Annotated in this window: 49 protein-coding genes, 1 tRNA gene, 1 pseudogene and 1 other annotated feature; of the genes and pseudogenes, 39 read left to right on the top strand and 12 right to left on the bottom strand. The window is 61.6% G+C overall.

The window, feature by feature from the left end; genetic code table 11:
• The first annotated feature begins 12 nt into the window (after positions 1-12).
• The 3 genes from B5D32_RS00290 to B5D32_RS00280 are packed head-to-tail and all read left to right on the top strand — an operon-like array spanning position 13 to position 2,749.
• On the top strand, positions 13-1,302 hold the full coding sequence (locus B5D32_RS00290) for a DUF1015 domain-containing protein (RefSeq protein WP_078783078.1): 1,290 nt from the start codon (positions 13-15) through the stop codon (positions 1,300-1,302).
• A gap of 17 nt (positions 1,303-1,319) precedes the next feature.
• Positions 1,320-1,937 (top strand): hypothetical protein, encoded by a 618-nt coding sequence (locus B5D32_RS00285; protein WP_078783077.1) that lies wholly within the window; start codon positions 1,320-1,322, stop codon positions 1,935-1,937.
• On the top strand, positions 1,934-2,749 hold the full coding sequence (locus tag B5D32_RS00280) for a putative RNA methyltransferase (protein WP_078783076.1): 816 nt from the start codon (positions 1,934-1,936) through the stop codon (positions 2,747-2,749). The genes B5D32_RS00285 and B5D32_RS00280 overlap by 4 nt, the downstream gene beginning before the upstream one ends.
• A gap of 163 nt (positions 2,750-2,912) precedes the next feature.
• On the opposite strand, the gene B5D32_RS00275 is transcribed toward B5D32_RS00280, so the two are convergent.
• Positions 2,913-3,095: a hypothetical protein gene (locus B5D32_RS00275; protein ID WP_078783075.1), complete on the bottom strand. Its 183-nt coding sequence runs from the start codon at positions 3,093-3,095 to the stop codon at positions 2,913-2,915.
• A gap of 85 nt (positions 3,096-3,180) precedes the next feature.
• Here B5D32_RS00275 and B5D32_RS00270 point away from each other — a divergent pair, with 85 nt between their 5' ends.
• The 10 genes from B5D32_RS00270 to B5D32_RS00225 all read left to right on the top strand — a co-directional run bounded on the left by B5D32_RS00270 (position 3,181) and on the right by B5D32_RS00225 (position 13,729).
• The gene (locus B5D32_RS00270) at positions 3,181-4,056 is read left to right on the top strand and encodes a hypothetical protein (RefSeq protein WP_078783074.1); all 876 of its coding nucleotides are present in this window, start codon (positions 3,181-3,183) and stop codon (positions 4,054-4,056) included.
• Between the two features lie 218 nt (positions 4,057-4,274).
• A complete protein-coding gene (gene rpmG, locus B5D32_RS00265; RefSeq protein WP_007046681.1) occupies positions 4,275-4,424 on the top strand; it encodes a 50S ribosomal protein L33 in 150 nt (49 codons plus the stop codon).
• A 16-nt stretch (positions 4,425-4,440) separates the two neighbouring features.
• Entirely contained in the window at positions 4,441-4,734 is a 294-nt protein-coding gene (gene secE, locus B5D32_RS00260; RefSeq protein ID WP_078783073.1) for a preprotein translocase subunit SecE, read from the top strand.
• 24 nt (positions 4,735-4,758) lie between these two features.
• Positions 4,759-5,298 carry a transcription termination/antitermination protein NusG gene (gene nusG / locus B5D32_RS00255; RefSeq protein WP_078783072.1) on the top strand — a complete coding sequence of 180 codons (540 nt, stop codon included), beginning with the start codon at positions 4,759-4,761 and terminating at the stop codon, positions 5,296-5,298.
• A gap of 151 nt (positions 5,299-5,449) precedes the next feature.
• Positions 5,450-5,875 carry a 50S ribosomal protein L11 gene (gene rplK / locus B5D32_RS00250; RefSeq protein WP_007046678.1) on the top strand — a complete coding sequence of 142 codons (426 nt, stop codon included), beginning with the start codon at positions 5,450-5,452 and terminating at the stop codon, positions 5,873-5,875.
• 18 nt (positions 5,876-5,893) lie between these two features.
• Positions 5,894-6,586 (top strand): 50S ribosomal protein L1, encoded by a 693-nt coding sequence (gene rplA / locus B5D32_RS00245; protein WP_078783071.1) that lies wholly within the window; start codon positions 5,894-5,896, stop codon positions 6,584-6,586.
• A 50-nt stretch (positions 6,587-6,636) separates the two neighbouring features.
• Positions 6,637-6,774: a sequence feature (ribosomal protein L10 leader region), on the top strand.
• 56 nt (positions 6,775-6,830) lie between these two features.
• A complete protein-coding gene (rplJ, locus tag B5D32_RS00240) occupies positions 6,831-7,343 on the top strand; it encodes a 50S ribosomal protein L10 (protein WP_078783070.1) in 513 nt (170 codons plus the stop codon).
• Positions 7,344-7,435: 92 nt separating this feature from the next.
• The gene (gene rplL, locus B5D32_RS00235; protein WP_078783069.1) at positions 7,436-7,810 is read left to right on the top strand and encodes a 50S ribosomal protein L7/L12; all 375 of its coding nucleotides are present in this window, start codon (positions 7,436-7,438) and stop codon (positions 7,808-7,810) included.
• 226 nt (positions 7,811-8,036) lie between these two features.
• On the top strand, positions 8,037-10,547 hold the full coding sequence (locus B5D32_RS00230; protein WP_078783068.1) for an efflux RND transporter permease subunit: 2,511 nt from the start codon (positions 8,037-8,039) through the stop codon (positions 10,545-10,547).
• Positions 10,544-13,729, top strand: coding sequence for a hypothetical protein (locus B5D32_RS00225; RefSeq protein ID WP_078783067.1), 3,186 nt, complete (start codon positions 10,544-10,546; stop codon positions 13,727-13,729). Before B5D32_RS00230 ends, B5D32_RS00225 begins: the two co-directional genes overlap by 4 nt.
• Before the next feature lie 104 nt (positions 13,730-13,833).
• Here B5D32_RS00225 and B5D32_RS00220 read toward each other — a convergent pair whose 3' ends face one another.
• Together B5D32_RS00220 and B5D32_RS00215 are read right to left on the bottom strand one after the other, a co-directional pair.
• Complete coding sequence (locus tag B5D32_RS00220) at positions 13,834-13,989, bottom strand: gamma-glutamyl-gamma-aminobutyrate hydrolase family protein (protein ID WP_276327511.1); 156 nt, start codon at positions 13,987-13,989, stop codon at positions 13,834-13,836.
• A 111-nt stretch (positions 13,990-14,100) separates the two neighbouring features.
• The gene (locus tag B5D32_RS00215; protein WP_078783065.1) at positions 14,101-14,547 is read right to left on the bottom strand and encodes a CBS domain-containing protein; all 447 of its coding nucleotides are present in this window, start codon (positions 14,545-14,547) and stop codon (positions 14,101-14,103) included.
• 219 nt (positions 14,548-14,766) lie between these two features.
• Here B5D32_RS00215 and B5D32_RS00210 point away from each other — a divergent pair, with 219 nt between their 5' ends.
• The 6 genes from B5D32_RS00210 (at position 14,767) to B5D32_RS00185 (ending at position 20,680) form a co-directional block, all read left to right on the top strand.
• A complete protein-coding gene (locus B5D32_RS00210) occupies positions 14,767-15,120 on the top strand; it encodes an Asp23/Gls24 family envelope stress response protein (protein WP_078783064.1) in 354 nt (117 codons plus the stop codon).
• Positions 15,121-15,159: 39 nt separating this feature from the next.
• Positions 15,160-16,845, top strand: a complete 1,686-nt coding sequence (locus B5D32_RS00205) for a DAK2 domain-containing protein (RefSeq protein WP_078783063.1) — start codon at positions 15,160-15,162, stop codon at positions 16,843-16,845.
• Between the two features lie 141 nt (positions 16,846-16,986).
• Positions 16,987-18,486 carry an ATP-dependent DNA helicase RecG gene (locus B5D32_RS00200; RefSeq protein WP_159446948.1) on the top strand — a complete coding sequence of 500 codons (1,500 nt, stop codon included), beginning with the start codon at positions 16,987-16,989 and terminating at the stop codon, positions 18,484-18,486.
• 78 nt (positions 18,487-18,564) lie between these two features.
• Positions 18,565-19,533: a hypothetical protein gene (locus tag B5D32_RS00195; RefSeq protein ID WP_143402636.1), complete on the top strand. Its 969-nt coding sequence runs from the start codon at positions 18,565-18,567 to the stop codon at positions 19,531-19,533.
• Positions 19,534-19,757: 224 nt separating this feature from the next.
• The gene (locus B5D32_RS00190; RefSeq protein WP_159446947.1) at positions 19,758-20,162 is read left to right on the top strand and encodes a YitT family protein; all 405 of its coding nucleotides are present in this window, start codon (positions 19,758-19,760) and stop codon (positions 20,160-20,162) included.
• A gap of 56 nt (positions 20,163-20,218) precedes the next feature.
• Positions 20,219-20,680, top strand: a complete 462-nt coding sequence (locus tag B5D32_RS00185) for a hypothetical protein (RefSeq protein WP_143402635.1) — start codon at positions 20,219-20,221, stop codon at positions 20,678-20,680.
• A 384-nt stretch (positions 20,681-21,064) separates the two neighbouring features.
• Here B5D32_RS00185 and B5D32_RS00180 read toward each other — a convergent pair whose 3' ends face one another.
• From B5D32_RS00180 to B5D32_RS14760, 4 genes are all read right to left on the bottom strand, one after another.
• A complete protein-coding gene (locus B5D32_RS00180; protein ID WP_078783058.1) occupies positions 21,065-21,829 on the bottom strand; it encodes a hypothetical protein in 765 nt (254 codons plus the stop codon).
• A gap of 2,788 nt (positions 21,830-24,617) precedes the next feature.
• Positions 24,618-25,730 carry a putative sodium/potassium/calcium exchanger gene (locus B5D32_RS15140; protein ID WP_159446946.1) on the bottom strand — a complete coding sequence of 371 codons (1,113 nt, stop codon included), beginning with the start codon at positions 25,728-25,730 and terminating at the stop codon, positions 24,618-24,620.
• A gap of 102 nt (positions 25,731-25,832) precedes the next feature.
• On the bottom strand, positions 25,833-26,723 hold the full coding sequence (locus B5D32_RS14765) for a hypothetical protein (protein WP_143402634.1): 891 nt from the start codon (positions 26,721-26,723) through the stop codon (positions 25,833-25,835).
• Between the two features lie 249 nt (positions 26,724-26,972).
• Complete coding sequence (locus B5D32_RS14760; RefSeq protein WP_143402633.1) at positions 26,973-28,187, bottom strand: hypothetical protein; 1,215 nt, start codon at positions 28,185-28,187, stop codon at positions 26,973-26,975.
• A gap of 317 nt (positions 28,188-28,504) precedes the next feature.
• Here B5D32_RS14760 and B5D32_RS14755 point away from each other — a divergent pair, with 317 nt between their 5' ends.
• The 5 genes and pseudogenes from B5D32_RS14755 to B5D32_RS00105 all read left to right on the top strand — a co-directional run bounded on the left by B5D32_RS14755 (position 28,505) and on the right by B5D32_RS00105 (position 36,631).
• A complete protein-coding gene (locus B5D32_RS14755; protein WP_143402632.1) occupies positions 28,505-31,378 on the top strand; it encodes a sugar ABC transporter permease in 2,874 nt (957 codons plus the stop codon).
• 519 nt (positions 31,379-31,897) lie between these two features.
• Positions 31,898-33,208 carry a DUF2264 domain-containing protein gene (locus tag B5D32_RS00130; RefSeq protein WP_159446945.1) on the top strand — a complete coding sequence of 437 codons (1,311 nt, stop codon included), beginning with the start codon at positions 31,898-31,900 and terminating at the stop codon, positions 33,206-33,208.
• Positions 33,209-33,785: 577 nt separating this feature from the next.
• A complete protein-coding gene (locus B5D32_RS14750; protein WP_143402630.1) occupies positions 33,786-34,034 on the top strand; it encodes a hypothetical protein in 249 nt (82 codons plus the stop codon).
• Between the two features lie 671 nt (positions 34,035-34,705).
• Complete coding sequence (locus B5D32_RS14745; RefSeq protein WP_143402629.1) at positions 34,706-35,257, top strand: hypothetical protein; 552 nt, start codon at positions 34,706-34,708, stop codon at positions 35,255-35,257.
• A gap of 3 nt (positions 35,258-35,260) precedes the next feature.
• Positions 35,261-36,631: pseudogene (locus B5D32_RS00105) on the top strand (histidinol dehydrogenase).
• Here the strand turns inward: B5D32_RS00105 and B5D32_RS14740 are convergent.
• Complete coding sequence (locus tag B5D32_RS14740; RefSeq protein ID WP_143402626.1) at positions 36,555-36,980, bottom strand: hypothetical protein; 426 nt, start codon at positions 36,978-36,980, stop codon at positions 36,555-36,557. The pseudogene B5D32_RS00105 and the gene B5D32_RS14740 overlap by 77 nt on opposite strands.
• A gap of 1,022 nt (positions 36,981-38,002) precedes the next feature.
• On the opposite strand from B5D32_RS14740, the gene B5D32_RS00100 reads away from it, so the two are divergent.
• Positions 38,003-38,371, top strand: a complete 369-nt coding sequence (locus B5D32_RS00100; RefSeq protein ID WP_078783042.1) for a hypothetical protein — start codon at positions 38,003-38,005, stop codon at positions 38,369-38,371.
• A 310-nt stretch (positions 38,372-38,681) separates the two neighbouring features.
• Complete coding sequence (locus B5D32_RS00095) at positions 38,682-39,155, top strand: hypothetical protein (RefSeq protein ID WP_078783041.1); 474 nt, start codon at positions 38,682-38,684, stop codon at positions 39,153-39,155.
• Here the strand turns inward: B5D32_RS00095 and B5D32_RS15135 are convergent.
• Positions 39,152-40,036 carry a hypothetical protein gene (locus B5D32_RS15135; protein ID WP_078783040.1) on the bottom strand — a complete coding sequence of 295 codons (885 nt, stop codon included), beginning with the start codon at positions 40,034-40,036 and terminating at the stop codon, positions 39,152-39,154. The genes B5D32_RS00095 and B5D32_RS15135 overlap by 4 nt on opposite strands.
• A 171-nt stretch (positions 40,037-40,207) precedes the next feature.
• Positions 40,208-41,029 (bottom strand): hypothetical protein, encoded by an 822-nt coding sequence (locus B5D32_RS00085; RefSeq protein WP_078783039.1) that lies wholly within the window; start codon positions 41,027-41,029, stop codon positions 40,208-40,210.
• A gap of 323 nt (positions 41,030-41,352) precedes the next feature.
• On the opposite strand from B5D32_RS00085, the gene B5D32_RS00080 reads away from it, so the two are divergent.
• On the top strand, positions 41,353-41,721 hold the full coding sequence (locus B5D32_RS00080; RefSeq protein WP_143402625.1) for a hypothetical protein: 369 nt from the start codon (positions 41,353-41,355) through the stop codon (positions 41,719-41,721).
• A gap of 101 nt (positions 41,722-41,822) precedes the next feature.
• Entirely contained in the window at positions 41,823-42,185 is a 363-nt protein-coding gene (locus B5D32_RS14730; RefSeq protein WP_143402624.1) for a hypothetical protein, read from the top strand.
• Between the two features lie 142 nt (positions 42,186-42,327).
• On the opposite strand, the gene B5D32_RS00075 is transcribed toward B5D32_RS14730, so the two are convergent.
• A complete protein-coding gene (locus tag B5D32_RS00075; protein WP_078783037.1) occupies positions 42,328-42,609 on the bottom strand; it encodes a hypothetical protein in 282 nt (93 codons plus the stop codon).
• 1,813 nt (positions 42,610-44,422) lie between these two features.
• Between B5D32_RS00075 and B5D32_RS00060 the strand changes: the two genes are divergently transcribed.
• The 11 genes from B5D32_RS00060 (at position 44,423) to B5D32_RS00010 (ending at position 54,962) form a co-directional block, all read left to right on the top strand.
• The gene (locus B5D32_RS00060; protein WP_078783034.1) at positions 44,423-45,913 is read left to right on the top strand and encodes a Sapep family Mn(2+)-dependent dipeptidase; all 1,491 of its coding nucleotides are present in this window, start codon (positions 44,423-44,425) and stop codon (positions 45,911-45,913) included.
• 676 nt (positions 45,914-46,589) lie between these two features.
• Complete coding sequence (locus B5D32_RS00055; protein ID WP_143402622.1) at positions 46,590-47,927, top strand: RnfC family protein; 1,338 nt, start codon at positions 46,590-46,592, stop codon at positions 47,925-47,927.
• Positions 47,928-47,930: 3 nt separating this feature from the next.
• The gene (locus B5D32_RS00050) at positions 47,931-48,887 is read left to right on the top strand and encodes an RnfABCDGE type electron transport complex subunit D (RefSeq protein ID WP_078783032.1); all 957 of its coding nucleotides are present in this window, start codon (positions 47,931-47,933) and stop codon (positions 48,885-48,887) included.
• Positions 48,887-49,462 (top strand): RnfABCDGE type electron transport complex subunit G, encoded by a 576-nt coding sequence (locus tag B5D32_RS00045; RefSeq protein ID WP_078783031.1) that lies wholly within the window; start codon positions 48,887-48,889, stop codon positions 49,460-49,462. Before B5D32_RS00050 ends, B5D32_RS00045 begins: the two co-directional genes overlap by 1 nt.
• 2 nt (positions 49,463-49,464) lie before the next feature.
• The gene (gene rsxE, locus B5D32_RS00040) at positions 49,465-50,157 is read left to right on the top strand and encodes an electron transport complex subunit RsxE (protein ID WP_078783030.1); all 693 of its coding nucleotides are present in this window, start codon (positions 49,465-49,467) and stop codon (positions 50,155-50,157) included.
• Complete coding sequence (locus B5D32_RS00035; RefSeq protein ID WP_078783029.1) at positions 50,154-50,795, top strand: electron transport complex protein RnfA; 642 nt, start codon at positions 50,154-50,156, stop codon at positions 50,793-50,795. Before rsxE ends, B5D32_RS00035 begins: the two co-directional genes overlap by 4 nt.
• An 18-nt stretch (positions 50,796-50,813) precedes the next feature.
• Positions 50,814-51,662: an RnfABCDGE type electron transport complex subunit B gene (locus B5D32_RS00030; RefSeq protein ID WP_078783028.1), complete on the top strand. Its 849-nt coding sequence runs from the start codon at positions 50,814-50,816 to the stop codon at positions 51,660-51,662.
• Between the two features lie 380 nt (positions 51,663-52,042).
• Positions 52,043-53,197: an FprA family A-type flavoprotein gene (locus tag B5D32_RS00025; protein ID WP_078783027.1), complete on the top strand. Its 1,155-nt coding sequence runs from the start codon at positions 52,043-52,045 to the stop codon at positions 53,195-53,197.
• A 170-nt stretch (positions 53,198-53,367) separates the two neighbouring features.
• Positions 53,368-53,444: transfer RNA gene (locus tag B5D32_RS00020), tRNA-Val, on the top strand.
• Between the two features lie 100 nt (positions 53,445-53,544).
• Positions 53,545-53,925, top strand: coding sequence for an SMU1112c/YaeR family gloxylase I-like metalloprotein (gene gloA2, locus B5D32_RS00015; protein WP_078783026.1), 381 nt, complete (start codon positions 53,545-53,547; stop codon positions 53,923-53,925).
• A 98-nt stretch (positions 53,926-54,023) separates the two neighbouring features.
• Positions 54,024-54,962 carry a CobW family GTP-binding protein gene (locus B5D32_RS00010; protein WP_078783025.1) on the top strand — a complete coding sequence of 313 codons (939 nt, stop codon included), beginning with the start codon at positions 54,024-54,026 and terminating at the stop codon, positions 54,960-54,962.
• Between the two features lie 285 nt (positions 54,963-55,247).
• On the opposite strand, the gene B5D32_RS15130 is transcribed toward B5D32_RS00010, so the two are convergent.
• A partial coding sequence (locus B5D32_RS15130; RefSeq protein WP_159446944.1) for a hypothetical protein occupies positions 55,248-56,164 on the bottom strand: 917 nt, incomplete at its 5' end.

Below are 56,164 nucleotides of genomic sequence, written 5' to 3'. Positions count from 1 at the left end.
GGGGTCGTTGTTATGTCCGAAGCCTGCTTTACCGCAGCCGATATTTTACTGCCCGCCGCCGGGGTCCCACTGAACCCGTGGGCCTGCATCGCCGTTGACCAGTTTACCTCCCAGCCGGAGTACTGGCAGCGCGCCGAGCACCTGGCCGACGGCAAACCCAGCACCCTGCACATCGTTCTGCCGGAGGCGTACTTAGGCACCCCGCAGGAGGCCGAGCGCTTAGAGAGCATCCGCCGCACGATGGAGGAGTACCGTAAATCCGTTCTGACCCGGAAAGTACATGGCTACGTTTATGTTGAGCGTACCCAGATGGACGGCACGGTCCGGCAGGGCCTTGTCGGCGCTGTCGATCTTGATGCCTACGACTACGCGAAGGGCTCCAAGCCCGCCATCCGCCCGAGCGAGAGCACCGTCGTGGAGCGCATCCCGCCGCGCCTCAAGGTCCGCCGCGGGGCGACGCTGGAAACGCCCCACGTCATGATGCTGGCCGACGACGCCGACTGCACGCTGATCGAGCCCATCGGGCTTATCAAAAACCAGCTGCCGCCGCTCTACGACGGTGAGCTGATGCTGGGCGGCGGGCATCTGCGCGGCTGGGCCGTCGAGGACCCCGCGCTGATCGCCGGGATCGACGCCGCGCTGGCGGCGCTGGCCGACCCCGCCGCCTTTGCCCGCCGCTGGCCCGCTGCCAAAGGGCAGCAGCCGATGGTACTGGCCGTCGGTGACGGCAATCACAGCCTGGCCACCGCCAAGGCCTACTGGGAGGAGCTGAAGCCCACCCTGAGCGAGGAGCAGCGCAGGACCCATCCGGCGCGCTGGTGCCTGGCCGAGGTCTGCAACGTCCACAGCCCCGCCATTGAGATCGAGCCGATCCACCGCGTCGTGTTCGGCGTCGGTGCCAAGGAGCTGTATGCCGCGCTCGACGCCTGGGACCAGCAGCAGGGGAGCAGTACGACGATGTCCGACCAGCGTCTGCGCCTGGCCGATGCCCACGGCGAGAGTGCCGTTGCGCTGGCCAACCCGCCCGCGCCGCTGACCGTCGGCAGTGTGGAGGCATTTCTGGCGGACTTCCTGCCCGCCCATCCCGGCGTGACCGTGGACTACATCCACGGCGAAAGCACGGCGCTGGCGCTGGCCTCCGACCCGGCCAAACCAGCCACGGCCATTCTGCTGCCCGACTTTGCGAAGGCTGACCTGTTCAAGGGCGTTGTGCTGGGCGGCGTGCTGCCCCGCAAGACCTTCAGCATGGGCCATGCCGAGGAAAAACGATATTACAATGAATGCCGTGTCATCGGCGTATAACAGGATTCAGGTGAATTATGGAAAAAGCTGCACAAACCCCGAACGGTGCACCGCACCGTCGCCGCCGCCGTCGCCCTGCTGGCAATGGCAGCGCCCCGCAGGCGCAGCAGCCCGCGCGTGAGGGGAAAGCCCCCGCACAGCCGCGCAAGCCGGCCCCGCAGGCCGCTGCGCCCGCAGCCCCCAAGGCACCGCGCAGCGAGAATGCGCCCCGCGCCAATGGCAGCCACCCTCGCCGCGGGCAGGGCAGACCCGCCCAACCGCAGAGCCAGCAGGCACCGCGCCAGAATGCCCCGGCCCAGCGCCCGGCTGCACCCCAGAATGCGCCCCAGAGCGCACGCCCTGCCGCGCCCCAGCCGCCGCGCCGCAATGCCCGCCCGGCCCCGCAGGTGCCCAGCCAGCCGCTGCGCGACCAGCCCAAGGCACCGCGCCCGCCCCGCAATGCCCGCGCCCCGCGCAGCACCGCGCCGGAGCAGCCGGGTCTCGATCTGATCTCCCGCCGCCCGCCGAAGCAGAAATTCGCAAATTTCGAGGACTATCTCGCCGCCCACGGCGGTATGACTGTGCCGCTGCCGCCCGAGGCATCGGACGCAGCGGACACCCCCGAGACGGCCACGCCCGCCGAGGCTGCCGAATGACCCCCGCCACCGCGGCAGCCCTGCGCTGCCCCGTATGCGGCGGTCCGTTGCTGCTGGCCGGGCGCAGCCTGCGCTGTGCCAGAGCCCACAGCTTTGACCTTGCCAAAGAGGGCTACGCCTACTTGCTGCCGATGCAGAAGAAGCACGCCGCCGACCCCGGCGACGGCAAGGCCATGGTCCGCGCCCGCCGCGCGTTCCTGTCGGCAGGGCACTACGCCCCGCTGATGGCGACGCTGGCCGCGCTTTGCGCCGCACTGCCCCACGACCATATTGTGGACGCCGGCTGCGGCGAGGGCAGCTACGATAAGTATTTGTATGACGCGCTGGGCTGCCCTCAGATTGCGGCGTTCGACCTGTCTAAGGAGGCCGTGCGGCTGGCGTCGAAGCTCGTGCCCGACGCGGCATTCTGTGTCGGCGGCAGCTTTTGTGCACCGGTGTGCGACGGCTGGGCCGACCTGCTTTTGAACATCTTCTCGCCTATGGCCGAGGCCGAGTTTGCCCGTATGCTGCGCCCGGGCGGGCATCTTGTTTACGCCGTGCCCACCGCGCGGCATCTGTTCGGCCTGAAAGAGATTTTGTACGACTGCCCGTATGAAAACGAGGTCCGACAGACCGAATACGACGGCTTTGCGTTTGTGAAGGCCGTTGAGTCCACCGCTGTCATCACGCTGGAAGGGCAGAGTGTGCAGGATTTGTTCGCCATGACGCCCTATTACTGGAACACCCCCGCCGACGGCGCAGCCCGGCTTGCGGAATGTGAACGCCTGACGACAGAGATCGGGTTCCGGTTTTTGGTGTATCAAAAGGTATAAATGTACGTGCCTTCCCCCGTGGGGGAAGGTGGCCGAGGCCCCGCCCGAGGCCGGATGAGGGGCGAGCTTGCGACGTCTCCCCGTGTGCGGGCTGCCTCCGCAAGCTCGCCCCTCATCAGTCGCCTGCGGCGACAGCTTCCCCCGCGGGGGAAGCCTTTTTACTTTAGCTCTCCTCCGGCGGCACGATTCCCGGGCCATACGGCTCCTGCGCGGGTGGGACAATGACCTCCTGCGTCTGCTTCGGCTCATCCTCATCGCGGTACTGCTCGTCGGGCACCTCGCTCAAATCGGTCCAGAAGCCTTCGCGCTCATCCTCGGCACCGCGGGGTCCAAATTCATCAAACATACCAGACACTCCTTTATAATAGTGTATAAGCGCGGCCCTTGCGGCCTACACTGTAGGCATAGTCTTTGCTGGGGGAGTGTGGGTTATGCGTTCCAACCGCGGAATTTTCTGGTACAGCCTCGGGCTGACGCTGCTTCTGCTGCTGCCGATGGTGCTGACCGTCGCGTTCTTCACCGACCAATATCAGAAGCAGCAGCTCCTGCGCCAGGCGTCGGCGGCGGACAGTACGCTGCACATCAAGCCGGGTGCGCAGGGCGTGTATACGCTGCTGCTCGTCGTCCAGCAGGAGGAGCCCGCCTTTGTGCTGGCCCGTGCGGACGGCCCGCAGCAGACGGTCACACTCTGCGCACTGCCGGGTTCGCTGCGCGTCAGCGCACCCTCGGGTACAACAACGCTGGCGGAGTGTGCGCTGTCTGCCGGGGCCGGGCGGGCCGCACAACTGCTCGTCGGCACGGTGGCTACGGGGGAGACCGCCGCCCCGGCGCTGCACTATATCGCGGCCACGCCCGCCACCTGGGCGGACTGCGCGGGCCGCACAGCCTCGGCACGCATCGACACGGCATCGCTGCTGGATGCCGCCGCACGCACGCGCCTGGGCTACGGCGAGGACCCCATCGCCGTGTGTACCGCCGCGCAGGCGTCGGAGCTGATCGCCCAATTGCAGGCGGCGCTGCCCGGGGCAGGGGAGGGCTGCATGGCCCGCGCCGCCGTCTGGGCGGCGTTCCTGCGGCAGGACCCGGCGCTGCTGGCCGGTCTGCCCGACGGTCTGCGCAGCCGCAGTGCCCGGCTGCTGACCGACCTGCTGGCCGCAGACCTGAACGCCCTGGGCGAGACACTGGCCTATTTAAGTGCCCGCACCGCCCTGACGATCGACTACACCACCGCCGCCGTGGCCGCTGCCCGGGGCGGCGTGCAGCTGACGGAGGAGGGGATGGCAGCCGTTTGCGCCCTCCTGCTGTGACGGGGAACGCGGCTATGCCCGCCCGCGGAGCTTCCGCTTCTGCGTTCGGCGCAAGGCCGTCAAAATTTTACAAGAATTTTTGCAAAACCGCTTGACGTAGACCCGCAGTCGTGTTATTATGATAGCACCTCTTTTGCGGGTTTATTTTTTATGCCCTTTTTCAAGGGCGCCTGCAAGCGCGAGGGAGGCTTATTAACCGATAATGGAGGTGCCGAACAATGACTGTCAAGATCACCCTGGCCTGCACGGAGTGCAAGCAGCGCAACTACAACAAGGAGAAGAACAAGAAGAACTCTCCGGACCGTCTTGAGATGAAGAAGTATTGCCGTTTCTGCAAGAAGCATACCCTTCACCGCGAAACCAAGTGAGGATAGGAGCTTAGAGATGGCAGACAATAAAGCAGCCACCGCTGCAGCCCAGACTCAAAGCGACAAGCCCAAAAAGAACGACGGCAAGAAGAAGGTCTCCTTCTTCGACAAGGTCAAGAACTTTTTCAAAGGGATCGGCAAGTATTTCAAAGATACGAAGAGCGAGCTGAAAAAGGTCGTGTGGCCCAGCAAGAACGACGTCAAAACCAATACGATCACCGTTATCGTGGTCGTGCTGGTCGCAGCTGTCGTGCTGATCCTGCTGGACCTCATCTTTGGCGGCGCCATCCACCTGTTGATCGGCGCCTGAGCGCGTTGAGCGGAGGCAAAGACAATGGCTGAGCAAGCAAATTGGTATGTGGCACATACCTATTCCGGCTATGAGAACAAGGTCGCAACCGATCTGATGACGATGGTGGAGAACCGCCACCTGCAGGATCTGATCTGCGACGTCAAGGTTCCCACCGAGACCCGCATTGAAGAAGTTTTTGACAAGCGCGGCAACAAGACCGGCGAGAAAGAGGTTCAGTCGAAGCTCTACCCCGGCTACGTCTTTATCAAAATGGTCATGAACGACAACACCTGGTACATCGTGCGCAACACGCGCGGCTGCACCGGCTTTGTCGGCCCGGAGTCCAAGCCCGAGCCCCTGACCGAGGCGGAGGTTGCCAAGATGGGCGTCGAAACCACCGTTGACCTTGAGGTCGAGTACAAGGTCGGTGATACGGTTGAGATCACCGCCGGTCCGATGGAAGGCTCTGTCGGCACCGTCGACGAGATCGACATTCCTGCGCGCAAGGTGCGCGTAAGGATCACCATGTTTGGCCGCGAGCTTCCGGCAGAGCTGGAGCTGCATCAGGTCAAGCTGTTCTGAGTTTTTCTCAGGACACCCTAGTTTCCGGTAAAGACCGCGAACGGGCCTGTGCCCGGGGTACGGTTTTTATAGGGCGCGCGGAGGTCGTGCGCCCGTGGGAGGTCTGCACCGCAGGCCGCAACTCACCACAAAATTTGGAGGTGCAAGTATTATGGCACAGAAAATCACTGGCTACATCAAGCTGCAAATTCCCGCCGGCAAGGCAACTCCGGCTCCCCCTGTTGGTCCTGCTCTGGGTCAGAAGGGCGTCAACATCATGGCGTTCACCAAGGAGTTCAACGAGCGTACCAAGAACCAGATGGGCATGATCATCCCCGTCGTCATCACGGTTTACGCTGACCGCTCCTTCTCCTTCATCACCAAGACTCCTCCGGCGCCCGTTCTGATCAAGAAGGCTGCCGGCATCGACACTGCTTCCGGCGTGCCCAACAAGAACAAGGTTGGCTCCATCACGCTGGCTCAGGCCGAGGAGATCGCCAAGACCAAGATGCCCGACCTGAACGCTGCTTCCCTGGAGGCCGCTGTCAGCATGATCAAGGGCACCGCCCGCAGCATGGGCGTTACCGTTGAGGGCTGAATAGGAGGGTAATACGCAATGAAACACGGCAAGAAGTATATCGACGCTGCTAAGCTGATCGAGAATAACAAGACTTACGATCCCACCGAGGCCCTGGAGCTGTGCTGCAAGACCGCTACCGCTAAGTTCGACGAGACCGTTGAGCTGCACGTCCGCCTGGGCGTTGACAGCCGTCACGCCGACCAGCAGGTCCGCGGCGCTGTTGTCCTGCCCAACGGCACCGGTAAGAACGTCCGCGTTATCGCCATCGCCAAGGGCGACGCCGCCAAGGCCGCTGAGGCTGCCGGTGCGCAGGAGGTCGGTGATGACGATCTGATCGCCAAGATCGCCGGCGGCTACCTGGACTTCGACGTTCTGGTCACCACCCCCGACATGATGGGCCGCGTTGGCCGTCTCGGTAAGGTCCTGGGCCCCCGTGGTCTGATGCCCAACCCGAAGGCCGGCACCGTTACCCCCGACGTCGGCAAGGCTGTTACCGACGCTAAGGCCGGTAAGATCGAGTACCGTCTGGACAAGCAGAACATCATCCATGTGCCCATCGGCAAGGCATCTTTCGGCGCCGAGAAGCTGATGACCAACCTGGACACCGTCCTGGATGCCATCGCCAAGGCTAAGCCCGCCGCTGCCAAGGGCCAGTACTTCAAGAGCGCTACCATCGCCACCACCATGGGCCCCGGCGTCCGCGTTGCTACCAACAAGTACGGCGTATAAGTTTTTCAGCTTTGAGCTGAAAAACGCTTGACAAACGCACGTTCGCGTGCTATACTAATTAAGCTGTTTTTGAGACAGCAGGTGCCGCAAGGCATAACGGGTTTTACCCACCTGCCGAGAAACGTGCGTTTGATTGCAATGCTTTCAAGCCCTTTCCCGGCGACGGGAAGGGGCTTTTTTCTGTATATCACATAAAAAGCCGCTTACCGAAACCAATCTGTAAGTGGAATGAGGTGAATTTCAAATGCCCAGTGCAAAGATTCTGGAAGCTAAGAAGGCTCTTGTTGCTGATCTGAACGAGAAGATCGCAGGCTCTCTGGCCGGTGTTGTCGTTGCTTACAACGGCATCAGCGTTGCTGATGACACCAAGCTGCGTAAGGAGCTGCGTGAGGCTGGCGTGCACTACATGGTCGTCAAGAACACCATGCTGCGCCTGGCCGTCAAGGGCACCCAGTACGAGGGTCTGACCGAGTACTTCAAGGGTGACACGGCTATCGCTCTGTCTCCGGAGGATCCGGCTGCTGCTGCTCGCATCCTGTGCAAGTTTGCTGACGCCGACAAGTCCAAGCGCTTCGTCGTCAAGGGCGGCTTCTGCGATGGTCAGGTCATGGACGCTGCAGGTATCAAGAGCCTGTCTACCATGCCCAACCGCGAAGGCCTGCTCTCCATGCTGGCTGGCTCCCTCAACGGTATCGTTGGCGGTCTGGCTGTTGCCCTGCAGGGTATCGTCGACAAGCAGGACGAGACTGCTGCCTAAGTTTAGGTTTAGCAGGTTGAGCGCACCGGCGCAGCGCTCCTTGAATACAAACCGCGCCGCTTAAAACTATAAAATTTATGGAGGTAACTACCATGGCTTCTGAGAAGATTACTGCCATTGTCGAGTCTGTCAAGACTATGACTGTTCTGGAGCTGAAAGAGCTCGTTGACACCATCTGCGAGGAGTTCGGCGTTTCTGCTGTTGCTGCTGCCGCTCCCGCTGCCGCCGGCGCTGCTGCTCCCGCTGAGGAGGAGAAGACCGAGTTTGACGTCATCCTGGCTGACGTTGGCGCCAACAAGATGCAGGTCATCAAGACCGTTAAGGAGCTGACCGGCGCTTCCCTGATGGAGGCCAAGAAGCTGGTTGAGACCCCGAACGCCAAGCTGAAGGAGCAGGCTTCCAAGGCTGACGCCGAGGACATCCAGAAGAAGCTGGCCGAGGTCGGCGCTAAGGTCGAGCTGAAGTAATTTAGCTTACCAATAGCTTTTTCAACACCGTGTGGTTTTACACCGCACGGTGTTTTTTTGTGTACCTTAACAAAAACTTCCTCGCTTCTTTGTACATTCCTCTGAATTTGACCGTGTTGCATGGGCCTTGCATTTCGTATAATATTGATGTATCCTTTTTGTATCGAATAAAATGGGAAAGTGAGGCTGTATACTCTTGGAGAACGAAAAGCCAAAAGGCGGCGGGATGGAAAAGCTGGCTTCGTTTATCGTTGATAAACGCAACCTGTTCTTCCTGTTATACATATTTGCGCTGATTTTCAGTGCCATCGCCACGGGCTGGGTCAAGGTCGAGGACGACATCACGACCTACCTGCCCGACACCACCGAGACCCGCCAGGGCCTGACCGTGATGAATGACAACTTCGTCACCTACGGCACAGCCAACGTCATGGTGTCCAACATCACCTACGATACTGCGCTGGACATCCAGTCCCGGCTTGAGGACATCGAGGGTGTCACCACCGTCGAATTTGACGACACCGACGAGCATTACACGAATGCGTCGGCGCTGTTCTCCGTCAGCTTTGATGCAGAAGTAGGGGACGAGCGCGCCGAGAACGCCCTGCAGGAGATCCGCGACGAGCTTGAGGGCAGCTACGACACCTCGATCTATTCCGAGGTCGGCTACGATTCCTCCGCGGACCTGCAATCGGAAATGCTCGTCATCGTCATCATCGCGGCCATCATCATCGTCGTCGTGCTGACGCTGACCTCCCGCTCCTATGCCGAGGTCCCGGTCCTCCTCATGACCTTCGGCGCGGCGGCGCTGCTGAACATGGGCACAAACTTCCTGTGCGGCACGATCAGCTTCATCTCCAACTCAGTCACCGTCATACTGCAGCTGGCGCTGGCCATCGACTACGCCATCATTCTGTGCCACCGTTTCAGCGATGAGCATGAGACGCTGCCCACCCGCGAGGCCTGCATTGCCGCGCTTTCCAAGGCTATCCCGGAGATTTCTTCCTCCTCGCTCACGACGATCAGCGGCCTGGCCGCGCTGGCGTTCATGCACTTCGGCATTGGCCGCGACCTGGCTACGGTCCTGATCAAGGCTATCCTGTTCAGTATGCTCTGTGTCTTTACGCTGATGCCCGGCCTGCTGGTGCTGTTCAGCAAGCTGATCGACAAGACCCGCCACAAAAACCTGATTCCCAAGATCACCGCCGTCGGCAAGTTCGACATCAAGACCCGTTTTATCATCCCGCCGATCTTCGGCGTCATCATCGTGGCGGCGGCGGTCTTTGCCAACCTGTGCCCCTACTGCTACACCTACACCGACCTGGTCACCGCCAAGCAGAGCGAGCGCCAGATCGCCTACCAGAAAATCAAAAACACCTTCGGTTCCAGCAACATGGTGGCCGTCATTGTGCCGTCGGGCGACTATGAGTCCGAGGGCAGGATCCTCGACGAGCTGGACGCCTGCGCCGAAGTCAAATCCACGATGGGTCTGGCCAACATTGAAGCGATGGACGGCTATATGCTGACCGACGCTGTGACACCGCGCCAGCTGGCCGAGATGGCCGACCTCGACTACGAGGTTGCCAAGGCACTGTACGGCGCCTACGCCGTCGACCATGACGAGTACGGCGAGATCATCAACGGCCTGGACGATTATAAAGTGCCGATCTACGACATGTTCAGGTTCCTAGAACAGGAGATGCACGACGGCAACATCACGCTCTCGGGTGATGTGCAGGACACGCTGGACGACCTGTTCGACCAGCTCGATGAAGCCCAGAAGCAGCTGCAGAGCGACGATTACAGCCGTATGGTCGTCTATCTGAACCTGCCCGAGGAGACCGACGAGACGTTCGCCTTCGTCAACAAGATGCACGACATCATCGGCAAATACTACGCCACCGATTCGTTCTACGTTGTCGGCAATACGACGAGCGCCATGGACCTGTCCAGCTCCTTCGGCGAGGATAACCTGCTGATCAGTGTGCTGTCCGCGCTGTTCGTTATCCTGGTCCTGCTGTTCACATTCAAGTCCGCGGGTCTGCCCGTGCTGCTGATCATCGTCATTCAGGGCAGTATCTGGATCAACTTCTCGGTGCCGTACCTGCAGCACACCCCGCTGTACTTCCTCGGCTACCTGATCGTCAACTCCATTCAGATGGGTGCAAACATCGACTACGCCATCGTTATCTCCAGCCACTACACCGACCTGAAGAAGGTCATGCGCCCGCGGGAGGCCATCGTCGCAGCCCTGAACGAGTCGTTCCCGACGATCTTCACCTCCGGCTCGATTCTGGCATCCGCGGGTATCCTGATCAGCGTGCTGACCACGAACCCCGTTATCTCCGCCATCGGTACCTGCCTGGGCCGCGGCACGATCGTTTCCATCCTTCTGGTTCTGTTCGTCCTGCCGCAGATCCTGATCCTGGGCGACACCATCATCGAGCGCACGAGCTTTGAGATGAAGGGCGTTGCCGGTATGGCCCGCACGGCCAGCGGCACAATGCACGTCAATGGCCGCGTGCGCGGCTACATCAACGGCGTCGTAGATGCTGAAATCAAGGGCGTGCTGCACGGCCAGTTCAGTGCGAACATTGCCACCGGCACCGAATTTACCGTTGACAAGCCCGACATGTACCTGTCGGAGAAGAACATCCACGAATCCGAGGACGGTGCCCCCGAACCAGGCACACCCGATACGCCCGACACTGACACGAAGGGAGGCGACGCTGAATGAACCGCATTTCTGACCTGACGCGCCGCCTCTGGGCTGCGCTGCTGGCGCTCTGCCTTGTGCTGGCGCTGACCCTGCCCGTTTTTGCGGAAGGGGAGAGCGGGACCGCCGACACCGCCGAAAAGGAGACCTTCCACATCGGCACCGTCGATGACCTTTTGCAGCTGGCCGATTCCTGCCGCCTGGACAGCTGGAGCAAAAACCGCACCGTCTATCTGGACGCCGATTTGGAGCTGACCGGCAGCGGCTTTGCGGGCATCCCGTCCTTCAGCGGCGTATTTGAGGGGCAGGGCCACACGATCTCCGGCCTGAGCCTTGTAAATGACGGCTCGGTCATCGGCTTCTTCCGCTATGTGCAGCAGGGGGCCAACGTCCGCGACCTCGTCATCCGGGGCCGCTCGATGCCCACCGGCAGCCGCTCCACCGTGGGCGGCATTGCGGGCAGCAACGCCGGTACGCTGCACAACTGCCGCTTTGAGGGCGTGTCCTCCGGCGCGTCCGTTGTCGGCGGCATCGCTGGCACAAATCTGGCCGCCGGCGTCATCGAAAGCTGCACGACCACGGGCAGTGTCTACGGTGCACACTTCATCGGCGGCATCGCCGGTGAAAATCACGGCATCATTGCCAACTGCACGAACACCTCCAGCGTCAACACGACGGTGGAGCAGAACGACATCGACCTTTCCTCGCTGACGCTGAACGACCTGATCGGCACCGAGAATGTCGCCGACATCACCGACATCGGCGGCATTGCGGGCCAGTCCGGCGGTGTCATCCGCGCCTGCATGAACCGCGGCACCGTGGGCTACCAGCACATGGGCTACAACGTCGGCGGCATCGCGGGCAGCCAGACCGGCTACATTGAGGGCTGCGTCAACTACGGCACTATCTACGCCCGCAAGGAGGGCGGCGGCATCGTCGGCCAGATGGAGCCGAGCAGCACGCTGGAATACACAAAGGACACGCTGCAGGAGCTTTCCGACGAGATGAGCACGCTGCAGACGCTGGTCAACCGCGCCTGCGATGACGCCAGCGCCGCCAGCAGTGACCTTTCCAACCAGCTCGAAGCGCTGAAGAACAACGTGACCAGCTCCCGCAATGCCATTGAGAATCTGCTGAAGCAGGCTGAAAACGGCGTGTCCATCGGTTCCCAGACCGTCAAGACCGACTTGAGTCAGTTCAAGCAGGACCTCAAGAATACCAACCTGCCCGGCGCGGACGACGGAGACAATGCCGCGGACTCGGACACAGTCATCGACTACAGCGAAGCGACGCCTCCGTCTGACACCGACCCTGTCGATCCGAATTACACGCTGTCCCCCTCGGAGGAGCCCGCGCAGAGTGCTGACCTCTCCACGCCTGACGAAAGCAGTACGGCAGCGCAGGACACTGCCCCCGCACAGGAGCCTGCACAGGAGCCCGCTGCAGAGGGCAGCGAGGCGGACCGCACCTCCCACGGGCAGCCCGCCCCCGAAGCCGTTGACGATTCCGCTGACAGCACCGTTGTCAGCGAGGACGACGGCGCTGCCACAAAGCCGGACGAGCGCTATCCGATCGACCCGGGCTATACGCTCATCACCGAGGGTCTGCCCGACACAAAGGATGTGCTCAATGACATTTCAGATGCATTGCCGGACTCCGTGGACGTCGAAATTCCAAAGGTCGAGCTGACGAACCGCGATGCCATCACGGCCAGCCGCAACGATCTGAGCAGCAGCCTGACCAGCATGGGCGACATCGTCAGCAGCCTGAACAACAACGCCAGCAGCAACAGCCAGGCGCTGATCAACGACGTGAAGGCGATCTCGAAGCAGATCAACAAGATCGGCCAGACGCTGTCCGGTGCCAGCGAGAATGTCAACCGGGATGCAGACGACATCGTGGACGATGTTTCCGATGACGACACCGATGACGACGTCGAGGCCAAGGTCACGAACTGCATCAACAGCGGCACGGTCAATGCCGACCTCAACGCCGGCGGCATTACCGGTGCAATGGCCCGCGAGAACGATCTGGACCCCGAGGACGACTACACCACCGCGGGCAGCGAGTCGCTGAACTTTACCTTCAAGACCCGCGTCGTCACCCGTGACTGCACAAACTACGGCACGGTCAGCGCCAAAAAGCAGAACGCGGGCGGCATCGTCGGCGACGCCGAGATGGGCTCTGTCATCGACTGCAGGGGCTTTGGCACCCTCGATGCCGAGGACGCCACCGGCGTCGGCGGCGTGGCCGGTATCAGCAAATCCACGATCCGCGAGAGCTGCGCCAAGGGCCGCCTGTCCGGTGCAAAGCAGGTCGGCGGCATTGTCGGCAGCGGTGCCACCATCGAAAACTGCCGCGCCATGGTCATGATCGACAACGCTGCCGAACAGATCGGTGCGATTGCCGGTATCGTGGACGACCCGCTGGACGGCAGCGTGACCGGCAACACCTTCGTGGACGGGGGCGTCGCGGGCATTGACAGCGTCAGCTACCAGGGCATTGCCGAACCGCTGGCCTACGAGGATTTCGTCGCGCAGGAAAATCTGCCCGACGATTTCGGCAGCATCTGTGTCCGCTTTGTGACCGACGAGGATTCGCTGGTCCAGGAATACCACATCCCGTACGGCAGCGACTTCCCGACGGATCAACTGCCGCCGGTTCCCAACCACCAGGGCCAGTACGGCAACTGGGAGGATGTGGATCTGACCGGCATGACGTTTGACGCGACGATCCACGCCGAGTACAGCGACATAAACACGGTCCGCCAGAGCCAGGAAAAGCGCGGTGAACGCTCCCTTGTGCTGGTGGAGGGCAGCTTCGACACCACCGACGAGCTGATGCTCCATGAGGTGGACGACGCGCCCGAGACCCCCGGCACGCTGGTGGAGGCGTGGGGCCTGGAGCTGCCCGCCGACACCGGCCACACGCTGCGCTATATGCCGCCGGAGACGACGGACAACACCGTGCTGTGGGTCAGGACCGACGCAGGCTGGCAGCAGGCCGACACAAGCGTGGACGGCAGCTATCTGACCTGCACCGCCCCCGCCGGTACGACGGCCTTCGCCGCTGTGCAGATGCCCGCCAGCAAGGTGCCCCTGCTCGCGGCGGCTTGCGGCGCCGCAGCCGCACTGCTGCTCGTGATTTTGTTCATCGCCCGCAAGATGAAAAAGAAGAGGGCCGCGGCAAAGAAAACCGCGTAAGGCCCTGCCGGGCCGATGCTCGTCATCGACCCGCGCATACGGCAGATGCCTCGCACAAAAAAACCGCTGCAGCACAGAAGCCTGTGCTGCAGCGGCTTTTTGTTTCAGCAGCTTTCTATAAGCGCCTTAAAAATCTTTCGGCTGTCCTCATTCACGCGGAACGAAAATTCGGGGTGCCACTGCACAGCCCAGACGAACCTTTTATCCGCCAGGCATACGGCCTCCGTCAGTCCATCCTCCGAGACGGCCATAGCCGCCAGCCCCGGCGCAAGCGTTCACACCTCACTGTAAAAAATAAAACAGAGAAGTCCTGTGCGACCTCTCTGTCCGTTGTGCTGATTATACCGCAACGCGCGGCGGATTGCAAGCCCTTACATCGGCGGGTGGCTGCCCTTGAAGCGCTTATCCGTCGGCAGGGTCGTATATTTGTCGTACAGCTCCCGCAGCAACACGGTACGGCGCACCATGCCGATGAACACATTGCGGTCATCCACCACCGGCACAAAGTTCTGTTCGATGGCTGCCTTTAAAAGCGTCGGCATGTCGGTGGTCACGGTAACGGCCTTGTAATCGCGGCGGCGGGGGAAGCTGGAAATCGGCACGTCCTCGCTGGCTTCAAGGTCCAGCCCGTGCAGATTTTTCATGCCCCAGAGGATGTCGCCCTCGGTGATGCTGCCGACATACTCGCCGTTGCGCTTCAGAACAGGGATGGTGGCGTAGCGCTGGTTGGACCATTTTTCCAGCGTCTGGCGCAGGGTGAAATCCTCGTAAATGTACAGGACGTCCTGCTTGGGTGTCAAAAAGAATAAAAGGTTCATGGTTTAAACCGAGCTCCTTTGGTAAGGTTGTCATACTTCTGTAAACAGTATATACTCTTGCGCTGTAAACTTTGTGAATGGAATGTTAAATCCACGCGCCAAAATAAATTTCTCCGAAATGCCCTGTTCAAGCAGGGAAAAATGGTGTATAATAGCTAAAGATTCATATAGTACAGCTGCGGGTTTAGCCGCAGCTAACCCTGAAAAGGAGGATCGCAGATGATCACCAAGGTCAATCCCTATGGACATATTTCGCTGACGAATGACTACTTCTCCGGCCTGGTGGAGCAGGCCGCCAAGCAGTGCTACGGCATTGCCGCCATGGGTCAGGCCCCGGCTGAAAGCGTTGTGCGCAGCGCCCTGCGCACCGGCAGCCTGCCGCCGAAGGGCGTCACCGTCACGCAGGAGGCCGGCAAGCTGGTCATCGCCCTGCATATCAAGGTCGGGTTCGGTCTGAACATCTCGACCATCACCCAAAGCATCACCCACCGCGTCAAGGACGAAGTTGAACTTGCCACCGGCTTAAAGGTCGCCCGCATCGATGTCTACGTGGACGACGTCATTGCCGACTAAAGACTGTTTTACCCAAAAAATATGAGGTGTAACGAAACCATGATTACTGGCCAGACCCTGCGCGACGCCATTCTTTCCGGCGCCAACAACATTGCCAACCAGCGCACCCGCGTGGATGAGCTGAACGTTTTCCCCGTTCCGGACGGTGATACCGGCACGAACATGAGCATGACCATCGGCGCCGCTCGCGCCGAGCTTGAGGCCATGCCCGACAGCTGCACCGTGGCCGAGGCCAGCAAGACCGCTGCCTCCGCCATGCTGCGCGGTGCCCGCGGCAACTCCGGCGTTATCACGAGCCTTTTGTTCCGCGGCTTCTCCAAGGCGCTGAAGGACAAGACCGAGGCATCCTCCGCTGACCTGGCTGCCGCCTTGCAGCAGGGCGTCGAGGCCGCCTACAAGGCCGTCATGAAGCCCACCGAGGGCACGATCCTGACCGTCTCCCGTCTGGCTGCCGAGAAGGCCGCCGAGTGCACCGAGCTGGACGTTCCTGCCATGTGGGACGCCACGCTGCAGGCCGGTCAGGCCGCGCTGGACGACACCCCGAACCTGCTGCCCGTGCTGAAAAAGGCCGGTGTCGTGGACGCCGGCGGTCAGGGCATCATGCTGATCTTTGAGGGCATGAAGCAGGTGTTCGACGGCGGCGAGATCATCGCCGGTGCCGAGGTCGCCGCCAAGCCCAAGGTATCCAGCGAAGCCGCAGGCAAGGGTGTTTTTGCCGACGACCTGATGAAGGTCGAGGACATCAAAAACGGCTACTGCACCCAGTTCCTGCTGCACAAGGATGCCGATGCCAGCGTTACCCGCCTGCGCGCCTTCCTTGAGTCCAACGGTGACTCCGTTGTTGTGATCGAGGACGACGATGTTGCCAACTGCCATGTCCACACCTCCGACCCCGGCATGATGCTGAGCGAGGCCATCAAGTACGGCTACCTGACCAATTTTAAAATTGAAAACATGCACGAGCAGTTCCTCGCCCGCCAGAAGCAGGCGAAGGGTCTGGAGAAGCAGGCCGAGGCCGAGGAGAAGAAGGACAGCGAGTTCCCCTACGCCGCCGTTGACCCCGAGCGCGAGTACGGCTTTGTGGCCGTGGCCGCGGGCGAGGGCCTGAAGGCTGTGTTCGGCGACCTAGGCGTGGACGCGGTTGTCAGCGGCGGCCAGACGATGAACCCCTCCACCGAGGACATCCTCGCCGCCATCCAGAGCGTGCCCGCCAAGACCGTGCTCGTTCTGCCCAACAACAAGAACATCATCATGGCGTCCGAGCAGGCGCAGAAGCTCGCGGACCGCAAGGTCATCGTGCTGCCCACCCGCACCGTGCCCCAGGGCATGACCGCCATGCTGAACTTTGATCCCGACCTGAAGCCGGAGGAGAACGCCGTTGCCATGATGCAGGCGGCGGACCGCGTCAGCACGGGTCTGATCACCTATGCCGCCCGTGACAGCGAGTTTGACGGCAAGCCCATCAAGAAGGGCGAGATCATGGCGCTGGAGAACGGCAAAATCGTTGCCACCGGCACCGACCTGGTCAAGATGACCTATCGTCTGGCCCGCTCCATGAAGAAGAAGGACACCCAGTTCATCACGGTCATTTCCGGCTGCGACGTCAGCGACGAGGACGCCGAAAAGACGACCGATCTGGTGCGCACCAAGTGCGGCGGCAACATTGAGGTCAGCCACATCAGCGGCGGCCAGCCCGTGTACTACTACATGATCTCTGTGGAGTAATTCGGACGTTATAACATTAAAAAGGCGAATTTGGGGATGTTCCGAGTTCGCCTTTTTTGGTATACCGCTTTCGTTCCCGCTGCCTTGCGTCACTGCCCATTTCCTGCCAACCGCCCGCCATCCCAAAGAAAGGAGGCTCCCATGCCCACCATCAACGATTCCGTCCAATTTCTCAAGGGCGTTGGCCCGGCCTTCGCCAAAAAATTTGAGAAGCTCGGCATCCTCACGATCCGCGACCTGCTTTTGTGCTATCCGCGCAAATACATCGACTACACGCAGCCCTACACCGTCGTGTCCGCGCCGTATGACGTGGAATGCTGCGTCCGCGCAACCGTGCTGCAAAAGGAGCCTGCCCGGCGCGTCAAGGGCGGGCGGGTCATGAACCGGGTGCTGGCGGCGGACGATTCCGGCATTCTGGCACTGTCGTGGTTCAATGCGCCCTACGCGGCGGACAAACTGGAAGTGGGGGAGACCTACTACTTTGAGGGCCGCATCGGCGGGGCGCTGACCCGCCGCGAGCTGCTGCACCCGCTGGTGCGCACCGAGGCTCAGGTCGCTGACTGCCCGTTTGTGGCGGTCTATCCCGGCACCGACGGTCTGCCCGCCAGCCGCCACGCCAGCTGTGCCCATGCAGCGCTGGCGTTCGCGGACCAGCTTGTGGACCCGCTGCCGCCCGAGCTGCTGACCCGCTACCGGATGCCCGCCAAGGCGCAGGCCGTGCGGGGCATCCACGCGCCCAAAAACGCGGACGACCTTGCCGCGGCGCGGCGGCGGCTGATTTTCGAGGAGCTGTACCTGCTCCAAATCGGCATCTTCCTGCTGCGCAGCCACGGGCGGCGCAAGACCAGCGCCCCCATGCACCCGCTGGACCTCGGCCCGTTCTGGCGCAGCCTGCCGTACCCGCCCACCGGTGCGCAAAAGCGCTCCACCGAGGAAATTCTGGCCGATCTCTGCGGCGACGTGCCGATGAACCGGCTTTTGCAGGGCGACGTCGGCAGCGGCAAAACGCTGGTGGCCGCCGCGGCCATCTGGTTTGCCGCGCAGAACGGCTGGCAGAGCGCCATGCTGGCCCCCACGGAAATTTTAGCCCGCCAGCACGCCGCCACGCTGGCGGACCGGCTCGAGCCGTTCGGCGTCAACGTCACGCTGCTGGTCGGCGGCATGAAAGCGAAGGAGAAGCGCATCGCGCTGGAGGCTATCGCCGATGGGCGGGCAAATTTAGTCGTAGGTACGCATGCCGTGCTGACCGACACCGTGGAATTTAAAAATCTCGGCCTCGCCATCGTGGACGAGCAGCACCGCTTCGGCGTGCGGCAGCGCGGCCTGTTGGCGGGCAAGGCACAAAGCCCGCACCTGCTGGTCATGAGCGCCACGCCCATCCCGCGCACGCTGGGGCTGCTCATGTACGGCGACCTGGATCTTTTGGTTTTTGTTGTGGTTGGGTTTTGGGGTCGTTTTCTCCGTACTTTGTTGTTTCCTTTGCAAAAGCTCCTCTTTATGTCCGGTTTTCTGTATCATCGGATCTTGTGGGGGCTTTGTGTCTTCTTGTTCTGTTCGGCCCTTTTGGTCCGCGCCGCCCTGGGTGCTGTGTTGTTTTTTTTTGGGTTTTTTAGCGCTATTTCTTTTTCTTTGGTGCCGTAGTGTCGCTTTGTCGTGTTTTCCGGTACGCTTGTGCGCTGTGTTACGGCGGTTGTGTTGGCGGGATTCCAGGCCGGTTGTGTGGACGTGCTTGTTTTGCGGAGCGTCATCGCGGTCGGCGTTTTTTTTTGGAGGGCGATGGTGGTGGTGATTGTTTTTTGGGATTTTTTCGGCGTGTCGGGTCTGCCCCCGCTGGGCGGGCGCGTGGGGCGCGTGGGAGCTGTTTGCTGCTTTCTTCTGGTTTGGGTGGACGGCTCCTGCGGGGTGGGCGTGTGGGTGGAATTCCTGTGCGTGCCGTCGGATGGTTTTGTTGTGGCGTCGTTTGCTCTGGCGGCCCGTGGCGGGGGTGCTTTGTTTGGCTTTGCGCCGCACGGTCTGCCGCGGCTGCGGGTGGCGGATTTTTTGGAGTTGTGCGGCGGGTTGCGCGTGGTGTGGGCCGGAGCCAAGGCCTTGTTGGGTGAGTACCCGTATCTGCTGTGCGCTGTGCGGTGGGTTTTTTCCGATGTGTTGGGTCGGTTGTTTGAGCCGGCAGGGTTGTTGAGTTTGGAGCCTTTTTTGGCTTTCCCCTCGGGGGTGGCTGCCGTGTGCGGTGGGTTGCTGCGGGGTGCGTTTCCGTTTGGCAATCCGCCGGCGTTCTTTCCTGTGCTGTTGCTCCTCATCGGCGCGTTTTCGGCGCCGCGCCCATTTTGCTGTTGGTGGGAAGGTGCTGTGCTCTGCGGGGCGTTGGGGATTGTGCTCCCTATAGCGGCGATTTTTTTTGCCGCGCGATTCCCGCCGCCGGGCGCTTTTGCTTCCTTTCTCTCCCTTTTCTTTTGTCTTCTGTTTTGGTGTTTTGATCGGTGGCTTTCTGGAGTTGTTTTTGGGTTTGCAACCTTTCTGCGCGATTTTGTTTTGCTTCGTGTTCGTTCTGTTGCTGTCGCTGCTGTTGGCGGCTGTGGTGGGGGTTGGGGCGCGTGCCTCCCTGTTTGGTCCGGCGCTGTGGGTGGGATCTCCCGCCGGGTCTGTGGTGAACCTCGCGCCGCAGGTGTTGGTGTACGCGGCACAGTTTGAGGTGCCGCTTTTCTTTTTCTTTTTGACGGGGGTGTTGTCGACTCTGCTCGTGCTGGGCTCTTGCTGGGATGCGCTGGAGTTGCTCTGTGTGGTCTTGTGGTGCTATATTTCTGATTTAGTTTGGGCGCAGATGACGACGTTTTGCACCGTGGGCCTCGGCCGGGGCGTGACGGAGTGGTTGGGGTCTGTGGTTTACGCCATGCTGTTTGCCCGCGGTTGCGGGGGTGCGTGCATTTTGGCTGCTTACCTGGGCGGTGGCCGTCTTTGCGGCTTTGTTGTCCTTCTTCCTTGTGCGGCGCCGTGCGTGGGTTGGCCGGGTCTCGGGTTTGTGGATCGTTGTGGGCTGCTTTGTGCCGCTGTCGCTGTGGGGCGTGACGCTTATTTTGTCTTTCGTGCTGTTCGTGCTTGGGTTTTTTTCGTGCGGGTGGTCGTTCGGTGCCGCTACGGTCTGGGCCCGCATGCTGGTTCCGGGGTTTCTGGGCCTTTTTTCGTGGCTCTTCCCGACCCTCTGGTGCCTGACCGCCGGTCCGGCGGTGGCTGTGCTGTGGTCGGTCCTCGTGGTCGGCTTGGGGCTTGGCATCCTTTTGCGGGGTGGCGCCTCGTGGGGGGGGCTGGCTATCTTCGCGTAGTTCTTGACGTGCTCTCTGCCGCTGGCCCTGGGGGCGTGCGTGTTGCTGTGGGGGATGTGTGTGGGGTTCTGGGCTGGGTTTTTGTCCGCTACACCGTCGGTGGTTTTCTGGGTGCTGGGCAGCTCTTTTCCGGGGTTTGTGTTGGCTCCTTTTCTCTTTGGGACCCCGTTCTGGTTTCTCGTGTTGATCATCTGCTGGCGGTGCTGCGCGCTGCGGGGGTTGCTGCTTTGGGCGCTGCGGTGTTGCGTGTGGGTGTCTGGCTGGTCGGGCGCATCCGGTATGGCGACGTGGTGGGCGCTGTTCCGGTTTGTGTCCAGGGCGGGGTCCTCGGCGCTGCTGATTTACTTGCGGGGCGCGGTGTCTCGGGCCTTCATTTTTTTTTCTCGCTTTTGGGCGTTGGGGTTTTTTTTTCAAGCATATACTTGCCGGTGGTTGTTGCGCTGATGCTCTTGGTCGTTGTCTGCTATGGCGTTTGTCTTGGCGGCGGTGTCTTGTTCGCCTCTGGCAATTTTGGCTGAGCCGTTTATGTTTTTTGGTTTACCGCTTTTGGATGTCCCATGGGGTCTGCTCTCCTTTATGGGTTTTTATGGGCTGCGGCTGTGGGCGGGCTCTGTTGGGGATTGGTATGTTGGTAGTGTCGCGGTCTTTGATTTGTTCTTTGGGCGTTTGCTGGTCTGCTGCGGCTCCGCCGTTCTGGCGGGTCTGTGGTGGTTTTTTTCTTTCGTGGGTGTTGTGCAGTTTGTCGGGGGGTTGGTTGGGTATCTGGGGTCCGTGGGTTCGTTTGCCGTGACTTTGCTCACCTGTCTTTCCGGTTTCAGGCTGCGGTGCTTTTTGTTTTTTGTTTATTTTTGTATGGCCATGTTCCCGTCGGGGCGCGTCGTGGGGGTTTGGTGTTGGTGCGTTTATTGCCGGTTTTTCGCTTCGCTGCTGCTGGTCTCGTTCTGGGTCCGGTGGGTGATGGGGGCCGGGTCGTCGGGCTTGGTGCGCTCCGCCGGGTTCCGGCTCTTGATGGTGTTCGGTGCGCTGGGCGCGCACTGGTGTGCGGCGGCCTTTTTTGGCTCCCGCGCTTCGTGGCTGGGGTGGTGCGGTTCCACGTTGTGCTTGGTGGCCGCGGGTTCCTTCGGGATGTCGGCGTGCGGGGTGATGGGCCGCTGGTGGGTGGTGATGTTGCGGCCGGAGTCCGGCGTGTTTGCGGCGTTGGGGTCGCTGTTGCTGGCCGCGTTCTTGTTGGTGGTGGTGCCGTGGGCGTTGTTGTGGTACGTGGTGTCGGTTGCGTTGCGGGTGTTTGAGGCGGTCTTGCCGCGGGTGTGCACGTTGGCGTGGGGCTTGGGGATGGAGTCGGTGTCTCTTTGCTCGTTGTCGGGGTTGTCGGGCAGGTTGCTGGGCGCGGCGGTCTCCTCCGGGTTGGCGATGTGGGCGTGGATGTTTTTGGATGCGTCGGTCGTGCTCTTGGTGCTGTTGGTGGTTGCCTGCTTGGCGAGCTTGGTGTTGGGGTTGATCTTGCTCTTGGCGACGTGGGCGCGTGTGTTGGGCGTTGTGTCCTCGCTGTGGGTGGTCAGGTAGTGGGCGGGCGTGTCGATCTCGAGGGTGACGCTGTCCGCGTGCTTGTAGGCGTTGATGTTCCCCTGGCTGACCTGGGTGTGGGGTGTGTCCGTCCGGGGCGTCATGGCGTTGGTGTCGCTTATCTTGATGTTGGTGGGTTTCGTTTTGTTTTGTCTCGTTTTCTCGTTTTTTGAGGGGATGGTGTTGTGTAAGGTATGTGCGTGTGTGGTCTGGCGTGTCGGGTGCGTGTTGGCGCCGGTTTGGGTGGGCGGTGGGCGCGTTTTCGGTTCCGCTTTTGTGGGCGCCGTTCAGGGGTTCTGCGGGGCGCGGGTCGACCGCGTCTGTGTCGCGGTCCAGGGCTTGGTTCTCGCCGCTCGTTAGTGTGTTGGCCTGGGTGCGCGGGTGTTGGGTCTCCTCGGGGCGGTTCTGGCGGGTCTGTGTCAGTTGTGCTCTGTGGCTTTCCCGTTGGGGGCCGGTGCCGCTGGCGTGGGGGTGGTGAGGGTCCGTTTTGCGGCTGTCGTGCGTTTCGGTGTCGGTGCGGTCTGGGGGGGCCTCCTCGGTGTGGGGGTGGTGGTGGTGTTTGGTTCCGTCTTGGTGGAAGTGGTTTCTTTTGTGCCAGTCGGACTGTCTTTTCCAGATGTTTTCCCGCTGTGGGCTGTGCGTCTTTTTTGTGTATGTCTCTTGTGCGGGGTGGTTTTGTATGGTTGTGCGTTCTTTTTTGTTTTTGCTGGTGGGCGGGTCGTTTTGGTTGTTGGTGTTGGCGTTGCTGGGGGCTTTGCCGTGGAGTGTGTTTGTGCCGGGGGGGGTGTGGCTCTTGCTTTTGCTGGGGTTGGCGGCTTGTTGGGTGGCGGTGGGGGCGGCGGTTTCTGCCGGGTCGGTGGGCTTGCGCTGAGTGGTTGTGGCCTTGGTGTGGTTGTGCCGGTTGGTGCTGTCGCTGTCGTTGTGGTGTTGCGGCGGGTCCTGGTGGGGTTTGGCGGGGCTGGTGTGGGCCAAGTCGCGGGCGTCCTGGTTTTTGCTGTGCGGGTTGGTCATTTTTTTGCTGCGCGGTTTTTCCCGTACCGTTTGTGCCCCTGCCAGCTGGGTTTCGTGGGCTTAGTTTCGGTATTATGGTCCTGCCTTTTTGGTGTTGTCGATGTATTGGGCGCTGTTCCTGATCTTGGGCTGCGGTCTGCCGTCTTCCCCGGCGGTTGGGGTCCTTTTGCGGCGCCGTTGCAGTGTTTTGCGCGTCGTGCGCGTTGCTTTTTTGTGCTGCTGTGCTGCCTGGGTGCTGGGGGGGTCTTTCCGGTTGTCGTTCACACCGGCGTCGTTGTTGTGTGCGGTCTGCTGCACTTGTTTGGGCTGTTCCTCTGCCTTTTGTCAGTTTGTGGCGGCTGGCGGTTGGTTCTGTGTGGCCTTTGGCGTCTAGTTGCGCCTGGGCTCGTGGCGGTTGCGCCTCCGGCAGACTTGGGCGTTGCGTTGGGGCGTCGGCGGGGTTCGTTTGTTGTCGCTGCTGAGTTTCGCGGCCTGGCTGGGGGGGTTTTTGTCTCGCGCTTGTCCCTGCGGGCTGCCGGCGGTTGTTTTCAGTGCGGTGGTTTCGTCGGGGGTCCGGTCTTTCATGGGCCGGGTTCTTTTTTGCAGCGGTCTGTGTGGCGTGTCGCGGATCTCGGTGTTGTGGGCGGGCCGCTGCCCGGGGTTGTGGTTTCTTTTGCGCTAGGCGAGGTGGGTGAGTGGTGGTGTATGTGTGGTGCGGTTCTTCCCGGCCTGGGGCTTTGCCGTCGGGGCGCGTGTGCGTTGTCGGTCCGGGTCGGGGTTGTCCGGCTTGTCGCGTTCGGCGTTTTTGGTGACTTGCTGTTGTTTTTTTCGTGGCAGCTCGGTCTTGTTTCGTGTGTCTGTTATGGCTTTCTGCCGGGGCGCGGTCTGGCGTTCGTCGCCTTTCCGGTTTTGTGCTGCGGCTCGGTTGGCTATCTGGGTGATTGGGTCGGGCTGTTGGTTCTTGCGGGGTTGGTTGCTGTTTTGCTTCTTGTTGCTGTCGGTTCCTTGTCTGCCTGTGGTCCCGTTGGCTGTGGCTCTGGCGCTTTTTGCCCCCCTTTCTTCCGTGTCATTCGTTGTGAGAGCGGTGGTTGTGGCTGGTGTGTTAGTCCTTGCGTTCGGTGTGGGCCCTGCGTTTCTTTGCAGGTGTTCTGCTGGTGGGAGTGGCTCGCTCCCGATGCCCTGTCTCGGTTTTTTGTGGAGCTGGGTGGCTTCCTTAGTTCGGGGTGGCCTTTTGGTTTGCTGCTGGCTCGTTCTGTGTCCGCGGCTGTGGCCGATGATCGCGGCTATATTGTTGCCTCTGGGGGCCTCCTTGCGGGCGGTGGTGTTTTTGGGTGTTGGGGGTTTGGTGGTTTCCGGCCGCCGGCTCGCCTTCTTGTGGCCGGGGTCGTGTGGCGCAGGGGTGTTGTTGGCTGTCGCTGCTTTTTGCTGTGTCGTTCCCCGTTCTGTGTGGCGCCCATTTTTTTGTAGTGGTGCTTTCGTTGTGTCAAATCTGTCTGGTAGTTTTCCGTTTCGGTGTCCGTCTAGTTTCTGGGTCGTGGTGCTCTTCGCGTGGCCGCGGCCCCGATGATTGCGGGCGTTGCCTGGCGGTTGCGCGTCAGGGGCGTTATTTTGGCCGCGGTTGGTGTGTCCTGCGTGTCGCGGGGGTGGTCCGCGTTGCGTGCTTGCTTGTTGGCCTGTTTGTCGTTTGTGGTGTGGCTCTCGCGCCTCTTTGTGGCGGTGGTTTGCAGGCAGGGGGCAGTTGGGCAGCGTGGCGGTCTGTGGGGTGGCGTTCCGTGACCCGCCGGCCGTCTCTCTGGCGGCTGCGGCTTTTCGGTGGGGTGTGGCTGCTGCCTGGGGGGGTGGCTGGGCTGCGCGGTTTTTTTTGTTTTTTGGCGGTTGGGCGGGCGTGTTTTCGCGTTTCGTTCAGGCTGTTTTCTGTGTGATTGCTCTTTTCTTTTTTTTGCTTTGGGCGGCGCGGTCTGCTGCTTTTGGCCTGGTCTTTTTCCTTCTGTGTGTTCCGCCTGCTGCAGGCTGGGAGTGCGTATCCGTGGTTATGGCAGGCTTCGGCGCTTTCTCGGCCGTCCGTTTCTGGCCTCCTTCTGTGGGCTGCTGGGGTTTGCGGCTGCTTCTGCTGACCGGGCCTTCGGGGCTTTTCGGGGTTGTTTGCGGTGGCGGGGCCTTTTTGGGCCCGCGGTGTCCCGTTGCGTCTGGGCTGTGTTGGGCTCTGTGCCGGCTGCTGGTCGTCTCGTCGTCCTCGTGTGGTGCCAGGCCGAGGCGTTTTTCTTTTTGGTTGTGGGGGCCTTGGATTTGGCTTGTTACTGTTGTTTTGTTTTCGGTGTCACTCTGGATGCTCCGGGCGTCGGCCTGGCCGAGGTTGTTTTGTAGGCGCTTGTGGCTGTTGGTCTTGCCGACATGGCGGTCTTTGTCGTGGTCTTTGTCGGGGCGGGTGTTGTGCTGGGTGTTTGCGGGCTGGTCCTGCGTTGTGTCGGTGCTGTCTTCGGTTAGGTGGCTGCGGGGGTGGTGGTTGGCGGTGTGGCGGTTGCTCTGGCGTGTGCGGTCGCGGGCCTTGCCCTTCTGCTGCTTGGCTTGGGCGATCGCGTTCTCTTCGCGGGTTTGTGCTTTGGCCCGGGTGCTGCGGCTGCTGTGGTTCATCTGCTTTTCCTCGATGTTGGTTACGTCCTGCGTTATTGTGTGGGCTTTTGGGTTCTGCTGTGTCGTGCCTTGGTCGTTGTGTCGGGCGTTCTCCTTATGCGGTGTTGCCATGCGTTCGTTGGTCTTGGGCCTGCTCTTGCTCCGGTTTTTTATTGGTCTGGGTCTTTGTGCTATGGCTGGGGCGTGCTGGATGGTTGCCCTCTGCTTGGTGCTGTTGGGCGTATTATCATTGCCGTGTTGTTTGGTCTGGTTTTGCTGTTTCGGGTGTTGGCGGTGCTGCTTGTGCTTTTCGTGCTTGCGGGGGTGGTCCGTCCGTGGTGTGGCGCTGTCTGCCCTGGTGTTGGTTTCGGGTCCGTTTTCGCCGCGCTCGTTGTTGGATTGCATATCTGGGTCGGCAGCGGCATGGTCGGGGTTTTTTTTTTCTGTGTGGCTTTGCGGCGGGGCCTTTGGTTGGTGGCTTCTCGGGTGCAGCGGGGCGTCCTGTGCTCATGGGTGCTGCCGGTTTGCTGTCCGGCTGCTGCGGCGCGGGCCCGCCGCTCGGGTGTTCTGTCGTTGTGTGTTGCCGTTGGGGTGTCCGTCGTTCAGGTACAGTTCCTGTTTTGCTCTGGTGTCGCGCTTTTCCGGTTGTGCTGTGCTGCGGGGGTCGCGTGTGTGGCCGTCGGTGTTGGGGTCTCGCTTGTTTCTGTGCAGCTGTCCGGCTTCGTCTCCGTCGGCGTTGGGTCGGTTGCGGGCGGCTCGGTGGCTGCGGTTGCTGGTGTCGCGGTTTTTTGCTGTTTGGCCTTCCGGCTTTGCGGCTTGGGTTCGGGTGCCTCTGCGCGGGGGGGGGTGGCTTTGGGCAGGGTGGCGATCTCTTCGGCCGTGGTCTGTGGTGTGTGTGGCGTGCGGGTTCAGTTTGTTGGTGGCGGGTCTGGTTTTGGCTGGCTGGGATCTTCGTTTTCGGGGTTGGGGGCGGGTGTCGTCCGCCCGGGTTTTTGGTGATTGGTGATCTTGCGTGCGGTGCCGTCTGTTTGGTGTGCTGGTTGCTTGATTTTTGTCCGCTGTGGCTCCTTTCGTTTTCCGCTTCGAGGCTTTGCTGAGTGGAAGGTGCTTGCTTTTTGCTATCGTGCGCATCGCGTTTTTGTTGGCTTTGTGTTTTGGTTTTTTCGTCTGTGCGTGTTTGCTGGGGGTTTTGTCGTTTAGCAGTTCGGTGCGGATGCCTTGGTTGTCGGCGCGCTGGTTGTCCAGGTGTTCGCTCTCGTGTGGGTGGCGGGGGATGGGGGCTTTGGCGGTGTGCCGTGCATCCTTTGCGTTCTGGATGTTCTTGCGTTTCTGCTGGTCGGTCCTGTGGTGCTTTTTGGTGGGGGGGGTGAGGGGGTGTTGGCCGAGGGTCTCGACCATCTTCCGGGTCTGCTGCGTTGCGTGGGTGCGTGTGTGTCGTACTTTGTGCTTGTCGATGACTGCTTCTTTCTGTCCTTGTTTGAGTACGCCTGCAGGTCCTGCGGGAAGGTGGGGTCGCTGACGGACGGGGGTTTCTGCCTGGCTTGCTTCTTTTACTTGGCGTGTGAGTGGCCCCGCTGTGCAGAATAGCCGCCGGGACGGCTGCGCGGGGGGGGGGGACTGTATGGGCCGCTATATGTTGCGTGTTTCTTACGACGGTTCCGGTTTTTTGCGGCGGGTTTGTGGTGCTGGGGTCAGTTTTTCCGTGGTGGGCGGCTGCGTGCGCTCCATTTTGCTGGGTCGTTTGTGTGTTGTCTTGGCCATGTGCGGGTCGGGCCGGCCTGCGGGGGTGAAGGCGGTGTTCTGCAGCCATGTTTTGTTCTTGGGCGGCGAAACGTTCTGCGTGGTGTGCGTCGTTTTGCTGGTCTCGGCGTGTGAGGTGCCGTGGTCCTGTGTGTGGGGGCGTTCGGGGGTTCCGGGGCCTCTCGCTCTGGTACCGTTTGTGGCGGGGCTGGCCGCGGTTCTTGCACGGCGGGCTTTGCCGATCGCCGCGGTTGCGTCGGCGCGGGTGTCGGGCTTCATTGGGCTGTGTGGGGTGCGGAGTGCTCTGGTTGCTGGTGTGGTGTGGTTGGTGGGTATGTGGGGGGCCCGCTTTGCGTCGGCTTCGCTGTGCCTGCTGTGGGCTCTGCGGTTTAGCTGACCGCTCTGGTTTGCGCTGTGGCTGGCGGCTGCGGTGGGTTGGCTGTTCTGTCGCTCCAGGCTGTGCCCTGTTAGTGCCGCGTGGTTCTCCTCGGTGTTGTTGGGCCTGTTGGTGGCCCGGTGGGCCGTGCCGAGGGTAGGTTCGTCGGGGTTGTTTTTCAGCTGCGTTGTGCGGGCGGTCCTTCTTTGGCTGTGCTGTTCCGCTCTGGGTTCTTGGTCTTGTTCTGCCGTCTGGCCGTCTTCTGTCGGGGCGGTGTGGGGTCTGGCCCTGCGTGTGTGGGGCTGGCGGGGTTTGCGGGTGCTGTGCTGGGGGTCGTTTTTGCGTGCGGTTTCTACGGCGCTCTGTCGCAGCGTTGGGGTTGTCGGGGCTGGGTGTTTGGCATGCTGGACGGCGCGCGGTGCGTTGTTGGCGGGGGTTATGCTTTGCTGCCTGCTTGCTCCGGGCTGGTTTTTTGCGGGCGGGGTGGGGGTGTTCTCCGTGCCTGCGGCGCGGCTGCGCGCTGTGGTTTTGGTTATTTTGGTGCTTTTGAGCCGGGTCGGGGTGCTCTTTGTGCGCTGTGTTTGTGGTTTGTCTTTCGCCTGCCTTGGTGCCCTGGGGAGTCTGCCTGCGGTTGTGTCCCGCCGGTCCGCTTTGGCATCGTTTGGTCTCCTCATGCGGGCGGTGGCCCTGCCGGTTTTCTTCTGGGTGCTGTGGCTGGCCTTGCCGTGCGCGGTTCTTCTGGGCATCGGGATGCTGGTCTGGCCTTGGTTCGGTGGTGCGCTTCTGAGGCTGGTGCCCGGTGTTTTGGTGGGGTCGGTGCCTTCTGCGCGGTTGGCCGTGCTGGGGGCAGCGGTATCGTGTCGTGTATCGGTGGCTTTTTTTCTGCGGTTTGTTGTGTGGGGTCTTTGCCCCCTCCGGGGGTGTATCTCGAGTTGGCTCTTTCTGACTGTGCTTCCGAGCTGGTGATGGTGGTTACCGCCGTGTATGCCGTCGTGGTGGCTTCGATCTCGGCGGTTGGGGCTTTCCTCGGCCGCGTGCGGGCGCGGGTGCCGGCTGTCTTGGGGTGCTTCCTACTGCGTTTTCTGTCTTCTTTTTCTTTGGTTTTGCTTTTCCTTCTATGTGGGTCGGGCGGGCGCTCCTGCCCGTTATTTCTTGCCGGCGCAGCTGGGGGGTCTGTCCGCTGGCTGAGATCACGGCGGCTGTGCTGGCGGCCGTCACGCGCGGCGTGAGCTGGTCTGTTCGCGCTATTGTGGTTGCGTGCCGCTTCATTGTCGCTGTGTTGGTCGGGTTCTGGCTGTTTGCGCTGTTGCCCCTGATCTTCGCTGTCGTGGTTTCGTTCTGCGACTGGTTTTGTGTCGCTCCGGTCGCGTTGCTGGTCCTGGGCGAGTTTGTTGCCCTGTTGGGTGTGCAGGCTTTCAGGGTTGTTTTTGTCAATCTGCTGGTGTCCGCGTTCGGCATGGTTCTGGTGTCCTTGTTGTTCAGCCTTGGTCTGGCGATGTTTGTGACGCCGGAGGTCAGGTTTCTGCTGTTCTTGTGTGGCGTTTCTTTCTTGCCGTACGTTGGCTTTGTGTTCTGCGTTGTTGGGTTTTGGGCGCTGATTTTCAGCCGCTCCCTGGGCCCGGTCAAGGCGGTCTTTGTCCTGCTTGTCTTGTTTTCGGTGTCGGCGTGGGCCTGTGTTACGGAGGCCGCCTTGCTCACGGTTTTGCTGTTCAGCGTTTTGTCGACCATGTGTTTTTGCCTTGTGATCTGTCTGTGCTGTCTTCCTTGGGCGAACCGCGAGGTGGCGGGGGCTGCGGCGCTGGTTTTTGGGCGCAGGTGGCCTTTTTTCTGGCCGGTGGCCCTGGTGTGGGTGGCTTTGCCCTGCTTGTTCTTTCTGTTCTTGGTGACCATCGCGTTGTTCCCTGTTTTTGCCTGGCTGTCGCTGCTGCTGCCTGGGTGCGGGGGCAGTGCGTGCCTGTTCCTTTTTTCCTGCCTCTTGAGCGTGGGCTTGGTCATGCGGTTGTGGTTTTGGTGCGCGAGTGCTTTTTGGCTGGTTCTGTTTGTGGTGTTGGTGTTTGTGCGGTTGGTGCGGTTGCTTGGCTGGTGCCTGAACTATTTCTGGCTGGTGGAAGGTTCTCTGGCTCCTGCCGTAGTTGCGACCTCGCTCGGCTCGGTGGGGGCGTATGTTGTTGTGGTGCGCTTTGTGCTGTACGCCGTGCTGCTGGTGGTGTCTGGCGTTGTTGTGCTTTCTTTGCTTTGTGTTTTTTCTGGGTGCTTCTCTGTGCGGGCGGAGGTGTTTTGGTTCCTCCTTGAGTGTGTCGTCTTGCTTCGGGTTCTGCCTGATTGTGTGGGGGTCTGGCCTTGGGTGCCGCTTCTTTGTTTTGTTCGGCGGCTGGTTTTTGTGTGCGTCGTCGTCTCGGTCTTGCCGGTCGTTCTCTCTTTTTTTGTCGCTTTTGCTTTCTCCCGTGTGTGTTTCGCTGGTGTGCACGTTCTGTTGGTTGGCTGTCTCGTGGGGCTCGCTGTGCTGTGGGGGGTTTCCGTGGTGCCCGCGTTCGTTGTGGTTCGTTTCTGGCTCTTTGCTGCTCTTGCTCTGTGTGTCGTTTTTCTGCCGGCTTTTGGGGGTTTTGTCGTTTTCGTGGTGCCGCGGTTTTCTGGGTGTGTTGGCTGTGCGGTTTGTGGTGTTGCCGGTGTTGTTTGTCTGTCCGGGTGCGGTCTGTGTGCCCGCATGGTTGTTTTTGTTTGTGTGCCTGCTGTTTGGCTGCTTGTGCTGTTTGCCTTCGTCCCGGCTTGGGCCGCTTTTGTCGGACCGCTGGTCTGCGTTCGGGCTCGGGCTGTGGCTGCCGTTTCTCTCGGCGTTTGTGTGTTCTTTGGTCGGTACTCTGGGGCTTATGGCCTGCTCGTGGTTGCTTTCGTTGTCGTACTTTTGCCGGTCGTTGTGGTCTTTGTGTCCCTTGCTGGGTGCTTTGTCGCTGTTGTTGCTTTTTCCGGGGTTGGGGGTTGGTTTCGTTCGGTGGGTGTTTGCCCTTTGTGGGGGGCGGCTGGGGGTCTCCCTGCTGCCTCTTGTTTTTTCGTTTCGCGGCTTTTTATTGAGCGGTCTTCTGCAGTGTGGGGTTTTCTCCGGGTGGTTGGGGTCTACGCTGGTTGGGGTTTTTTCCGTGTTCGTCGGCTGTGCTGCTGTGGGCTGCCTGCTCTTTTTTCTTGTGGTGCGGCGTCTGGAACCTCCGCGTTTGTTTTTTTTTCTTTGTTATTTATTCTTTGTGCTCGTGGGGTTTCTTACAGTGGATGCTTTCTCAGACCTCGTTCTGCTTATACTTTCGGTTGCGCGGGCGGTGGGTTCTTTTCTCTGGCTTTTCCGCGGGGATCTGTTTTTTTCTCCGGTCTACTGCCCGTCGTGTTGTCGGGTCCGTGGGGTCTATGTCCGGTGCTTGTCCTTCCGGTTGAGCTGGGGCTTCTGGCCCGGCGCGGTGTGGTTGCGGTATGCGTGCCCCGGCGCCGGGGCGTTCACCGTTTGCGGGCTGACCTTAGTGTGCGGTTTGCTCTCTGGGGTTTGGCCCAGGATCGCGTTCTTTTGCCCGGGCATGTGCTTCCTGTGGATCCGCTCCTTTTTCGGGGGCTGGCCGGTGTCCTTCCGTGCGACGGTGTGCGCGGCGTCTATGTTGGGTTGGGGGTCTCTCTGGGGCTGGTTTGCGGGGATGTGCGTGTTCTTTCGGGGTTGTTTTGCGCTGGTGGTTTGTGGGGGCTGGGGCTGCCTGGTCGGCTGCCTTGTGAATGTGCCGCTGTTTTATTGTGGCTTTGTGGGGAGGGGTGTTGCCCCCTCCGCGGGTCTTGGGGGCCGGCGTGTCCTGCCGTGTCTGTCCAGTTCGTTCCTCCTGGCCGGCTGGGCGTACGGCGGCTTGTTGGTTGGCCGCGTTACCGTCGGCTTTGTTTGTTGTGCGGCTTGTGTGGTTTTTCGGGATGACTTTTGCTGGGCCCGGTGTCAGGCTTGGGGTGTTTATGGCCGGTCCGTCAGTTGCCGGTCCGCTCGTGGCGCCGTGTATCTGGCCGCTTTGCGGGGCGTTGTTGGTTCCTATCTGGTGCGCCTGTGTGCGGAGCTGGTCCCGTTTTGGGATCTGATCTTTGCTGGGGGCGCCGTTGCGGCGCGTGTTTCCTCGTCGGCTTCCGTCGTTGCCTGTGGGGTTGTTGAGGGCGCCGGGTAGGTCGGCGGTGCCGCGGCTTGTGTGTGCCCGATGCTTGCCGCTGGGCTTCTTGGCAGCTTTGGGGGGCACTCTGCCGTCGTGGGCGGGTTGCAGGTTGTGGGCCTTGTGCGTCGCGGGCCCTCTGGCCAGGCTCGTCCGTACGCCCGCTGCACTCGTGGGGGCGTTGGCGGGTGGGTTCTTTTGGGGGAGTTCTTCTTTTTGGTAGCGCTGGCTCGCTTGGCTGAGTGTTGGGGGCTTTACTGGTGATGTCATTGGCTGGGCGGTGGGCTTTTAGTGGGCTTATGGCCCGCTTTCTGGGCTCGTTGCTGCGGTTGTATTCCTGGTGCGGCTCACGGGTGGATTTTGGCGCGCCTTGCGTGTCTTGCGGTTGCCGCAGGCTCGCGCTGGGTGGGTTGTCCGGGTGGCTGTGGGGGCTGGGCTGGTTCTTTGCTGGCGGCGTTCGGGCGTTTTTGTTCTTGTTTCTGTCCGGGCATTTTTTGGCGAGCGTGCCCGTGCCCGCGATGCCCGGTTCTTTGGTCGGCCCGATCGCTTGTGCGGCGGTCTTTGTGGGGTTGGTCGGGTTGGTGTGCGGGTTCCTGGCGCCGGCTGCGGGTGTTTGGGAGCGGCTGGGGGAGGTGGCGGTGGGCAATCTGGCGGTGTGGCTCGCTTGGTTGAGCTTGCGTGCGCTGCCTTTGTGCGCCTGGCTGCTGTTCCGCGTGCTGTTCACTCTGGCGGTGGTCTGTGTCGGGATGCCCTGCGCTATGGCCTGGGCCGCCGGTGAGATGGCCGTGGTGGGTGCATGGTGGGTCGTCTACTTCTGGTACTCCGCCTGTTTTTTGGACATTTCGTGTCCGATGGTTTCCTGCCGCCCGTGTTTCGTCCAGTTTTACATTGTGTTCTACCGCTTGTTTTTTTCTTATCGGGATTGTGGGCGTGGGGCGTTGTATTTTGGGGGTGTGTGTGGTTTTGTCCCGGAGTTTGCGTGCTTTTTCGTTGAAAATGGGTTTTGGCTGTGTTTTTGCTGCAGCCTGTGGTCGGTCTTGGGGTGGGTGGCTTTGTTGTGGGCGTTGTTGTTTGTGTTTTTCGGGCCGGTGCGCCTGCCGGTGATGAGTGGGATCATCTTTGGGGCTTTGAGGTGGTGGTTGGCCCTGCGCCTGTTTGCGCGGGGCGGGGTGCTGACGATGGGTTCGGGGTGGCTGCAGCCGTCCCTGGTGGCGCAGTTGAGGGCCCTGGGGCGCCCGTCGTGGGGCCTGAGGGTGTTTTTGCTGCTGGCGCTGCTCGACTGCCCGCCGTTTTGGCTCGCGGCTTTGGCGCCGCTGCCGTTCGCGCTGTGGCGCTGGGTTGTGTTGGGGTATCCCGGCGGCGGGCTGGTTTTGTCGCGTCTGCCGGGCTGGTTGCTGCCGGTGTGGTCGGCGGTTGGGTGGGGGAGGGCTGCCCGGGGTGATTTTGTCGAGGCGTACGGCGCGTTTTTGTTTTACGGGCGGTTTGGGTTTTTTTGTTTTTTGCGTTATGTTGCGGTGGGGCAGGCTGCTCCCGCCGGTGTGGTGGGCTTCGTCCTCGACGGCTGGCGGTTGGTTCTGGGCTCCGGCGCTACGTTTTTCCTGATGGTGTAGGGTCTGCTGATGTGGTGGCGGCGGTTTTCGGGCATCCGGGTTTTTATGGGGCTGGTGCGGGCTGGGTGTGGTCGCGTCCGCCACCGTGCGTTTGGGTTTCCGCTCGCCTGTGTGGGTTATGTTTGTGGCTTTGCCGTTTCCAAGTTTGCTGCCGTCTTTTCTGCTGGGGTTTGTGTCGGCTGGGCGGGGTCGGACTGTTATGGCTGTCGCTGTCCCGTGCTTTGCCGTGGCGGCGCGGGCTTCCTTGTGCCTGCGTGCCCTGTCTGGGCCGTGTGGGTCCCGCACATGGTGTTCGTCGCGGTTTGGTGCGTCGTCCCTGTCTGCGGGTTCTTCTTTCTTTCTGCCGTGGGGAGCGGTCATGACTTTTTCTGTTGTGGCCGTCTGGGTGGGGGCTCTGCCGGCCGGCGTTGGGGTGTCGATCGTTGCGATGGCCCGGCTCTTTGGGGTTGCGTGCGAGTTCTTTTCTTCTGGTGTTGGGGTCTGGTTCCCCCGTCTGGCGCTCCGTGCCTTCTCGCCCGTCTCGGGGGTGTGTTTGTCGCGGATGGGGGTGTTTGGCGCCGAGGGGGAGGGGTCCTTTGTGTGTCTGGGCCTTCCAATTCTGGCCGCGGTGTCCGTGCTCTGTGTGGTGTGTGTGATTTCCGTTTGCTCGCTGATGGGTCTTGTGGGCGCGTTGCGGTTCCGGGCTGCTGCACTGGCGAGGGTGCTGGCTTTGCTTTGCGCCGCGATTGCGGCCTGGCTTCGTACCGCCGGGCTTTCCGCGTGTCTGGGGGCGTGCGCCGGTTGCTGGGTTTCGGGGCTGTTCGCCCTGCCGGGGTGGTTGGGCTGAACGGTGAGGGGCTCGCGCGCCGCCTGGGGGTGTTCCTGCCGTTTGGGGGCGCTGTCTGCGCTGTGGGTTTTGCCGGCGGGGCTGTGCGGGTCGGTGTGGGGGTGGCGGCTGGCCTTGGGCATGGCTGGCTGCCTGTCGTCTTCGAGGGGTGTTGTGTTTTCTTGGTCTGTGGCGGGGCTGGCGTTCGCGGTGTTGAGGGGGGGACGGTGTGCCTGCCTGCTGCGGGTGTTCACGTGGGGGGCTTTGGCTTTTTGCTTTGTGCTGTCCTTAGCCGCGCTGTGGCGCTTTGCTGGGCCGCTGCGGCCTGTGTCGGCGCTGTGCCGGTCGCCGCCGTTGTTGCCGGTTGGCTTGGCTACGGGGTGGCTCGGGTGGGCGGGGTCCGCGTTGCTGTGGGGCTTGTGGTCGCGGGGGACCGCGTTGTGGCCTGCGCCGCGGGTGCTGGTGGTCGCGTGCCGGTGGGGCTTTGTGGGGTGTTTCCTCGTCGCGCCGGGCGGCGTTGTGTTTTCCGTGGGGTGGTGCGGTTCGGCCATGGGGATTGTCGGCAGGGGTTTTGTTTCCGCGTCGTGGGGGTCCGTGTGTGCGCTTTTGTTTTTCGGGGTGGGCCGTTGTCTTTTGTGGGTGGCTGGGCGTGTGGGGTTTCGGGCTTCCGTGGGCGGGGCTTTGCTGGTTGCTTGACGGTTTGTGATTTTTGGCTGTGCGCGTTGCTGGCGGCGCGGTGGCTGCGTTTGCGTTGTTACGCTTACGGGGTGGATTTCTCTGGCCTGTGTTTTGGTCTTGTCCTCGTTGTTCTTGGCTATTGTCGCGCCGTGGGCGTCGTTGCAGGCCCGGGCTGTGACCGTTATCGGGGCTTTTCTGTCGATCTCTGCGCGGTTGCTTTGCTGCGGGGGATGCTCGAGGTTGACATGCGCCCCGCTTGCGTTGTTGTTTGGTGCGTTGGCGGCGGGCCTTGCACCGTGCTCTTTCTGTATGGCTTTGGTGAGTTCTGGCGCGCGGTGTTTGTGCAGGGTGACATCCGGGCCGCGGCGGACGTGGCGGTCACGGTGGTTTGGTTTCTTGCGGATTTCCGGGCGGGCGTCGCGGCCGGCCTGATGGAGTTCGTCTGCATCTTCGGCTACTCCGGGTTGTCCGACGTGCGGGTCGGTCTGGCCGACGTTGCGTACGCCTTTGCGGAGGTGGTGGATTTCTGTGCGGCGTTCGTCACGCCGCTGATTTTGTCGGCGTAGGGCGTGGGCCCGTTGGCTGGTCTGCATGTGTTTGCCCCCTTTGTGTTCACCGAGGAGTTCGGGGTCGTGTTTTGGCGGACGTTCACCGGCTTTCTGGGTGCGGGCGTTTTTGTGGTGGGCGGGTGGGCGTGGTACTTGTCGGCCTTGTTGATGGATGTGGTTCCGGTGCGGGTGGGGGGCTTCGGGCGGATGGTTCTGTTGACCCGTGCGGGCCGGGCCGGGCTGGTGGCCCCCTCGTTTCTTGCTGGCTGGGTCATTGCGGGCCTTGATTTGCTTTTTGCACTGGGCGTGGGATAGGCCGTGGCCGGCTTTTCCTCGGGCCCGGGGGGTTTTTCGGGCTTGTTTCAGATTGTGTGTGTCGTGATTGTCTTCGTGGTTGCGGCAGAGGGGGTTTTGTTGGTTGTTGTTGGCGTTGTTATGCTCGGTGTTCTGTTGGACGTTCTGGTTCTGGTAGTTGGGGCTTGTGCCGCCGTGTGGGTCGCCGCGGTCGTTGTCGGCGGGGGCGAGCCCGACGTGTTGGGGGGTCCGGTGGTTGTCGCCGTCCGTTTGGTTTTCGCCCGGGTGGTTCAGGCTGGGGTGGAGGTGCGGGTCGCTGCGGTGCCGCGCGCTGTCCTCGCCGGTGCCATCGTGGAGCCGCACGGTGGCGTTATTGTCGGTGTCGTGCTGGGTGAGGGTGTTGGTGCCGTGGTTGTCCTTGCGCTTTCGGTTCTGGTGCTCTGCGTCGATGTCGTGTTTGCGGTGCTGATCTTGGTGGTGCCGGCGGGGCGTGTCTTCCTGGTCCTTGCGGTGCGTGTGGGGCTTGGCGGGTATTTTGCGGGGGCTCAGGTCCGGGTGGCTCTCGGTTTTAGGGCGGGGTTGTTGGGGCTGCTGGGGGTGGATGGTTTTGTGCAGCGGTTTTGCTTTATCTTTTGCGCGGGGGCGGCCCTGGGGGTGGTGCTGGGGCGGGTGGTCGGTTTTGCCGCGCAGGAGGTGTTAGATGGTGCTGGTGTTGGTGTGGCTGTTCTTTTTGGGGACTGCGTTTGCCTTCAAGGGCGCGTGCGGGGTTTTCGTCGCTTGCTTCTCGTGGCCGTTGTGGGTTTTTTCTGCGGGTGTGTCGCTGACCTAGGTGTCCGGTTTTTTCTTTGTTTTTTGTTGTCTTTCCGTGGTGGGTCTGGCGTGCTGGCCTTCTTGCTCCGCGGGTTCAACTTGTGGCTGGCGGGCGCGTTGTGGGTGGTTTTGTTGGTCGCGCTGGGGGGGTTTCCGCCGCTGTCGGCGTGTATGCGTGTTTTCTTTTGTCGAGTCGTTTGTGGCTTCTTTTTCATCTCGGTGTGCCCGGGGGCGTGTTGTGTCTGGGGGTGTCCGGCCCTCCGGTTCCCGGCATGGTTCGTGCGGTGATGACGGGTGCTTCGTGGGAGCTCGGGCATTCCATGTTTGGTACATCGTCCTCGGGTGTTGTGTTGCGGGGGCTGGGGTTTTCTTCTGCCGTGTTCTGCTCGATGCGATCGGGTGTGTCCTTCTGGCCGTTCGTTTCCTTCTTGCTTTGGGCGGGGGAGTTGCCCGTGTGGGCGGTTCTTTTATCCTCGCCGTCGCTTCTCTTGAGCCGTCCGCCGCTGGCGCTCTTGTTCATGTCGTTGGCGTTGTTATTCTTGGGGGGGCCGCCGATGGTTTCGCTCGTGTGGCTGGCGTGGCGGCGGCGGTGGCTGGGGTTGTGCCTGGGGTGCGGCTGTGCTCTGCTTTGGCGCACGGCGCTGTGGACGTGGCTTTTGCGCTCGCTTTGGGCGTGGGTCTGGTGGATCTCCTTTGCTTTGGCGTTCGCGACGGGCAGCTGGTGCTGGTGGTTGGCGTGTTTTGGGGCGGGGGCGGGGGGCTGGCGTTCGTGGATGTGGGTTTCGGCTTTTGCGCGGTCCTGTGTGTTTTCGTGGACCTGGCGCAGCTGATCGTGGCGGTGGGGGCTGAGGTGAGCCTGGTTTTGCAGATCTCCTGCGGCCTGGGCGAGCCGATTGTTATTGGCGGGCGGGTTTTGCCGCCGCGGCTGGTTGCGCGGGTGGCCGCCATCGCTGGTGTGCTGGGTTCTTACCTCGGTATCGTCGTTGTTTTTGTCGTTGTTTTTTTGGTGTTCGTGCCTTGCTGGTGGTGCTGTTTGCGGGTTTTGGGTCCTTATTTGTGCTTCGTGCTTTGCTCTCGGTTTTGCTGCCGGTCTCGTTTAGGGGGTGCACGGTTGGGTTTCTGGTTTGCGTGTCGCGGGTTGATTTCGGTTTTGCGCCTTTTCACTTTCCGCTGTGGCGCCTGCAGTGTTCGCGGGGTGGCTCGGGGCGCGGGCGCGTCGGGGATCTGCTCGGGGGCCTCTTTTGGTGGTGTACCGGCCCCGGTCATTGGCGTGCGCGGGCGTAGTCGGGGTGGGTTTGGCTGGGGGGGGTTTCCGGTGTTTTGGTGGGGCATGCGTTTTTTGTTTGCGGCGTGGGGGTGTCTGTCCTTTGTTGGGTTTTTTGGGGGGTTGTGTGCGCGCGGGTTTTTTGTTTGCTGGTTGGCTGCTTCGTTGTTCTCGGACTGTCTGCGGGTTGCGGTTTTGGTATTCTCTTGGCTGTCTCTGTTCTTTGCGGTTTTTGCTGCGTTCGTGGGTGCATATCTGGCGGTTCGGCGGCGTCCTTCAGGGCGCGTGCATGGGTGTGCTTGCATTTTCTGTTGCCCTTCTTGTTGGTGGCTGTCTGCGTTTTGTTCTGCTGGGGGGTGTCCTAGTTGTTGGTGTTCTTTGCGTAGGTGGTGGGGGTGCTGTTCAGGGTGTCGTCGTGCGTCTTATGGCTGGGCGTATCGTTTCGGGTGTTCCGCGTTTCCTGTTCGCTGCTGGTGTCGGTTCTTTTTCTTCTGGTGGTTGTCTGTGCTTTCGCCTACGCGCTGGGCAGGCTCGAGGCCACGTGCGTTGTGCGGGTTTTGCGCGGGGTTTCGGGGTCGATGCCGCTGCTTGGCCTCTGCTTGTGGGTGCGGCTTCTGTTTGCGCCTGGCTGGTCTTCGGGGGCGTCTGGCTTTCTCGGGCTGATTCTGGTCGCGGTTTGCGCGCTTTTGGCCGAGTTTTCCGTTCTGGCTGTTTCGGTGCCCCTCATCGTCTGGCCTGCGCTGGACTTTGTGCTCGTGGGCTAGGCCGACGCGCTGTTGCAGTGCTTCGACGTCGGTTTGTGGGTGTATTCGGTTGTCAGGTTTTTCGTCGGTCGCTGGGGTGCCTCTGCCGTGGGGGGTGTCGAGTGCTGCGTGCCCGTCGCTGTCGTTTTGCGGGTGGTGCTGGTGTGCGGTTTCCGGTTGCGGGCGGGCAAATCCGGTGATCGCGGCCTGCGGGTGTTGCAGGGCTTTGCCGGGCTGTAGGGGAGGGTGCGGCCGTTGCCTGTCGCTTTGTCGGTTTTTTGTCCTGCTTGGCGGTTGGGCGGTTCGTCTTTCTGCGGTGGCTTACGACCGGATGGCCGTTTGTGACTTTTACGTCTTCGGCTGTGCTTTTGCCTTTTTTTTGTGGTGTGCTCCGTTTTTTCGTGTTGTGGATTTTGGTGTTGCCACGGTTGGCTCCAGGGCCAATTTGGCGGTTCTTGTCGCCCTTGCGCAGCTGGGCGGTCTCTCCATCGATGTCGTCGGGGGGATGGGCGGTGCGGCGGGCCTGCCCGGGTCTCTTGCCCTCGGGGCGGAGCGCTGGCTTCTGGGGCGGGTGGGCGTCATCGGTTTGGTTTTCAGGTTCGTCGTGTGTCTGCTCTGCGTGTGCCTTATTGCGGTCGGTGTTGGCGTGGTGGTGGTGTCTGTGTCTGTCGTGGGGTTGACGGCGGTTGCCGCCGAGCCGGTCGTTGTGTTCTGCCGGCGCTGCGGCCATGCGTGGGTTGTGTCCGTTATTGCCGGCGATGTTTCCGGGTCGGTCTCGCTGCAGGGGACCCGTATGTGGCTTTAGCTTTCGGTTTTGCCGGTTCTTGTGCTGGAGGTGGTGGTCGGCGTCGGGGTTGCGGCCTTGGGCGCGGTGGCCGGGCTTTCCGTCATGGGCTGCCTCGGCGCGGTTTTGGGGGCTTTGATTTGTACGGGCGTGTTTGGTCTGGCCGGGGGTGTGTGGCTGTTGGAGCGGCAGTTCGTCGAGATGCTTAGCGGCGATATCTCGTAGTCCTCTCTGCGTAAGGTGGGCGTGATTTTCTGTTCGCTGGGTGTGTACTTCCTTTTCTGGACGTCGACCATGGTTGCGTGGTCCCTGGTGTCGATTTTGCTGGGCTGCATGATCTGGGGTATGGCGTCGGGCTGGCTCGGTTCTTTCGGGCCTCCTGTGGGGGCTCTGTGGTTTTCTGCGTTCTTGCCGCTCGCGTCGATGGGGGCGGGCTGTTCGCCGTTCTTTTGCGCCGCGTCGCCCGCGGGGTTTTTCTCGCGCTGCCCGTCGGTGGTGTCTTCGATGTGCTGGCCGGGTTTTATCGCGTGGTGCGATTTGGCGGGGGCCAGGTCTGCGTCTGTTCGGGTGCCCTCCGCGACGCGGGCCTCCTCGCGGGTGCCGCGCTGGTCTAGGGCCTCCTGTTTGTGGTGTTCTCTGTCGATCTTGCTGGTGTGTCCGGTGCATTCGTGCTTTTCGTCCAGGGCGGGCGCGGGGACGGAGGTGTTGTTGTGCTGGGGTGTGTGGATCTGGTCGTTCGTTGCGGCGCGGGTGCGGTGGTGGTTCGCTCCGTCGATGTCGACTGCGTGCGGCCTGGTTTTGGTCTTGTGGTGTTGGGCGCCGTTGTGGCTGGGTGCTTCTTGCGCATCTTCGCGTCGGTGGGCGGAGGTCCAGTGGGGGGTTTCCTTGGGTTTTTCCGTCATGACGGGGGGGTATGTGGTGTTCTGGCCGGGTGGCTTTTCCGTCTACGGGGGGTGGGAATGCACGATTTTGAGCGTTGTTTGCTGGAGCGCGGGGTATTGCTGCGGGTGTGCTCGCGTCTTCGTCTTGGTGTCTGCCGGTGTGGGCCGCCCGTGTGCTGTGGGCATCGTTGCCTACAGTGTCCTCTTTCTGGGCATCGGCGGGGGGGTCGTGGCGGGGCCGTACTGTTTGGTCTTCGCCCGCGTGCCCTTTCCGTCTTGGCCTGGTTCTCCGATGGAGGTCCTCTGTGCTTTCTTGCTTTCGGTGTGTTCCCCGTTGATCTCCTCTTCCTTTCCGATCCTGTCCTCTTTGTCGTACTCGGCCTGGTCCCGGCCGTTGTTGAGGGCTCTTTTTCTCGGGGTGTTGTGTCCCTTGTCTGCGTGGGTGCCGTGCCGCTGGGCTTTGTGGTTGGCGTGGGCGGCGCCGTATTGTGGTGCCGGCGGTGCGGGGAGCTCTGTGGTTGTGTCTGGCGCTTTGGCGCCGTGTTGCGGGTCGTTTGCCTTCTGGGTGGGTGCGATGGTGGGTGTCTCGTCCTTGTCGTCGTTTGTTCCTGCCCCGCTTGCCTGCCGGTCTCTGAGCGCTGCTTCTTCTATGGGGTTTGTGTCTCTGGTGCTGTGTTGCCGTTGCCGTGGCCTGGCGTTTGTGCAGTTGTCGGGTGCGTCCAGGCTGTTCCGCAGGGGTGCATTTACGCCACCTCTCTGTTCTACCGGGGTCTGGGATTGCTCGTGCAACATGTTGGTGGGGAATCCCCCGTGTTTCTCCTTGCCGGCTGCCATCGGGGCGGGGAGGGGGTCCTTTATGAGCTGCGTGATGTGGCTTGTCCTGTCCTGGTGCTGGTGTTCTGGCTGGGGCTTTGCGTCGGGGGGCTCGCTGGGGTCTTTGGCCAAGGCTGGTTCGTTGAGCATCTGGTCGGGCTGGACCTTTTGCGGTCTGTCTGGGTGGTGTGTCCCTGCCATGTTGTGTGGCTGTTCCTTCCCGATTGTGCTGGGGTCGGTGGGCGCTGGGGGCGATTGCGGTCGCGGCATGGCGTACGGGTGTGCGGCCGTTGTGGTTGAGCTGGCGGCGGCCCTGCCGGTGTGGTCTTTCGTCTTGGGTGAGCCCGTGGTGTAGCGCCCTTTTGACGGCTCCGGTGGCGCGGTTCTCTGCGGGGTCGGCCGTGTGGGTTGTTATTCTGTGGGGCTTGTGCTGGGCTCTGTTTAGCGGCTCTGCGCGGACGCCGTCTGCGTCGTGGTTGGGCAGGCCGCCGTGTGTGCTGGGGCCGCCGCCGGGGACGTCTTCTGTGATCGGCTGGCGTGAGGAGGTTCTTCGCGTGTGGGTGGCGGGCGTTTTTGGCGGGGGGGGTTTGGGTGTGGCTGCGTCTTCCTTTGCCGACGTGGCCGGGGTTGTCGGGCCCCTGCCGCCGATTCTGGGTCATTTTGCCCTTCTCATGGTGATCGGTTTGGGTGGTGTGTTTTTTTATGAGATTGAGTTGTGCTCGCCTGCCGGTTCTCGTTTTTTCCTTGTTGTGGGCTGTGGCATTTGCTGCGTTGTCGAGGTCCCGCCGTCGGCGGCTTGCCGCGGGTTCTTGCCGGTTTTTTTCTGGTCCGCCTCGATTTTAGTTGTCTGGCTGGTGGTTTCCGGCTGTGTGGTGGTGGTTTTCTGTTTGTAGGCGGTGATGTTGTTGCGGTAGTTTTTTTCAGGTTGCTGCGGGCCGCTGAGGTGGTTGGGTTGGGTGCGGTTCGCGGTGTTTGGGCCGGGGGGCTTTAGGCCGTGTTCTCTGTCAGTGTCTTCTCTGAATATTTTGCTGCGGTGTTTTACGCCTGGGGCGGTTTTTGGTTTTTCTCTGTGTTGGGGGTGCTGCTGGATGAGCCCTGGGCCCTGCCGGGGGTGCTGTTGGGTCTTTCGGTGGCGGGCGCGTTCATTTTGACCATCGTTTGGTCGGGGGGGTTGACCGGTGCTGCGTATTTTTGTGTCATAGTCCGTGCCTTCTGGCTGCAGCTGCTGTTGGGCGGTGTGCTGGTGGTTTTTTGCCCTGGTCTTTGCGTGGTGGGGTTCGCGCGAGGGGCGTGTGGGTTGGGTTGGGGTGCTGTCTGCCTTTTTGTGATCCTTGGTGGATTTGTTGTATCGCTTTGACTTGTGGGGTCGTGCTTGCGCGGTCGCTGCGGCGCCTCTGCTGAGTGCGTGTGGTGGTAGGGGGCTTTTTGCGTTGGCGTCTCTCTTACTCCTGGGCTTCGGGCCTGTTTGCTGCTGTTTGGTTGAGTTTTGGGTCTTCTTTTTATCCTTTTTTGCCCGTTTGGCCGGTGCGTCTGTCGCGGTCAAATGTCTGCTGGCTTTTGGGGTGTTTTCCGTTTTTTGTGCTTGCGTGTTTTTTACGCGCTGCATGGCCCCGATCCTGCATGATCGTGTATTTTTTGTTTTTTTTGTGTTGTTTTGCGTCCCGCCCTTTGTTTTCGTTTCTTTGCGCCAGTGCTTCGGTTGCGGGCTCTGTGTGTGTTTTTCCAACACTTTGCTGTTTGCGCGTTACGGTTTGGCGGTGCTGTGTTTTTCTTCTTAGCATTTTGTTGCTTTTCTGTTTGTGGCTTGCGTTGGCGGGGGCACTCCGCTCTTCTCCTTGTTTCCCCTTTTCTTGGTGGGGTGTCCTTTCTGCGGTTTTTTGGTGTTCTTGGCCGGGTCGTGGCGGTTCCTTCTGGCGGCGATGCGGCGGGTGCGGTTGGGCTTTGCCGCGGGGCTGGGCGTTTCCTGGGGGCTCGGCTTGGCGGGGCCGAGGTCCTGCTTTGCGGCTGTTTTTGGGCGCGGTGGCTGGGGCACGGTCGGGATTGTGGGCTTGTTGGCGTGCTGGTGTGCCTTCTACCGGGCGATGATCGCGTCCCGCGGCGTTTTTGCCTTGCCCGTTGGTGCGGTCTGGGCTTTCGGATCGGTCGCCCGCGCCTTCGCGGTGCTCGCCTGGTCCCGGGGGTGCTGGGGCTGTCCGGTGGGTGGGGGCGTCGGGTCGATGTTGTTGTCGCGTTCGTCGGCGGTGGGGGGCTTCGCTTCTGTGTTCTCGGCGGTTTTGCTGCGGGTTTTTGTGGTGGGCGCCGTCGTGTTCTCGTGCACGGGTGGGGGCCGGCTGGCCATGTGGCGGGCGTTTGTGGCTGTTTTCGTTGGCGCTTTGTCAGCGTGGGTCCGGTTCCGTTCTTCGGTTTTCTGGCGGGCGGCTGCGCCGTCGTGGTGCTTGCTTGCGGCGAGGCTCTCCTGGCCGTGGTCTCTGGGCGTGTGCGGTGTGGGGGGGGTGTTGTTGCGGTGCGTGTTCTGTGTGTGTCATGTGGTGTTTGAGGTGGCCTTTTCGTCCGTGTATGTGGTGGTGGCCGTCTGGTCTGCGGGTGTTGCGGCTGTGTCTGAGGTCATCGTTGTGCTGGGTGTGGCGGTCGGGGTGGTGATGCGGGCGGTGGGCGAGTGCGAGGTGGGCCGTGTGTGTGGTGTTTTTCAGGGTCCCGGCGACGGGTGCTGCGGTGGGGGCCGGTTTTTGCTCGGTTTTTCTGGCGGTTTCGCTGCCCAGGTTCTTTCGGTTTGGGGGCTCGGCGTGCTTTCCGCTTTCGTCTGTTTTTGGGACGTCCTTGCCGGGGGGCTGCAACCCGCTGGTTTCCCGGTCTGCCTGGGTCGTCTCTTGGCCGCTGGGCCTGCGGGTGGCTGGTGTGTGCTTCCTGCGGTGCTGCTGCCTCTGGATGGCGGGGGGCTTGGGGTCGAGGTCGGCGTGCATCGTGGCGTGTATCTTGGTGGCGGGTTCGGTGCTGTGGTTGCCGCTGGTGGCGCGCTGGCTGGTGCCGCTGGCGGCTGTCATGGCGGGGTCTGCGGGGCCCGTGGCCTGGGCGCTGCTGGGCTGGTTTGTGTCCAGGGTGGTCGGGGAGGGCCGTGTGTCGAGGGTTTCGCCGTGGCTTTGCCCCGCGTTGGGGTTTTTGTCTTTTGTGCCGTGGTTGGTCTTGTTGAGCTGCCCTGCGTGCGGCGCGCTGTCCTCGGTGGTCTGCCCTCGGTCTGTGGTGTCGATCTTGTGCTGGGCGGGGTTGTGGGGGGCGTCCTTGTGGGCGGGGTCCTTGGCGCTGTTGGGTGTGTCGGCCACGGGCTTGGTGCGGCCGTGGTTGCGCCTGGCGTTGGTGGTGTGGGGGGCCGCCGTCTTTGCGGTGGCGTCTGCGCTGTGTTGGCGGTGGGTTTCGGTGTCGGGGGCTGTTGCTATTTTCCTGGGGTTTGTGGGCGGGTGCGTCTCGGATTTTTTCCTCCGTTGCGGGGGGGGGTTGTTTGCTGGCCGCGCGCTGTTTCCTTTTCCCGTTCATCGTCTGCTGGTCTTCTATTTTGGTGCGGTGGTGTGCTTTTGGTGGTGCGGGGGGTCGGGTACGCCGATGGGTTTGCTGGTCCCGACGTTCTTTTGCTTTTCGGTCTTTGGCCGGTGTGGTATCTTGAATGTGGCGCGTCTGGTGGTGATTCTTCTGAACGTGGGCGATGCGGTTTTGGTGTTCGTTTCGGCGTTTGTGGAGACCACCGGCGACCTGATCGTGCGGGCGGTGGCGCTTCTGTTGGCCGTGTCCCGCGTGGAGGTGGCTCTGGTGCTGGGCGCAGGGTTGGGGCTTTGGCTTTCGGTGGTGCTGGTGGCGTTGCTGGAGCTGGGCGTCTCGGTGGTCCTGGTGACGTTCTGGGCGGCGGGCTTCATCGGCTGGGGCGCGTCGTGCAGGGTGGGCGTCGGGCGGCTGTTCCTCGCGCGTGTCGCGCGTGCGGTGGTTGTGCCCGGTGTGGTCGTCTTGGCCGGCTTCCCGTGCCTGGTCCGCTTGGGGGACGTCTGGCTGCTGGGCCGCGGCGTGGCCGACGACAAAGGCCCAAGCATCCTCTGCCTGTACGCGCTGAAGTACCTGAAGGACAGCGGCGCGGCGCTGAAATACCCCGTGCGTGCCCTGCTGGGTGCCAACGAGGAGACGAACATGCACGACGTAGACTACTACGCCGAGCATTACCCGATGCCCGCCTTCTGCTTTACGCCGGACGCCGAGTTCCCGGTCTGCAACGGCGAGAAGGGCGGCTTCAACGGCGAGCTCGTCAGCCCGAAGTTTGAGAACGGCATCATCACGGCGTTCGAGGGCGGCGTCGCCCACAACGCCGTGCCGGACCGCGCCTCCTGCACGGTGCAGGTCGGCGCGGGCGCCCTCGTCCAGACCGAGGGCGTGACCTTCGAGGCAGGGGAGGGCGGTGCCACCGTCATCCGCGGCTGGGGCAAGAGCGGCCACGCCGCCATGCCCGAGGGCACGGTCAACGCCATCAGCCTGATCGTCAACTGCCTGCTCAAGAGCGGCGTCTGCACCCCGCAGGAGGAGGCCTACCTGAACGTGCTGCACACGCTGCACGCCGACACCGACGGCAGCGCACTGGGCATTGCGGCGGACGACGGCCTGTTTGACCCGCTGACCATCATCGGCGGCACGATCGAGATGGCTGACGGCGTCATCCGCCAGAGCTTTGACTGCCGCTACCCGACGAATACCGACCCCGAAAAGATGACTGCCGCCATCCGGAAGGTCTGCGGCGGCGCGGCCACGCTGGAGAACGTCAGCAGCCGCGTGCCATTCTACATCGACGCGGACAGCCCGGCCATCCAGACACTCATCAACACCTACAACGACGTCACCGGCGAGGGCAAGAAGCCCTTTACGATGGGCGGCGGCACCTATGCGCGCCACTTCCCCTATGCCGTCAGCTTCGGCCCCGAGCACACCGACATTGAGATCCCGTCCTTTGCGGGCCCGATGCACGGCGCGAACGAGGGCACCCCGTTTGAGAAGCTGGTCGAGGCGCTGAAGATTTATATTCTGGCGCTGCTGCGGCTGCAGGAGATCGAGCTGTAAATAAAAAAACGGACAACTGCTGTTTTAGGTAGTTGTCCGTTTTTTGTTTTCTACCCTGGGAAGGCAGTATTGTAGGGAGGGGTCTTGACCCCTCCGCGGCGGCCAGAGGGCTGGCCGCCCTACAAGCCCACAGAAGCCCAGTTGCACGCTATGACAGTTACCCGCAGCCGGGAGGGATAAATCCGCCCCTACGATTGTCCCCTGTAGGGGGCGGCGTCCCCGACGCCCCGCAGGTCAGCAGCAGTCAACGGGAAGGACGTAGGGCGGCCTGCCCACAGGCCGCCGCAGCAGCTTGCGTAGCCTCACAGTTCCATTGTGTGGCCGCGCGGTAGGGGCCGCACATGTGCGGCCCGCAGCATGACGGCCAACGACCTCTTATGGGAAGGCCGCGGGCCGGGCATGCCCGGCCCCTACCATATCACCCCTGGCAGACCGACATCTGCCAGGGGTTTTCTTTGTGGGATTGTTAATTTTTATACAGCCTTTTATTCTGCGGCGATTGCCCAAATTGTTGCAAATCTTGCGTGTTCGATGCAAAATCGACCTTTTGTCATACTTGGTTGCTTGACATGCTTTTGAAAAATGGTACAATAAATCCGTATAGTTATCCACCACGGACGGGGGAGCAGAAATCCCGTCCGCGGCGAGAAAAATCAGAGAAACGGGGGAAATCAGATTGTTCAAGTCCCTAAAGCGCTCTGCCAAGGGTGCTGCCGTACCGCACACGAAGGCGACAGCCGGGCAGCCGACCAACAAGATGCCGGTGCCCGAGCACGTCGTCATTCCCATGTCGATGCACATCGGCGCGCCCGCGGAGCCTGTCGTCAAAAAGGGCGACACCGTCATGGTCGGTACCGTGATCGGCAAGGCCGGCGGCTTTGTATCCGCCAATATCTACTCCAGTGTGTCCGGCACTGTGCAGGACATTGCACCGCTGCGCATGGTCAACGGCGCGATGACGACGGCTGTTGCCATCAAGACCGACGGTGCGCAGACCGTTGATCCGGCCTGTGTGCCGCCCGTCGTCACCGACAAAGCCAGCCTGCTGGCTGCCGTGCAGGCCTGCGGCCTGGTGGGTGTCGGCGGCGCCGGCTTCCCGACGCATGTCAAGCTGGCGGCCAACACCATCGACACGCTGCTCATCAACGCTGCCGAGTGCGAGCCCTACCTGACCACCGACTGCCGCGAGATGCTGGAGTGCAGCGACACGATCATCTCCGGCATCACCGCTGTCATGAAGTACTGCGAGATCCCGCACTGCATCATCGGCATTGAACGCAACAAGCCCGAGTGCATCGACCTGCTTACCTCGCTGACCCGCGAGATGAAGGGCGTCGAGGTCAAGGGCCTGCCGATGCGCTATCCGCAGGGCGCGGAGAAAACGCTCGTCGAGACCTGCACCGGGCGCGAGGTGCCGCAGGTCGGCCCCTCCGGCAAGCCGGGCCTGCCCGCCGACGTGGGCTGCGTCATCATGAACGTGACGAGCGTCTCCACACTGGGCAAGTTCCTCAAGACCGGCATCCCGCTGGTGACGAAGCGCGTCACCGTCGAGGGCGACGCCATCGCCAGGCCCCAGAACATCGAGGTGCCCATCGGCACGCTGTACCGCGACGTCATCGACGCCTGCGGCGGTGTCAAGGAGGGCGTCGAGCTGGGCAAGATCATCTTCGGCGGCCCGATGATGGGCGGCGCTGCACCCAGCGCCGACTTCCCGGTGCTCAAGCAGAACAACGGCCTGCTGCTGTTCAGCAAGAAGGCCGCCGCGCTGCCCGAGCCGTCCGCCTGCATCCGCTGCGGGCGCTGCATCGAGGCCTGCCCGATGGGTCTGGAGCCCGTCGTCATTGCGCAGGACTTTTCCAACAAGGACTTTGCTGCGCTGAAGGCACGCTGCGTGGATCTCTGCGTAGCCTGCGGCAGCTGCACCTATGCCTGCCCGGCCAAGCGCCCCGTCAGCCAGACGATGGGCCTTGCCAAGGGCTGGTACATGGCCGAGCTGCGGAAAGGAGGCAAATAACCCATGGAAGATCGTCTGATCGTTACCGCCTCGCCGCATATCCGCGATACATCCACCACCCGCGGGCTGATGGGCAATGTTGTCATTGCGCTGCTGCCCGCCGTGCTGGCCGCGGGTCTGATCTTCGGCGTGCAGGCGCTGGTGCTGGTCGCTGTGACCACCCTGGCCTGTGTGGCGTTTGAGTACATTTATGAAAAGCTGCTGAAAAAGCCCAACACCGTGGGCGACCTGTCCGCCGTTGTCACCGGCATCATTCTGGCGCTGAACATGCCCGTGAGCATGCCGCTCTGGATCGCCGTTGTCGGCGCGTTCATCGCCATCGTCATCACGAAGCAGCTGTTCGGCGGCCTTGGCTACAACTTCGCCAACCCCGCGCTGGTGGGCCGTATCGTGCTGTTCCTCGGCTTCACCTCCCGCATGACCGCCTACGTCTACCCCGACATGGCCGTTGACGCGCTGGCCTCTGCCACGCCGCTGGCCGTGGCCGACAAGACCACGCTGCCCCTGCTGGACGTCTTTTTGGGCTTCCACGGCGGCATGATGGGCGAGGTCTGCGTGCTGGCCATCCTGCTGGGCTTCGCCTATCTGGTTGCCACCCGGACCATCCAGGCCACCATCCCCGTGACCATCGTTGCCACAGTCTTTGTGCTGACTGCACTCAACACCGGCAGTGCCTACACCGCTCTGATCGAGTGCATGTCCGGCGGTCTTTTGTTCGGTGCCGTCTTTATGGCGACGGACTACGTGACCAGCCCGTTCACCACCAAGGGCAAGCTGTTCTACGGCGTGTTTATCGGCCTCATCACCTTCCTCATCCGCCACTTCGGCTCGATGAATGAGGGCATGAGCTACGCCATCCTGCTGGGTAACCTGATGACCCCGTGGTTCAACGCCTGGGGCCACCAGACGCCGCTGGGCTACAAAAAGGCCAAAAAAGCCAAGAAAGGCGGTGCGGAATAATGGCTGAAAAGCAAACCACCGAGAAGCAGAGCACTTTCAAGGAGCTTGTGCTACCCGTCATCGTGCTGGTCGTCATCTGCCTGGTCTGCAGCGCGCTGCTGGCTGTGCTGAACGACATCACCGCCCCCATCATTGCGGAAAACACCCAAGCCGAGACCCTGGCCGCCTATGTCTCCGTCCTGCCCGAGGGCACGACCACCGACAGCATGACTGCCATCGACGGTCTGACCACCGCCAGCGTCGAGGGTGCTGTCAAGACCGCGAACGGCGATGTCGCCGTCAAGGCTGCGGCCTCCGGTTACTCCGGCAAGGACGTCACGGTCTACGTTGCCTTTGACGCCGAGGGTGCCATTTCCGGTATCTCCATCGACGGCTCCACCCAGACCACCGGCATCGGCTCCAAGGTCTCCGGCGATTCCTTCGCCTCCGGCTTTATCGGCTGGAACGGGGGAGAGGTCGCCTCCGGCAGCCCTGTGGACAGCATTGCCGGTGCAACGTATTCCAGCAACGGCGCGTTCAACGCCATCAACGCAGCCATCGACTGCTACAACAATGAGATCAAGGGGGTGCAGTAACGATGAACGAAAAACCAAGCAAGTGGAAGGTTTTTACCGCGGGCATCATCCGTGAGAACCCCGTTCTGCGCCTGGTGCTGGGCTGCTGCTCCGCACTGGCTGTCACCACCACCGTTTCCGGCGCTGTGGGCATGGGCCTGGCCATGACGTTCGTTCTGGTCTGCTCCAACATCGTTATCTCGGCACTGCGCAAGGTCATCCCGGCCAAGGTGCATCTGCCGTGCTACATCGTTATCATCGCAACGTTTGTTACCGTCGTGCAGATGGTGCTGCAGGCGTTCGTGCCCGACCTGTACAAGGCGCTGGGCGTGTATCTGGCGCTGATCGTCGTCAACTGCATCATTCTGGGCCGTGCCGAGATGTTCGCCTGCAAGAACACCGTCGTGGACTCCGCGCTGGACGGTCTGGGCATGGGCATCGGCTACATCCTGACGATGCTGCTCATGTCCTCCGTCCGTGAGATCATCGGCAGCGGCACCTGGATGGGCATCACCATCATCCCCGAGAGCGTGGACCGCATGACCGTCATGAACTCCGCGCCGGGCGGCTTCTTCGTCTTTGGCTGCCTGATGGCCGGCTGTGTCTGGCTGGAGCGCAAGCTGAACAAGCCCATTGAGCGCAAGAGCTGCGGCGACGTCATGCTCGAGAAGATCGACGCCGCCAAGGAAGAACAGAAGGAGGGTGCCGCACAATGAGTTCTCAGATCGCAACGTTTGCCACCATCTTCTTCAGCATGATCCTGGTCAACAACTACGTACTGGTGCAGTTTCTGGGTATCTGCCCGTTCCTCGGCGTTTCCAAAAAGCTGGATTCCTCCGCGGGCATGGGCGCTGCTGTTATCGTCGTCATGGTCATTGCCACGGCTGTGACCTTCCCGCTGCAGATCTTCCTGCTGGATGCCTATAATCTGGGTTACCTGCAGACGATCATCTTCATCCTCGTCATCGCCGTTCTGGTCCAGCTGATCGAGATCACGCTGAAAAAGTACGTCCCGGCGCTGTATCAGTCCCTGGGCGTCTACCTGCCGCTGATCACGACCAACTGCTGCGTGCTGGGCGTCACCATCCTGGCTGTGCAGGACTACTCCGCCGTTGTGGCCGAGTTCGGCTTCGGCCTGGCCTACGCTGAGGCGCTTGTCTGCGCCGCCGGTGCGGGCGTCGGCTTCCTGGTCGCCATGCTGCTGTTCTGCGGCGTGCGTTCCCGCGTCGAGGCCGCCAACCCGCCGGAGAGCTTCAAGGGCCTGCCCATCACGCTGGTTTCTGCCGCTATCACCTCCATGAGCTTCATGGGCTTTGGTGGTCTGGTCGAAAACATCATCAACGCGATATTCTAAGAAAGGGGAATGGAGAGAATGAACCCGATCGTATTTGCTATCGTTGTCGTGGTGGTGCTGGGCCTGGCCGGCGGCGTGATCCTTGTGCTGGCCTCCAAGTTCATGGCTGTGTATGAGGACCCGCGCATTGCGCAGGTCACGGAATGTCTGGCCGGCGCCAACTGCGGCGGCTGCGGCTACGCCGGCTGTGCCGACTACGCCAAGGCCATCGTGGAGAACGGTGCCCCCACCTTCAAGTGTGCCCCGGGCGGCGACAAGACTGCCGACGCCATCAACACCATCATGGGCAATGCCACCGACGACCGCCCCAGCCTGCGCGCCACCGTCATCTGTGCGGGCGGCGAGAACTGCGGCAAGCGGTTTGACTACCAGGGCATCCAGACCTGCGCTGCTGCGGCCTCCATTGCGGGCGGCCCCAGCGCCTGCGCCTATGGCTGCCTGGGTCTGGGCGACTGCACCCGCGCGTGCAAGTTTGACGCCATCCACGTCATCAATGGCGTGGCCGTCGTGGACCGCAAAAAGTGCACCGGCTGCACGGCCTGCACCGTGACCTGCCCGCGCCACGTCATCCAGATGAAGCCCATCGCCCCGCAGCCCGCGGTCAAGTGCTCCAACAAGGACAAGGGCGCGCTGGTCAACAAGACCTGTAAGGTGGGCTGCATTGCCTGCGGTCTCTGCGTGCGCAACTGCCCGAACCAGGCGATCTTCCTGAAGGACAACGTCGCTGTCATCGACTATACCAAGTGCAACGGCTGCGGCACCTGCGTCAGCAAGTGCCCCAAGAAGGCCATCCAGTGGGTCGAGGGCACGCCCCGTCCCATCGACGCCCCCGTGCCCGCGCACGAGGTTCTGAAAACGCGCGTATAATTTTCAGGTAAACATCCTCTGCGCTCCCCGCCAAGAATCGGCGGGGAGCTTTTTTGCTTTACCCGCGCTTTCCTCTGGCTCTGTAGGGAGGGGTCTTGACCCCTCCGCAGAACCTGACGGCAGCCGCCACGCTGCACGGGCGGCAGCGATAACACCGCACTCCTGCCGCCATGTAGGGGCCGGGCATGCCCGGCCCTCAGCGTATAAGGCGAACGCCATTTCCCCGGAAAGCTACGGGCCGCACATGTGCGGCCCCTACCTATCAACTGTATTTAAAAATTTTATCAAACTATTTTTGAAAAAACCGAGACAAATTCCTAAAACTATGCTATACTGTGTCCAGAATAACAACTCTGGTATTTTTCGGGAGGTTTACACGTATGGAGATCACCAAAGATATTTTGTATGTCGGCGTCAACGACCACCTTGTTGACCTGTTTGAGGGCCAGTACGACGTGCCCAACGGCATGGCCTACAACTCGTACCTGATCTGCGACGACAAGGTCGCCGTCATGGACAGCGTCGATGCCCATTTTACCGACGAGTGGATCACCAAGATCGCCGCCGCACTGGGCGAGCGCACACCCGACTACTTGGTCGTGCAGCACATGGAGCCTGACCATTCCGGCTCCGTCGCCGCGTTCGCGCAGGCGTACCCCGGCACGACCATCGTCGCGTCCGCCCAGGCGTTCAACATGATGAAGGCCTATTTCGGCACCGACTACGCGGACCGCCGCGTCGTCGTCAAGGAGGGGGACACCCTGCCGCTGGGCACCCACACGCTGCACTTTGTCACCGCGCCGATGGTCCACTGGCCCGAGGTCATCATGACCTATGACGATGCAGACAAGGTCCTGTTCAGCGCCGATGCGTTCGGCAAGTTCGGCGCACTCGACGTGGAGGAGCCGTGGCTGCCCGAAGCCCGCCGCTACTTCATCGGCATCGTCGGCAAATACGGCGTGCAGGTGCAGGCCGTGCTGAAAAAGGCCGCCGCGCTGGACATCGAGACCGTCTGCAGCCTGCACGGTCCCGTCCTGCACAAGGAGCAGCTGGGCGATGTGCTGGCCGCCTACGACGCCTGGAGTGCCTACCGCCCCGAGACCGAGGGTGTGCTCGTCGCCTACAGCAGCATCTACGGCCACACTGCCGAGGCTGCCAACCGCCTGGCCGAGGCCCTGCGCGAGAAGGGCGTGGAGACGGTTGCCATGGACCTGGCCCGCTGCGATATGGCCGAGGCCGTCGCGCAGGCATTCCGCTTCAGCAAACTGGTACTGGCCACGCCTACCTACAACGCCGATGTATTCCCCTTCATGAAGGAGTTCATCCATCATCTGACCGAGCGCAACTACCAGAACCGCACGGTGGCCTTTATTGAGAACGGCTCCTGGGCGCCGATGGCCGCCAAGGTCATGACCAAAATGCTTGAGGGCAGCAAGAACCTGACCTACGCTGCCACCACCGTCACGGTCCGCGGCGCGCTGAATGCCGCCAGCGAGGCCCAGCTCGCCGCTCTGGCCGATGAGCTGAGCAGGTAATCTCTTTTCCTCTCAACTGCAAGCCCGCCTCACAGCGCGTCTCTCGCGCCGTGAGGCGGGGTCTTTTTTGCGGGCAGGGGGGGGAGAGGAGGACAACAACAAAACAATTGAAAATTTGCGCTTGACAAATCCGGGCAAATCCTGTATACTATCATTTGTCAATCGCATACGGATGATTAGCTCAGCTGGTTAGAGCGCTGCGTTCACATCGCAGAGGTCGAGGGTTCGAGTCCCCCATCCTCCACCAGACAGTTCGTACTCGAACCCAATTCTTTACGGAAAAGGGTTCGGGTACGTTTTTTATTTGCAGGGTACCGCACACCAGGCAGGGGAGAGGTAAATACGCCATGAATTTGAAAAAAGTTCATCACATTGCCATTATCGGGAGCAACTATGAGAAATCAAGGCGCTTTTATGTGGATCTGTTAGGCTTTTCTGTCATTCGAGAAAATTACAGACCGGAACGCGATGATTACAAAATCGATCTTCAACTCGATGGGATGGAATTAGAACTTTTTATCATTAAAAATTGCCCGAAACGCCCCAGTTATCCAGAGGCTTACGGCCTCCGGCATCTTGCCTTTGCTGTAGACTCTGTCGATGATACCGTAAGAGAATTGAATAAAAAGGGCATCATAACCGAGCCGATCCGAGTCGATGCTTACACAGGCAAAAAAATGACATTCTTTTCCGACCCTGACGATCTTCCTTTGGAAATTCACGAATAAAGTCAGACCGTCAAAAAAATTGCATTCTTGCCGTACTGCGTGTGTAGGGGCGGCCATTGGTCGCCAGCGGGGCATGACCTGCCCGAAGGAGGAGTAAGATGGTACAGGTCGATTTGATCACGGGGTTTCTCGGCTCCGGCAAGACGACGTTCCTGCGCCGCTACGTGCAGTATCTCGTCGCGCAGGGGCACAGCGTCTGCATTCTGGAAAACGACTTCGGCGCGGTGAACGTCGATGCCATGCTGCTGCAGGACCTGATTGGGGAGCACTGCGACATAGAGACGATCAGCGGCGGCTGTGACTGCGACACCCACCAGCGCCGGATGCGCACCAAGCTGATCTCAATGGCAATGCGCGGCTTTGACCGGGTCGTCATTGAGCCGAGCGGCATCTTTGACGTGGACGAGTTCTACGACATTCTGCGGGACGAGCCGCTGGACCGCTGGTATACGCTGGGCAGCGTCATTGCCATTGTGGACGCCAAGCTGGAAAACGAGCTTTCCCCGCAGGCCGACTACCTGCTAGCCTCCGAGGCCGCCAGTGCCGGGCTTGTCGTCATGAGCCGCACGCAGCTGGCCGCGCCCGGCGAGGCGGAAGCGGTCATCGGCCACCTGAACCGCGCACTGGCCGGCTGCCATTGTGTCCGCCGCTTTGGCGCGGACGATGTACTGTGCCGGGACTGGAACGCGCTGACAACCGCTGATTTTGCCCGCGTGGATCGCTGCGGCTGGCGGCAGACAAGCTACGTCAAGCTGCATTTTGACGAGCACAAGGCGTTTACCTCGCTGTATTTTCTCGAGGCCGGGCGCAGTGTCGCGCAGGTCCGGCAGGCCGCGCAGACGCTCCTGCACGACGCGAAATACGGCCATGTGCTGCGCGTCAAGGGGTTTATCCCCGACGGCGGCGGCTGGGTCGAGCTGAACGCCGCCCGCGATGCCATAACCGTACAGCCCATTCCCAGCGGTCAGGAGGTGCTGATCGTGATTGGGGAAGGGTTGGATAAGGCCGCGATTGAGGCGGCTGTGAGGGGCTGCTAGGCGCGTCTGCGGGCAGATCGAGCGATGCGGAAATTTGCCCAGGTGACACTCGTCACTGCCGCAAACGGCCACGGGGCATCGGGGGACGCCGCCCCCTACAGCGTCTGGCGCAAACGATAAGGGCACACGTTGTATCCGCCCGCACCGCGCCGGTTGTTAAGCGGTTGTGAATATTTATACGTACGAATAAATATACAGACAGCAAAGCCCCGGGATTTTCTGCTTTGGAAAATCCCGGGGCTGTTGTTATTCAGGGCACATTTTCAAAAATTCCGCTTTTTCTTCTTATTCTTCGTCAAAGGCCTTCGTCCAGTTGTATTCCCGGTGCAGCGTGTGGCCGGTGTCGCTCTGGGCCTTGCGGGCGGTGTATTCGCCGATGATGGCGGACGGCATCAGCAGGGCCTTTTCGACCTCAGACTGAAAGACGAGCTTCGGATTTTTGATCCTGGGGTTCTTCATCAGGTCCTTCCAGTAGGTGTCGTAGTCCATCATGACCGACATCGCCTCAAACAGCGGGGTCAGGCTCTCATACCGGGCAATGACCTTGTTCAAAGCGTCCAAAAACTGCATGTTGGCCTTGCCCTCCATCATGCCGTCGTCCTTGCCTTTGACGTTGCGACGGCAAAAATAGGCCGTCATCTGCAAAATATCGTCGAATGCCTCCATCTGGCCGGTGGTCAGCCGGGCCGAGAGCGTGTCGCGGTCAATGTAGCGCAGCAGCGCCGCCGTGACTTCTTTCTTCGTCGCGGCATCCTCCGGCACCAGCTGGTTGACCGGCTCGGCGTCGGTCTCCACAAAGTCGGTGGTCTCGACGATGTCCGGCGTCTCGGGTGCGCCGTAGTCGTCCTCCACCTCCTCCGGCATACCGCCGGTGACGTAGATACGATAATTTTCCAGGTCCTCCAAAATTGCGCGGGACAGGTAGGGCAGGGGAGCGCTCTTGGTGCGTGCCACCGGGATGACCTTGGCGGCGTAGCGGGTGGCGACACCCTCGAACCAGCGGCGCAGACCGCCGCAGTTGTCAATGACGTTGTTCATCGTCTGGAAGAACGTTGCGTTGCCGCCGTCGATCATCTTATCATTGCCGCGCGGTGTGCCGGCCATTTTTACCATAGCATCGATGATCGTGCGCACGGCGTCCATCTCGTCCGCCGTCAGTTCGCGGATCAGCTTGTCGGGCTCTGCCTTGATCTCCAGCTCCT

The organism is Gemmiger formicilis, assembly GCF_900167555.1.
Taxonomy (GTDB): Bacteria; Bacillota; Clostridia; order Oscillospirales; family Ruminococcaceae; genus Gemmiger; species Gemmiger formicilis.
Note: the sequence above shows the minus strand (reverse complement) of the source record. Positions and strands in the feature narration are given on the sequence as shown.

What these genes read in the sequence shown, in the direction of transcription:
- nusG (WP_078783072.1), top strand. Translation starts at nt 4,759, where the DNA reads ATGGCTGAGCAAGCAAATTGGTATGTGGCACATACCTATTCCGGCTAT.
- B5D32_RS00180 (WP_078783058.1), bottom strand. Translation starts at nt 21,829, where the DNA reads ATGACGCCCCGGACGGACACACCCCACACCCAGGTCAGCCAGGGGAAC.
- B5D32_RS14760 (WP_143402633.1), bottom strand. Translation starts at nt 28,187, where the DNA reads ATGCCCAGAAGAACCGCGCACGGCAAGGCCAGCCACAGCACCCAGAAG.
- B5D32_RS00270 (WP_078783074.1), top strand. Translation starts at nt 3,181, where the DNA reads ATGCGTTCCAACCGCGGAATTTTCTGGTACAGCCTCGGGCTGACGCTG.
- B5D32_RS00060 (WP_078783034.1), top strand. Translation starts at nt 44,423, where the DNA reads ATGGGTTTGCTGGTCCCGACGTTCTTTTGCTTTTCGGTCTTTGGCCGG.
- B5D32_RS00200 (WP_159446948.1), top strand. Translation starts at nt 16,987, where the DNA reads ATGCCCACCATCAACGATTCCGTCCAATTTCTCAAGGGCGTTGGCCCG.
- rplL (WP_078783069.1), top strand. Translation starts at nt 7,436, where the DNA reads ATGGCTTCTGAGAAGATTACTGCCATTGTCGAGTCTGTCAAGACTATG.
- B5D32_RS00050 (WP_078783032.1), top strand. Translation starts at nt 47,931, where the DNA reads ATGGAAGATCGTCTGATCGTTACCGCCTCGCCGCATATCCGCGATACA.
- rsxE (WP_078783030.1), top strand. Translation starts at nt 49,465, where the DNA reads ATGAACGAAAAACCAAGCAAGTGGAAGGTTTTTACCGCGGGCATCATC.
- B5D32_RS14765 (WP_143402634.1), bottom strand. Translation starts at nt 26,723, where the DNA reads ATGGTCGAGACCCTCGGCCAACACCCCCTCACCCCCCCCACCAAAAAG.
- rplJ (WP_078783070.1), top strand. Translation starts at nt 6,831, where the DNA reads ATGCCCAGTGCAAAGATTCTGGAAGCTAAGAAGGCTCTTGTTGCTGAT.
- B5D32_RS00035 (WP_078783029.1), top strand. Translation starts at nt 50,154, where the DNA reads ATGAGTTCTCAGATCGCAACGTTTGCCACCATCTTCTTCAGCATGATC.
- B5D32_RS00280 (WP_078783076.1), top strand. Translation starts at nt 1,934, where the DNA reads ATGACCCCCGCCACCGCGGCAGCCCTGCGCTGCCCCGTATGCGGCGGT.
- B5D32_RS00045 (WP_078783031.1), top strand. Translation starts at nt 48,887, where the DNA reads ATGGCTGAAAAGCAAACCACCGAGAAGCAGAGCACTTTCAAGGAGCTT.
- B5D32_RS00095 (WP_078783041.1), top strand. Translation starts at nt 38,682, where the DNA reads ATGGCCGTTTGTGACTTTTACGTCTTCGGCTGTGCTTTTGCCTTTTTT.
- gloA2 (WP_078783026.1), top strand. Translation starts at nt 53,545, where the DNA reads ATGAATTTGAAAAAAGTTCATCACATTGCCATTATCGGGAGCAACTAT.
- rplA (WP_078783071.1), top strand. Translation starts at nt 5,894, where the DNA reads ATGAAACACGGCAAGAAGTATATCGACGCTGCTAAGCTGATCGAGAAT.
- B5D32_RS00215 (WP_078783065.1), bottom strand. Translation starts at nt 14,547, where the DNA reads ATGAACCTTTTATTCTTTTTGACACCCAAGCAGGACGTCCTGTACATT.
- B5D32_RS00205 (WP_078783063.1), top strand. Translation starts at nt 15,160, where the DNA reads ATGATTACTGGCCAGACCCTGCGCGACGCCATTCTTTCCGGCGCCAAC.
- secE (WP_078783073.1), top strand. Translation starts at nt 4,441, where the DNA reads ATGGCAGACAATAAAGCAGCCACCGCTGCAGCCCAGACTCAAAGCGAC.
- B5D32_RS00025 (WP_078783027.1), top strand. Translation starts at nt 52,043, where the DNA reads ATGGAGATCACCAAAGATATTTTGTATGTCGGCGTCAACGACCACCTT.
- B5D32_RS00010 (WP_078783025.1), top strand. Translation starts at nt 54,024, where the DNA reads ATGGTACAGGTCGATTTGATCACGGGGTTTCTCGGCTCCGGCAAGACG.
- rplK (WP_007046678.1), top strand. Translation starts at nt 5,450, where the DNA reads ATGGCACAGAAAATCACTGGCTACATCAAGCTGCAAATTCCCGCCGGC.
- B5D32_RS00085 (WP_078783039.1), bottom strand. Translation starts at nt 41,029, where the DNA reads ATGGCAGGGACACACCACCCAGACAGACCGCAAAAGGTCCAGCCCGAC.
- B5D32_RS00030 (WP_078783028.1), top strand. Translation starts at nt 50,814, where the DNA reads ATGAACCCGATCGTATTTGCTATCGTTGTCGTGGTGGTGCTGGGCCTG.
- B5D32_RS00130 (WP_159446945.1), top strand. Translation starts at nt 31,898, where the DNA reads ATGGCCCGCTTTCTGGGCTCGTTGCTGCGGTTGTATTCCTGGTGCGGC.
- B5D32_RS00275 (WP_078783075.1), bottom strand. Translation starts at nt 3,095, where the DNA reads ATGTTTGATGAATTTGGACCCCGCGGTGCCGAGGATGAGCGCGAAGGC.
- B5D32_RS00225 (WP_078783067.1), top strand. Translation starts at nt 10,544, where the DNA reads ATGAACCGCATTTCTGACCTGACGCGCCGCCTCTGGGCTGCGCTGCTG.
- B5D32_RS15135 (WP_078783040.1), bottom strand. Translation starts at nt 40,036, where the DNA reads ATGACGGAAAAACCCAAGGAAACCCCCCACTGGACCTCCGCCCACCGA.
- B5D32_RS00290 (WP_078783078.1), top strand. Translation starts at nt 13, where the DNA reads ATGTCCGAAGCCTGCTTTACCGCAGCCGATATTTTACTGCCCGCCGCC.
- B5D32_RS15140 (WP_159446946.1), bottom strand. Translation starts at nt 25,730, where the DNA reads ATGCAATCCAACAACGAGCGCGGCGAAAACGGACCCGAAACCAACACC.
- B5D32_RS00230 (WP_078783068.1), top strand. Translation starts at nt 8,037, where the DNA reads ATGGAAAAGCTGGCTTCGTTTATCGTTGATAAACGCAACCTGTTCTTC.
- B5D32_RS00210 (WP_078783064.1), top strand. Translation starts at nt 14,767, where the DNA reads ATGATCACCAAGGTCAATCCCTATGGACATATTTCGCTGACGAATGAC.
- B5D32_RS00285 (WP_078783077.1), top strand. Translation starts at nt 1,320, where the DNA reads ATGGAAAAAGCTGCACAAACCCCGAACGGTGCACCGCACCGTCGCCGC.
- B5D32_RS00075 (WP_078783037.1), bottom strand. Translation starts at nt 42,609, where the DNA reads ATGCTAAGAAGAAAAACACAGCACCGCCAAACCGTAACGCGCAAACAG.
- rpmG (WP_007046681.1), top strand. Translation starts at nt 4,275, where the DNA reads ATGACTGTCAAGATCACCCTGGCCTGCACGGAGTGCAAGCAGCGCAAC.